The organism is Arthrobacter sp. MDT1-49-2, assembly GCF_059090185.1.
In genome coordinates this window covers 1-57,671 of sequence record NZ_JBNHFK010000013.1, presented here as the reverse complement: position 1 = coordinate 57,671, position 57,671 = coordinate 1, and the positions used below count along the sequence as shown (strand labels likewise).

The following is a 57,671-nucleotide window of genomic DNA, read 5'->3' as shown; positions in this document are numbered from 1 at the left end:
GTTCATAGAACGCCGGTTCCAACCGGTAACCGCCGGTGCCGGGTGCCCGGTAACCGGTCCGGGAGCCGGGCGGCCCGGGCAGGGGGCTCACGCTGGCAAGGCCTGCACCGGGACCGATGTCGGCCGGTTCCGCCGCGCTTCCCGGGTCGGTCGTCTTCAGCCTCATCCGATCAGCTCGGTTCTGGCACCCCACTGAGACATGATCTGCCGGTGGAGCTCATCAACCCCGTGCCCCGTCAGCGAGTTCGTCAGCACTACCGGCCTGTCTTCGCGCACCCGGTGCGCGTCGGACTCCATTACGTTCAGATCAGTGCGGACGTACTGGGCGATATCGATTTTGTTGATGACCAGGATGTCGCTGTCGGTGATGCCCGGGCCCCGCTTACGGGGCATTTTCTCGCCCTCGGCGGTGTCCAGCACAAACACAAACACATCGGCAAGTGCCGGCGAGAAGGTCAGCGTCAGGTTGTCGCCGCCCGACTCATAGATGAGGGTGTCGATCTCCGGGAACCGTTCCAGCATTTCAGCGCCGACGGCCAGGTTCATCGTCGGGTCGTCACGCACTGCCGTATGCGGGCAGGATCCCGTCTCGACGCCCATCACCCGCTCGGGGTCGAGGATGCCCGCCAGCTCCCTGCGGACGTGGTGGGCATCCTCCTGGGTATAGATGTCGTTGGTGATCACGCCGGGGGTACGGCCGGCCTCGATCAGCAGGGGCACCAGTGCTTCGGTCAGTGCCGTCTTGCCGCTGCCGACGGGTCCGCCAATGCCGATCCTTAAAACGTTCTCGCTCATGGGTTCCTCTGTTTCGGTGGAGATGCGGTTCTTCTGTGGTGATACACCTAGCTGGAGAACAGCCGGGCCTCGGCCCTTTCATGCCGGGCGGACATGACATCGGACATGGGTGCGCAGCCGCCCAGATCGGCGAGATCGCGTTCAAGGGCGGCCTCCGTGACCTGTTCAATCACGCCTGCCGTTTCCAGCAGGATGCCCTGCGCCTTCCGGTGGTCGGTCAGCCGCAGCCGCAGGGCGGCCCCGACGAAACTCGCACAAAAGGCGAACAGATCTGCTGCCACGGCGTGCCTGGTGTCGACGCCGTTTGCTGCGTAGATCACTGCTGCCGCGACGGGCTGGCACCCGGGCGTACTGCGAAGGCGCACCTGTTCGCGGTACTGCCCAAGCAGCGCCTGCTCAATCAGCTCAGCGCCCAGATCGATCAGCTGGTGCCCGCTGCGGACAGAGGCGGTACGCATTTCGGCATTTAACTTCGAAGCAAACAGCCGCCGGTCGATGTCCTGGACGCGTTCAACGTCGCCGTCCGCCGCCGCACGGTGCGCGGCGGCGAGGGCGGTGGCATCCGAAGGTCCGACGGCGTGCAGGAGCAGATCGCGCAACAGGTGCCGCACGCCGTCCCCCTCCACGAGGCGGGCCTGGCTGTACCCCTCAAGGCTGTGGGACATGGTGTAGAACCCGCTGGGAAAGGCCGAGTCCGCGAACTGCAGGCTCGTCAGCAACTGGCGCACATCCGTCATGGGTGCCCCTAGGCGAGGAAGAACAGCTGGGTCAGGGGCAGGGACTGGGCGGGCGGGATGGTGGCCAGCGTGCCGTTGTACGTCACGTTGTAGGTCTCCGGATCCACCTCGATATTCGGCGTGGCGCTGTTCCGCACCATGTGCTGCTTGCCGATGCCGCGGCAGCGCTGCACCGGCAGGATCTGGCTCTCCAGTCCGAGCTGCTCCGGCACACCCTTGTCGATGGATGCCTTGGACATGAAGGTCGCCCGCGTGCTCTGCAGCGCCTTGCCCTGTGCTCCGAACATGGGCCGGTAATACACCGGCTGCGGCGTTGGGAGGGAAGCATTCGGATCGCCCATCAGCGCCCAGTTGATCAGGCCGCCTTTGACGATGAGGCGTGGCTTGGCGCCAAAGGACTGGATGGGCCAGAGCACAATGTCCGCCATTTTCCCCTCTTCCAGCGAGCCGATGTAGTCGGACACCCCCTGGGTAATGGCCGGGTTGATGGTGATCTTGGCCAGAAAGCGCAGCACGCGGAAGTTGTCGTTATCCGGACTGTCCTCGGGCAGTTTGCCGCGCTGGTCCTTGCAGTGATGGGCGATCTGGAACGTGCGCATAAAGGACTCGCCAATGCGGCCCATCGCCTGGGAGTCCGAGGAAACCATCGAGATGATGCCTTCGTCGTGGAAAACGGTCTCTGCGGAAATCGTTTCGGCGCGTACCCGGGAATCGGCGAAAGCGACATCTTCCGGGATGTCGTGTGAGAGGTGGTGGCAGACCATCACCATGTCGAGCAGCTCATCCACCGAGTTGACGGTGTAGGGGAGTGTCGGGTTCGTCGAGGAGGGGAGTACGTTGGGGTGCCCGGCCACCTTGATGATGTCCGGGGCGTGTCCTCCGCCGGCACCTTCGGTATGGAAGGTGTGGATGGTGCGCCCGTCGATTGCGTCCAGTGTGTCCTCGACGTAGCCGGCTTCGTTGAGGCTGTCGGTATGGACCGAAACCTGCACATCGTAGAGGTCGGCCATCGCGAGTGCGTTGCTGAGTGCTGCCGGTGTTGTGCCGTAGTCCTCGTGGACCTTCAACCCCGCCGCCCCGCCCTCGATCTGCTCCATGAGTGCCTCCGGCAGTGATCCGTTGCCCTTGGCCAGAAAGCCCATGTTCACCGGCATTCCCTCAGCGGATTGCAGCATCCTGGCCAGGTTCCAGACACCGGGCGTCGTGGTGACGCCGTTGGTGCCGTCTGTGGGTCCGGTGCCGCCGCCGAAGATGGTCGTGATTCCGTTGGAGAGGGTTGCCTGGGCCTGTTCCGGGGAGATGTAGTGCACATGGGAATCGATGCCGCCCGCGGTGGCAATGAAATGTTCGCCGGCAAGCAGTTCTGTGCCCGGGCCGACAACGAGGCGCGGATCCACTCCGTCCTGGATGTGCGGGTTACCGGACTTGCCGACGCCGGCGATCTTGCCGTCGCGCACACCGATGTCGCCTTTAACCACCCCAAGCACAGGGTCCAGGATGATGGCGTTGGTGATGACCAGATCAAGCACGCCCTCTGCCGAGGTCGCCTGGGGGTCGGCCGCCATGCCGTCACGGGCGGTTTTGCCGCCGCCGTAGACAACCTCGTCGCCGTAGTGTCCCTCGTTGTAATCCTTCTCAATCTCGATCACGAGGTTGGTGTCGGCCAGCCGGACCCGGTCCCCGGTGGTCGGACCAAACAGATCGGTGTATTGCTTGCGCGAGATCTTCGCCATCACTTCTTCCCCTCTTCTGCGTTACCCGTTTTCGCCGTTTGGCCCGTGCTGCCGGCACTTGGTTTGGAGCTTGGCTTGCCGTTCCGGAACTTGAGCTCGTTCATCCGGTCAATCGCCCGGATCTTCGTCGCCGCAGAGTCGAGTCCGCCGTCGACCAGGTTGTTGAAGCCGATGAGCCGCCGGTTGCCGGCGTAGGCCGTCAGAGTCACTTCCTTGGTGTCGCCGGCTTCGATGCGGATACCTGTGCCGGCCGGCAGGTCGAGGTGCATGCCGTAGGCCAGTTCACGCTCGAACAGAAGAGCCTTATTGGTTTCAAAAAAGTGGAAATGTGAGCCGATCTGGATCGCGCGGTCACCGGTGTTGCTTACCAGCAGAGTGACGCTCGGCCTGCCGGCGTTAATCTCGATTTCCTCATCTTTGTGGTTATAGGAGGGGGTGCCCAGCATGGTGTTTCCTTCCCTTGGCTGCAGCACCGCTGCAGTCCTGTTTGGGTGGGGACTCTTGGTGTTTAATGCGGGTAACTCGAACCGACCGGAGCGGGATTGCTCTGCATATGACCGCCCTCTGCTTCGTGGCTGTGGACGTGGCTGTCACCGTGACCGTGGCTGTGGGAGTGGCCGTTGGCCGTATCAAAGGCGTGTGAGTGTGCGTAGCCGTGGCCGTGGTCAGCCAGCAGGCCTGCCTCAATCCCGTTGCGGCCGTGCTCGAGGGAGTGCAGTGCATCGCGGACCCGCTCGAGGATGACTCGCAGCATCGCCTGCCTGCTGAGCAAAGGGCCGTAAAACCCGGCGCCGGCAAATGCGCCTTCACCGAACGGCACCGTCTCGCCGTGTATCGCCGCCGTCTGCCGGAAACCCGCGGGAACCACGACCGTCTCGGCAGTGCCGAGAAGCCGCATCCGCCGGATGGCCTCCACTAGGTCACCGGTGTCCTCCGCCGTCACCGTCTCCACCGCGTTGCCCGCCCCGTGCGTACGCACGAGATGGGAAATCCGGTAGAGCTCGGCGTCGTCAAAAGGATTGGCTGCATCGGCCATGATGAGCATGCCCGCCTGCGGGGCCCGTTGCCGGATACTGGTGGCTGCAGCGCGGAGCCATGCCGTGAGATGGTCGCCCGTGCCAAAGGGGCTGGCCAGGGCCAGGGGTGCAGCAGGTGCACGGGTACCGGTTCCCAGCCAGCTGAGCGTTTTCGCGGTATCGGCGATGAGCGTCGGGTTGCGTCCGAAGGTCATCGGCAGCACCACCACCGGCGCCGTATTCGATTCCAGGCGTTGACTCCCGCGCAGGTGCGTCAGCAGATTGTGCAGGGGCCGGCCCGCCGGAGTGATGTAAGCATGGGGAAGGGCATCCGTCAGGAAGGACAGATCCGCTCCGTTTCCGCTCTCATGACCTCCGACCAGTACCGCCGTCGCATCCGGTCCGCCTGACCGGGCCAAGTCAGATCCCGATGGGGTCGTGGCAGGAGACCAGCTTGCTGCCGTCGACGAAGGTGGCTTCGACCTGCAGGAGCGGCAGGCGCTCACGTACGCCGTCCATGCAGTCGGATTCCGAAACGATGGTCTTGCCGAGCTCCATCACCTCGGCGACTGTGCGCCCGTCGCGGGCGCCCTCCAAGATGGCTTCGCAGATAAGGGCTGTCGCCTCACTGACACTGAGTTTGGTTCCCCGGTCCCGCCGCTTCCGGGCCAAATCTGCCACCTGATAGATGTAGAGCTTGTCGATTTCTTTGGGAGTGAGGTTCATCTTTTTACCTTCAGACGCAGTGGCGATCCTATCGAAACCGCTCCCTTGGCGTGGCCAAGATCGCTTGGAATTACGCTACGCGGGCTCTCCTGCCGTCAACACCCTGCCTCCGGGCTCCGCCCTGCAGCGCCCAAAATAAGTCCGCCATGTGGACGGCTGCGCCCCGGGCCGGGCGGTCTGGGATATTGCGAGCGGGTCGGGTTAAAGCGGAAGGCCCGCCCCGCAGAAGCGGAGCGGGCCTGTCGCGGAGGCCGGGGTCTAGGAATCCAGAACAGCGTCCATCGTGATGTCGATGCCGGCCAGTGCCTGGGAGACGGGGCAGCCGGTTTTCGCGGCCTCGGCAATGTCATCGAACTGCTCCGCCGTGAGGCCGGGCACCACCGCGGTGACCTTCAGGTGGCTGCCGGTGATGCCGGTTCCGGGCACGAAGGTAACGTCCGCGGACGTCTCAATGCGCTCCGCTGTCTTGCCGGCTTCGGCAAGGGCATTGCTGAACGCCATGGAGAAGCAGGCCGAGTGTGCGGCGGCAATCAGCTCCTCGGGGCTGGTCTTTCCGTTGGCTTCCTCGGCGCGCGCCTTCCACGTCACGTCGTAGGTGCCCAGGCCGGAGCTGTCGAGGGTGACATCACCCTTGCCGTTGAAGAGGTCGCCGTTCCAAACGGTGTGGGCTGAGCGGACTGTAGCCATGGGGGTCTCCTTAAAGAGTGACGGGATGGGACCGGCCGTAGCCGGTGCACCATCCCATCCTATTTCCGCAGTTGTGCGGACTACCACATAGTGGCGAGGGCGATGTTGACGATCGTGAGGATGCCGACGCTGTTGGCGAGGCCGGCGGAGACCTTTTCATCCTTCTTGTAGCGGCGCTGGCCGATGAAGGCGAGCACGGCGATGACCAGGGCGATCAGCAGCTTGATGCCGATCTTCATGTGGTTGACGTCGCCGTCTCCTGCCTCGGCGACGGCCACCAGAGCAAGACCCGTGACGAGCTGGAGCAGGGCGCCGTGGAACTGGCCCGGCAGCACCGTCGGGTTCTTGATCCGGGCGAACCACAGACCAACGATGATGGCTGCACCCAGGATGTGCAGGAAGACAAGGAAGCTCTGAAGAATATCCATGCTTCCAGCTTACTGACGTCCTGTCGGCTCCCTTGACCACACCGGCGGCGGGGCCGGTAACTTTTCTACAACATGTAGAGAAAATCACCAGGCGGTTAACGACGCAGGGCGCCCTCCCGGTGGGGGAGGACGCCCTGCAGGCCGAGGCGGAGTCCTAGAGACCCAGGTCTGCCTCGAAGTTGCCTTCTTCCAGCCGTGCCTTCAGCGTCTGCAGGAAGCGGCCTGCATCGGCGCCGTCCACCAGGCGGTGGTCGTACGTCAGGGAGAGGTACATCATCGAACGGATGGCAATGTTGTCATTGCCTTCGGCGTCGGTGACCACCATGGGGCGCTTGACAATGGCGCCGGTGCCCAGGATGCCGACCTGCGGCTGGTTGATGATCGGGGTGTCGAACAGGGCACCCACGGAACCGATGTTGGTGATGGTGAAGGTTCCGCCGGACAGTTCATCCGGGCCGATCTTGTTGTTGCGTGTCCGGCTGCCGACGTCGGCAATCTTCTTCGCGAGGCCGGTGATGTTCAGGTCGCCGGCGTCGTTGATGACCGGAACCAGCAGGCCCTTTTCCGTGTCCACGGCAATGGCGAGGTGCTCGGAGTCGTGGTACGTGATCTCCTGCGTCTCGTTGTCGTAGGACGCGTTGAGCTTGGGGTGCTGCTTCAGCGCTTCGACCACGGCCTTGGCGATGAACGGCAGGAAGGTGAGCTTTGCACCGTTCTGCTCCTGGAAGCTGCCCTTGGCCTTCTGCCGCAGTGCCGCGATACGGGTCATATCGACCTCGTGGACCTGCGTCAGCTGTGCCGATTCCTCCAGGGACTCGCGCATACGGCGTGCGATGGTCTGGCGGATCCGCGGAGCCTTCACCGTGGTGCCGCGGAGCTTGGCGCTGGCCTCGCTGATCTGGGCCGGAGCTGCCTTCTCCGAGGCGGGCGACGATGCCGGTGCGGATGCGGCGGGCTTTTCGGCCTTCTTCGCTTCGGCGGCTTCGAGCACGTCCTGCTTGCGGATGCGACCGGCGACGCCGGAGCCCTTCACGGTGGACAGGTCAACGCCGTGCTCGTTGGCCAGCTTGCGCACCAGCGGGGTGACGTAGGTGCCGCCGTCGTTGGAACCGGCGGAAGCCTGGGGGGCTTCCTGCTTCGGAACCTCAGCCTTGGGTGCCTCCGCCTTGGAAGCCTCCTGCTTCGGGGCCTCAGCCTTCGGCTCTTCCTTTTTCTCCGGCTCGGCGGCCGGAGCTTCACGCTCGTCCTTGGACGCTGCCGCTACCGGCTCGGCTTCCTTGGGCTCAGCCTTGGCAGGAGCGGCGGCACCGGAACCGATGACGGCCAGGACGGAACCGACCTCGGCGGTGTCGTCCTCGTTGACCCGGATCTCCAGCAGCTTGCCGGCCACGGGGGAGGGGATCTCGGTGTCGACCTTGTCGGTGGACACTTCCAGCAGCGGCTCGTCCATTTCGACGTCGTCGCCCACGGCCTTCAGCCAGCGGGTGACAGTGCCTTCGGTGACGGACTCGCCCAGCGCCGGGAGGGTGACCTCGGTGCCTTCACCGGCACCGGACTCGGACCCGGAGTCTGAGGAGGCCGGGGCTTCTTCAGCCGCCGGAGCCTCTTCGGCTGCGGGTGCCTCTTCGGCGGGTGCTTCTTCCGCCGGTGCTTCCTGGTTGGCGGCGCTGCCGCCGTCGTCCTGCTGCGAGCCGGAGCCGTCGCCAATGCGAACCAGCGGCGCACCCACTTCAGCGGTTTCGTCTTCGGCTACGAGGATTTCCTCGATAACGCCGGCCACGGGGGAGGGGATCTCGGTGTCGACCTTGTCGGTGGAAACCTCCAGCAGCGGCTCGTCGACCTCTACGGTGTCGCCGACATTCTTCAGCCAGCGGGTGACGGTGCCTTCGGTGACGCTTTCACCAAGGGCGGGTAAGTTCACGGTTTCAGACATATTGTCCCCGTTTCTCCTTGTTAGATCTTTTGTGACCAGCCGTACCGCTGGTGCCGGTGATGAGTTCACGGGTGCGGCGGCCAGGCCGGCCGCACCCGAAAGTGGATCCTTTGGGTTTAACCGTGAAGGGGCTTGCCGGCCAGAGCCATGGCTGCCTCGCCCAACGCTTCGTTCTGCGTCGGATGTGCATGGATCAGGCTGGCAATATCCTCAGGGTACGCCTCCCAGTTGACGATCAGCTGGGCTTCGCCGATCTGCTCGCCGATGCGGGCACCGATCATGTGGACACCCACGATGGGGCCGTCCTTTTCACGGACCATCTTGATCAGGCCGGAGGAGCCCAGGATGGAGGTCTTGCCGTTGCCGGCCAGGTTGTATTCCTGGACCTCGACGTTCTCTGCACCCAGCTTGTCCTTGGCCTTGGCCTCGGTCAGGCCGACGGACGCGATTTCGGGTTCGCAGTAGGTGACCTTGGGGATGTTGACGTCTTCGACGACGACCGGCTTGAGGCCGGCAATCTCTTCAGCCACGAAGATGCCCTGCTGGAAGCCGCGGTGGGCCAGCTGCAGGCCGGGAACAATGTCGCCCACGGCGTAGATGTTGCCGACGCCGGTGTGCAGGCGCTCGTTGGTGATGACGAAGCCGCGGTCCATGGTGATGCCGGCGTCTTCGTAACCCAGGTTCGCGGTGACCGGTCCGCGGCCCACGGCCACGAGCATCAAGTCTGCTTCGAACGTCTTGCCGTCGGCCAGCGTGACGACCACGCCGTCGTCGTTCTGCTTGACGTTGTCGAAGAAGATGCCGGTGCTGAACTTGATGCCGCGCTTCTTGTAGGCGCGTTCCAGGTTCTTGACGATGGCGGCATCTTCGTTCGGGACCAGCGAGGGCAGGCCCTCGACAATGGTGACGTCCACGCCGAAGGAGTTCCAGACGGAAGCGAACTCGACGCCGATCACGCCGCCGCCCAGGATGATGGCGCTCTTGGGAACGGTGTCCATCTTCAGTGCCTGGTCGGAGGTGATGACCTTGCCGCCGATTTCCAGGCCCGGCAGTGAACGGGAGTAGGAGCCGGTGGCCAGGATGATGTTCTTGCCGGTGTAGGTCTCACCGTTGACCTCGATGGTCTTTTCGCTGGTGAGCTTGCCTTCACCCTCAATGACGGTGATGCCCTTGGACTTGATCAGGCCCTGCAGGCCGCGGAACTTGCCCGCAATGATGTTGTCCTTGTAGGAGTTCACTGCCGTCATATCAACGGAGTCAAAGGTGGCGTTGATGCCGTACTTCGAGGCGGTCTTGGCGTTCTCCGCGATTTCCGCGGAGTGCAGCAGGGCCTTGGTGGGGATGCAGCCGTTGTGAAGGCAGGTCCCGCCCAGCTTCCCCTTTTCAATGAGACCTACGGAGAATCCCAGCTCCACGGAACGCAGTGCTGCGGCATAGCCGCCGCTGCCTCCGCCGAGGATCAGGATGTCGAACTCTTGCGCAGCTGCCTTATCGGCCACTTGGACGCTCCCTCGCGTAATCGTTGACGCGCCCATGCGCGCCGGTGAGTATTTGGGCGTTTGTGATTAGGTCTCACCCTATCGCCCCCTACCACCGGCATCCACTTGGAGACAGGCGGTAGGGGGTGAAGTGTAATGAGAAACACCAGTCACAACTGTCAGTTCCGTTTCACGGAACGGTTTTTACTGCTAGGAAGCGCGTGCGACGACGTCTTCTGCGTAGGCCACCAGGGTGCGGACGGCGACGCCGGTGCCTTCCTTGTGCACATAGCCGTACGGAGCGCCCTCGTTGAAGGCGGGGCCGGCAATGTCCAGGTGGGCCCACGGAATCTTGGTGCCGTTGACCTCACCCACGAATTCACGCAGGAACGTAGCGGCCGTCATCATGCCGCCGAAGCGCTCACCGTGGTTGGCGATGTCCGCCACCTGGGAATCCAGGCTGGCACGCAGCTCCTCGGGGATGGGCATCGGCCAGAACAGTTCGCCTGCGCGGTCGGCTGCGGCCTTCACGGCATCGCGGACACCTTCCTCGCCCATGACGGCGGAGACCCGGTTGCCCAGGGCGATCATCTGCGCACCGGTGAGGGTGGCGACGTCGATGATCGCATCCGGCGCTTCCTCGCTGGCGGCCACGAGACCGTCCGCCATGACCAGGCGGCCCTCGGCGTCCGTGTTCAGGACCTCGACGGTGCGTCCGCCGTAGGTGGTCATGACGTCGGAGGGGCGCTGCGCGGTGCCGGAGGGCATGTTTTCCGCGATGCAGAGCCAGGACGTGACCTTGATCGGCAGACCCAGTTCGGCGATGGCCAGCAGGGCGTTCAGGACCACGGCGGCTCCGCCCATGTCCGACTTCATGGCCTGCATGCCGGCGGCCGGCTTCAGGGACAGTCCGCCCGAATCGAAGGTGATGCCTTTGCCGACGAGGGCCAGTGTTGCCTTGGAGCGGGCCGGTGCGTATTCAAGCTTCACCAGGCGCGGCGGGCGGGAGGAACCCTTCCCGACGCCGAGGATGCCGCCGAAGCCTTCACGTTCAAGCTTCTTCTCGTCCATCACGGTGACTTTGACCTTCGCCGAAAGCGGCTTGGCCAGGTCCTTAGCGGCCGCGGCGAACGTCTCCGGGTACAGGTGGCTCGGCGGCTGGTTGACCAGGGTGCGGGTGGCGTTCACCGCGCGGCCCAGGATGCGGGCGCGGTCGAGGGCCGGCTTCATGGCCTTTTCGTCGGCGGCCGCCGTGATGACGGTGATGTCGGCTACCGGCGCGGGAACCTTTTCCGCCGTAGCGGCGCTGCGGTGCTCGGTGAAGCTGTAGGCACCCAGCAGGGCGCCTTCGGCGACGGCCGCGGCGTCGGCTACGCTGCCGGCCGGCAGTGCCAGGGCAACGGAGCCGGTGCCGGCGATCTGCCGGACAGCGGAGCCTGCGGTGCGCCGCAGGGTTTCCTCGCTCAGGGCGACGCCTGGGGAGACCTTGCCCAGTCCGGCGAGGACAAGCATGTCGGCATCGACGTCGGGAAGACCCGGCAGGCGGTGCACCTCGTCGGCGGCACCGGTGATGCCGAGCAGGGGCAGGGAAGCGGCCAGGGCCGCGGAGGCCTTGGGGGTAAGCGGGCTTTCGATGAGCACGGGACCGTCAGGGGTCTGGCCCACGCCGATCACGAGTGCGTTGGCGGATACCTTCCGCCCGTCCTTTGACACTGCCGACAGGCTGGGCTCACTGGCTTTGTTCACGAAGCTGCTTCCTCACGTTTCTGTGTTGAGTTGCGTTATCACATCGATCGTAGTCTGAAGAGCGCCCGCGGGCTGCCACCGGGAGGCAGGAGAGCAGGGATAGTGACGGTTGGGCAGGGCCGGAATGAACGGGCACTTCGGTGCGTTTACCCTTGAGTAAGGGAACAGCAGGGGTGTATCGCGGTCAGAAATACCGGCCCGGAGGCCCTGCCGTACCGAGAAAGCACGCCGACGAGTAGCCGGGAGGGGTAAGACATGCTTGATCCGCTGACCCTGTTTAATCTTAATCCGGAGGTGGCGGATTCCGCCGACCTGCGCGGACGCAAGCTCCTGGTCGGCTTTACCGGCTTTGCGGAGGCCGGCCACGTGGTCAGCCAGATCCGCGACGAACTGTTCGATGCCCTGGACCATGACCTGGTAGCCACCTTCGACGCCGATCAGCTTATTGACTACCGGAACCGCCGGCCGCAGATTTCCTTCATTGAGGACCACCTGAGCGACTATGAGCCGCCTCGGCTCGAGCTGCACCGTATGTACGACGGGCTGGGGGAGCCGTTCCTGTTCCTGACCGGCTTTGAGCCGGACCTGCAGTGGGAACGCTTTACCGCCGCCGTCCTGCATCTTGTCCACTCGCTGGAAGTGGAGCTGGTCTGCTGGGTGCATTCCATCCCGATGCCGGTCCCGCATACGCGGCCCATCGGTGTCACCACCCACGGCAACCGCCCTGACCTGGTTGAGGGCATCAGTTCCTGGACTCCCGTCGCCCAGATCCAGGCCGCCGTCGGGCATCTGCTGGAAGTGCGTCTGGCCGAAGCCGGAGTCGACGTCGTCGGCCACGTGGTGCACGTTCCGCACTACCTGGCCGAGGCCGAGTTCCCGCCCGCCGCCGTCGCCGGACTCGAGTACCTCGGCGCGGCAGCGTCCCTGGTGCTGCCCACGGACCGGCTGCGCGAGGCCGGCCGCGACGTGGAACGCCAGATCGCCCAGCAGGTTGAAGCCTCCGCGGAGGTCAAGGGTGTCGTCTCCACCTTGGAGAAGCGTTACGACGAGTACACCGACAGCACAGTCCGACGCTCTTTGCTCGTGAAGGACAACGACGAACTTGCCGACGCCGACGAGATCGGTGCCGCGGTGGAGGCCTACCTGGCCAGTCCGCAGGCCGAGGAAGAGTCCGAGGCACTGTGGCCGGAGAACCAGCAGGGCCCGCCCGACGCGGAAGCCACTACGCCGCAGACAGACGAACCAAGCGAAAGCGCGAACCAGGAGAATGCATCCCATGCCACGGACGGCACGGTTGAGGATCACGGAACCGGAGAACCGAAGGGGCGGAACGGCCGGGCCTGACCGGCGGCCCGCACGCACTTCGACGGATGGGGCATTAGGTTGAGCTCCGCTGTTCCGCCAAAACCGGTGCCCGCCGGAGAAACCCCGCCCGACGGGTCATCCGCGCCGGGTCCGTCAGCGGCCCCTTTGGCGATGAACGGGCGGCGTGCCTGGATTGTCTGGGGCGTCGGCGTTTTCGCCTACATGGTCGCCGTCACCCAGCGGACCACTTTCGGCGTGGCCGGCATCGAAGCCACAGACCGTTTTTCGGCGACTGCTTCCGTCCTGTCCGTATTCACCGTGGTGCAGCTGCTCGTCTACGCAGGCCTGCAGATCCCCGTAGGCGTCCTGGTGGACCGGTTCGGCCCGAGGCTGCTTATTGCCGCAGGTGCGGCATTGATGCTGGCCGGCCAGTTCCAGCTGGCCACCGCCGATTCAGTCGGTGCCGGCATCCTGGGGCGTTCCCTCGTAGGGGCCGGGGATGCCTTGACCTTTATCTCGGTGCTGCGCCTGCTGCCGGCGTGGTTCTCCGGACGGCGGATCCCGGTGTTGACCCAGTACACCGGTGTGGTGGGGCAGCTGGGACAAATCGCCAGTGCCATCCCGTTTGCGTTCGTGCTGCACCGTTTCGGCTGGAGCACCGCGTTTATCGCCGCCGCGTCACTTTCCCTGCTGGCGCTGGTCCTTACCCTTGCCTGCGTGCGCAACCGGCCGGAGGGCGGCGAAGCGCCGGTGCCCTTGCCGCTGCGCCAGACCGGCACGAGTCTCTCGGAGGCCTTCGCCCAGCCGGGCACCAGGCTGGGCATGTGGACCCACTACACGGTCCAGTTCCCGGGCACCGTGTTTGTGCTGATGTGGGGCTTCCCGTATCTGGTCAGTGCTGAGGGGGTGACGCCCGCGCTTGCTTCGGCGCTGATGACACTGTTTGTGGTGGTCGCCATTCTTTGCGGTCCCTGGATGGGTTCCTGGGTGGGGCGCCACCCGCTGCGCCGTTCCACCATGGTGCTGATGATTGCCGCGTCCATGGCCGCGGGCTGGGCAGCCGTCCTGCTGTATCCCGGACCGGCGCCCCTGTGGCTGCTGGTCCTGCTGGTGGTCCTGCTTGCCGTCGGCGGTCCGGGCTCGATGATCGGGTTCGACTTTGCGCGAACCTATAACCCCAGCCATCGGCTGGGTACCGCCACGGGCATAGTGAACATAGGCGGGTTCGTTGCCTCCCTGGTGAGCATGTACCTGATTGGCCTTGTTCTGGACGTGCTCAACAACAGCGGTTTCTCCGACGGCAACCTCTATGCCCTGGAATCATTCCGCATTGCACTGTCCGTCCAGTTTGTCGTGATGGCCGTGGGGGTGGCGGGCATCCTGCGGACCCGCAAGGCCATCCGGCAAAGGCTGGCCAGCAACGGAGCTCCGCTGCCGCCGCTGCGCGCAGCCCTGGCGCGTGAGCGGCAGCGACGCAAGGACGAACGCGGGGGCCCGGCAGGCAACCGGTAGAACGCCGGCTCGGCCTGCAGGGGCCGGGGCGGCCGGGATGACCCGGCCTCCACAGGGGCGGCAGGGAGACGGCTCCGTCCCGGGAATGCACAAATCAACGGACGGCGGGTCAGTACGCGGGGCGCCGCAGGAAAACTTGGGCCCATGAGCACAGAACCTGCAGACGGCACCGCGCAGAATCCCTACCGCGTCAGCGATCCTGCGGATATCCTCAGCCTGATCCCGCACACCCTCGGGTTCCAGCCCCGGGAATCCCTCGTGCTGATGGCCCTGTGCGGCGGGCGCCTCGGTGCCACCCTCCGGCTGGACCTGCCACCGTTGCGGGCAGCTTCGAAGGGCGGCGCCAACGCGGCCTATGCCGGTGCGGCCGCCCGGTTCCTGGCTTCGGACACCGCTGCCGACGGCGCCCTGCTGGTCCTGTACACCGGCGAGGCATGGCGAGAGCCGGCCCGGCCACCGTTCCGCGCGCTGATCCGCCGGCTTGAGAAGGAGCTCGCGGCGGTCTCCCTCCCGGTGCAGGACGGATGGCTCGTGGGGCCGGAGCACTGGCGGGACTACTTCTGCACCCGGACGGACTGCTGTCCCTGGCCGGGAATGCCGCGTTCGCAGATCAGGGACAGCACCCTCAACACAGAGCTTGTATACCGGGGCAGCGCCTTCGCTCCGTCACTGGAGCAGGCAGTGGGATCCTCCCTTGCCCTGCCGTGGAGGCGGCGGCCGGAGGTGGCAGACGCGCAGGAACGTTTCACGGACATGCTCCAGGACCGCTGGTGCGGGCAGGACCAGTTCCGGGGCACGCTGGGCCTGTGGGCGCGGTGCTTTTCCCCGGGTGCTTCCCGGCCTGCCGCGGAGCACGCGGACAATGCAGACAATGCAGACAATGCGGACAACCCGGACACTGCGGATCAGGCAGGATCACAGTCGCCGGGGAACGGGCTGCGGGAGGCCCCGGAGACAGCGGGTTTTCTGTTGGCGAGTCTTCAGGACCGGGGTATCCGGGACGCGGTACTGGTGCTGGCCGCAGCCGGTCCGGAGATAGCGCTGGCAGGAGCCGAAGCCCACGGCCTGCTTCGTCGCCAGCGTAGTGCGGCGGTGTTTCCCCGGGATGCTCATATGCCCGGTGTGATGCCCGGCGAGGCACCCGGGCATCCAGGCGGCGGATCGGGTCCTCCGACCACCCGTCCGACACCCGGCCGGGCTTCCGCCGGAGAAGCGGCAGGATACTTCCGCGGCATCCTTGTCGGACGTGGCGGCGGCACGCCGGATTGGCCGCTTCTGGACCGCGCACACAACGTTTTTGCCGATCTTGCTGCGACGGCGGACGGGGAGGCCAAGGCCGCGCTGCTGTCTCTGCTCGCCTGGATCGAATGGGCCCGTGGACGCGGGTCCCGGGCACACGTCTATTTGGAGCAGAGCCTCGCCGCCCAGCCTGGGTACCGGCTGGCCTTGCTGCTCGGCGAATTACTCGGAACGGGCCTGCTGCCCGACTGGGCGCGTACCCGCGGAGAGTCCTGGCCGGGCGCTGACCGCGAATCCGGCGTCGGCGGGACGTGGTAGGCGCAGGTCCGGCGGAAGCAGGGCCCGGCTGCATCCAGGACAGCGCATTCAGTACAGCAGGGTAATGCTGTAGCGGATCGGAAAACGTGCGACAATGGGAACCGAGACCCGGTCGGGTTCGTGTATCAAGTGTCCTTTGAACTGCTTGTCCCTGTGGCAGCGGAACAAAACACCGGCAACGTCTGTTGTATAAGAAACAGATCATGCCAGGCACTTGGATTTCAATCACGGACTTGACAGGGTCATAGTGGTGTTGCCCCCAATGGCGGTGCCACAACCCGCCGTATGAAAGGTTTTCTGTGTCGCCGAGAAAGACAACTGCAGTCGAAGAGACTGACACTGCAAATAAGCGCACTGCCGCAACTGAGGCCCCTGCCGCAGCGGCCACCAAAGAGGCCGCGACCGGCGATAAGACTGCTGTCAAAGCGGCCCGCAAGCCCTTCACCCGGAAGGCCCCGGCGAAGACTGCCACCACAAGGAAGACTTCGGCGAAGGCTGCCAAGGAAACCGTGGAAGAGCCGCACGACGACTCCGTCGAGGTTGAGCCGGACGCAGAAGCAGTTGAAGCGGCTGACCCCGCTGCAGAGGCAGCACCAACAGGGTCGGGGTTTGTGTACTCCGATGCCGACGATGATGACGCGCCTGCCCAGCAGGTCGTTTCCGCCGGTGCCACCGCCGACCCGGTCAAGGACTACCTGAAGCAGATCGGCAAGGTTGCCCTGCTGAACGCGGAGCAGGAAGTCGACCTCGCCCTGCGGATCGAAGCCGGACTGTACGCCGACGAAAAGCTGGCTGCCGACGAGCTCCTGCCCGAAGACAAGCGCATGGATCCGAAGCTGAAGCGCGAGCTCCAGTGGGTGTCCCACGACGGAAAGCGCGCCAAGAACCACCTGCTTGAAGCCAACCTTCGCCTGGTGGTCTCCCTGGCCAAGCGTTACACCGGCCGCGGCATGCTGTTCCTGGACCTGATCCAGGAAGGCAACCTGGGCCTGATCCGTGCCGTCGAGAAGTTCGACTACACCAAGGGCTTCAAGTTCTCCACCTATGCAACCTGGTGGATCCGCCAGGCGATTACGCGTGCCATGGCTGACCAGGCCCGCACCATCCGTATTCCGGTGCACATGGTGGAAGTCATCAACAAGCTGGCCCGCGTGCAGCGCCAGATGCTCCAGGACCTGGGCCGCGAGCCCGCTCCGGAAGAGCTCGCCCTTGAACTGGACATGACCCCTGAAAAGGTTGTGGAAGTGCAGAAGTACGGCCGCGAGCCGATCTCCCTGCACACTCCGCTGGGTGAAGATGGCGACTCCGAATTCGGTGACCTCATCGAGGACTCCGAAGCCGTGGTTCCGGCCGACGCCGTCAGCTTCACGCTCCTGCAGGAGCAGCTGCATTCGGTGCTGGACACGCTGTCCGAGCGCGAGGCCGGTGTGGTGGCCATGCGGTTCGGCCTCACGGACGGCCAGCCGAAGACCCTTGATGAGATCGGCAAGGTTTACGGGGTTACCCGTGAGCGCATCCGCCAGATCGAATCCAAGACCATGTCCAAGCTGCGCCACCCGTCGCGGTCCCAGGTTCTCCGGGATTACCTGGACTAAAGACACACCCGGGCAGGGAGCTTCCTGCCCGCGAAGCACCCCGTACCGCTGCGCGGTGCGGGGTGCTTTCGTCTCACGTGGTGTCCCCGACCAGCCCGGCTCCACACCGGGGCCCTCGGAGCTGTGTACAAGAAGAAGGCGCCGACAAAAAGAAGTCCCCTTCCGCGAAGGAAGGGGACTTCTTTAAGTCTGGTGCATAGTCGCCGCGCCAGCGCGGCTGCTGCGCCGATGGAACCGTGGGTTCTGCCGGCGTTAAACTACTCGACCGGTGCCTTTTCGTTCAGGCGGGACGTCTCGTCCTGCCATTCCGAAGTGAGCGGGCGGAGGTTTGCCTCCACTGCCCGGGCATGGTGTCCGCAGAAAAGCAGTTCCCCGCCGGAGGATTCCAGTACGGCACGTACGTATGCCTGTGCGCCGCAACGATCGCAGCGGTCCAGGCTGTTCAGCTCACGGGTTGCTACTGCTGCTGTCATGAGTTGCCTCCTCAAGGGTGTTGATACTTCATATAACCACCTTTGCCGGCCCTGCTATTGCAGGCGGGCCCGGCTTTCGCTCTACGCGTACCGATCGGCCGGGGGCGGTGTGGGCAGTCTCACCCCCGTCGAGTCGCTGGGCGAAACTGTCACCGGGCGGGATTAACCTTGTAACAGTCCGATTTGTTTCCGGACGATCCTGTTCGGTCATCCCACCGGCCCAGCGGCCGACACCAAGGAGTTTCAACACACGTGGCGCCCCCAAGCTCGAACTACACCGCCCGGCACCTGTCCGTCCTGGAAGGACTGGAAGCCGTCCGCAAACGTCCGGGCATGTACATCGGCTCCACCGACTCCCGGGGGCTGATGCACTGCCTCTGGGAGATTATCGACAACTCCGTTGACGAGGCGCTGGCCGGCTACGGCCAGAGCATCAAGATCATCCTGCACCCCGACGGGTCGGTGGAGATCCATGACGACGGCCGCGGCATCCCCGTGGACATCGAACCGAAAACCGGGCTCTCCGGCGTCGAAGTGGTGTTCACCAAACTGCATGCAGGCGGCAAATTCGGCGGTGGCTCCTACGCGGCGTCCGGCGGCCTGCACGGCGTGGGCGCCAGCGTGGTCAATGCGCTGTCCTCCCGGCTTGACGTCCAGGTGGACCGGGCCGGGAAAACCTATCAAATGACCTTCCGGCGCGGGGAACCCGGCCACTTTGCGGACGCCGGAAAGAAACCGGGTCCCGACGCCAAGTTCTCTCCGTTCCTTGACAGCTCACGTCTGGAAGTTGTCGGCAAGGCCAAGCGGGGCGTGACGGGCACGCGGATCCGCTACTGGGCCGACCGGCAGATTTTCACTCCCGATGCCAAGTTCTCCTACACCGAACTGCAGGCACGGGCACGCCAGACGGCGTTCCTGATCCCGGGTCTGCGCATCACCCTGCGCGATGAACGCCGCCTGCCCGGCACGCCGGGGGAGAATGGTCCGGTGGAGGAAGTCTTCCACCACGACGGCGGCATCGCCGAGTTCGTCGAGTACCTCTCTGCTGACGCGTCCGTCACCGACATCTGGCGGCTGCACGGCTCGGGAAAGTTCAAGGAATCCGTGCCGGTGCTGGACGAGACGGGCAACAGCCGGATCACCGAGATTGAACGCGAGTGCGAGGTTGACATCGCGCTGCGCTGGGGGATCGGTTATGAAACGACCATCCGTTCCTTCGTCAACATCATTGCCACGCCGAAGGGCGGCACGCACCAGACCGGTTTCGAGCAGGGGCTGCTCAAGACCTTCCGGAAGGTCATCGAGGCCAACGCCCGGAAGCTGAAGGCGGGCAACGACAAGATCGAAAAGGACGACGTCTTCGCCGGCCTCACCGCCGTCCTCACCGTTCGGCTGGCCGAACCGCAGTTCGAAGGCCAGACGAAGGAAATCCTGGGCACCTCGGCCGTACGCGCCATCGTCAGCAAGGTGGTGGAGAAGGAGATCACCGCCCGGCTCAATTCCACCGCGCGGGCGGATAAGGCGCAGTCCGCCCAGTTGCTGGAGAAGGTGGTGGCGGAGATGAAGTCCCGGATCTCCGCCCGGGTGCACAAGGAAACGCAGCGCCGGAAGAACGCGCTGGAAACCTCCACCATGCCCGCGAAGCTCGCGGACTGCCGGATTGATGACCAGGAACGCTCCGAGCTCTTCATCGTGGAGGGCGACAGCGCCCTCGGCACAGCCAAGCTCGCACGGTCCTCGGATTACCAGGCGCTGCTGCCGATCCGGGGAAAGATCCTGAACGTGCAGAAGGCATCCGTGGCGGACATGCTCTCCAACGCCGAGTGTGCCGCGCTGATCCAGGTGGTGGGTGCAGGCTCCGGCCGCAGCTTCCAGCTGGACGCCGCGCGCTACGGAAAAGTCATTTTCATGACTGACGCCGACGTCGACGGGGCCCACATCCGCACCCTGCTGCTGACGCTCTTCTTCCGCTACATGCGGCCGCTGGTGGACGCGGGAAGGGTGTATGCCGCAGTGCCGCCCCTGCACCGCGTGGAAGTCATCAATCCCGGCAGCAAGACCAATGAGATGGTCTACACCTACAGTGAAAAAGAGCTCCACGACGTGCTCTCCCGTCTGGAAAAGGAAGGGAAGCGCTACAAGGAGCCCATCCAGCGGTACAAGGGCCTGGGGGAGATGGATGCGGGGCAGCTGGCAGAAACCACCATGGATCCGCGGCACCGGACCCTGCGGCGGGTGCGGATCGCCGAGGCGGCTGCCGCCGAGCAGGCGTTCGAGCTGCTGATGGGCAGCGACGTGGCACCGCGCAAGGATTTCATCATCGCCGGTGCTTCGATGCTGGACCGTGACAGGATTGACGCATAGCCGGCACAGGGATTACCGGTTTTGAAGCCGGGTTAGCCGCAGACACTGCCTAAATGGCCGGTCCGCACCTCACACTGGGAGGGCAGGAACGGGGGCCCGCTGGACGGGCCAGGCTCCTTTGGAGTCCTGCAGACTGAGGAAGTGTCAAAGATGTGCACAGGCATCAGGTTTACCGACGGCAGCGGCCACCTCTATTTCGCACGCAACCTTGACTGGACGTCGGATTTCGGGGAGCGGGTGGTGCTGACGCCCACCGGGTATGCCCCGAAGTCGCCGTTTGGTGCGGTACCGGCGATTCAGCACGCCGTCATGGGGATGGGAATCGTCCAGGAGGACACCCCGCTCTACTTCGACTGCGGCAATGACGCAGGCCTCGCCGTCGGCGGTCTCAATTTCCCGGGTTATGCGCAGTACGCGCCGGGACCGGTTGAGGGTGCGACGAATGTCCCTGCGTTTGAGTTCCCGCTCTGGGTGGCCTCCCAGTTCACCACCGTTGACGAGGTGGAAGCCGCGCTGCAGAACGTCGCGATTGTGGACAGGCCGATCAACGAGAAGTATTCGAGCTCACTGCTCCACTGGCTGATTGCCGACAAGGACCGCGCCATCGTTGTCGAATACACGAGTGCGGGCATGCAGGTCTTCCATGACGACGTTGACGTCCTGGCAAACCAGCCCGGGTTCAACTGGCACCACGAGAACCTCCGCAATTATCTCAACGCCTCGCCGGACTTCCCGGAAGAGGTCGTGCTTAACCAGGCGCATCTGGCGCCCTTTGGATCCGGCTCACTAATGCGGGGCATTCCGGGTGACTACTACTCGCCGTCCCGGTTTGTACGTGCGGCCTACGTCAATGCGCATTATCCGCAGAAGGCCACCGAGGAGGAGAACGTCAGCCGCGCGTTCCACACCCTGCAGCAGGTCGCGATGGTGGAAGGAAGTGCGGCCATGGGGTCCGGGGAATTCGAGAAGACCACGTACACCGGACTCTTTTCATCCCGGACCATGACCTATTACTGGAACACCTACGACGATCCGTCGGTCCAGAGCGTCGCTATGGCCGACCACAAGGCCCAGGGAACGGACCTGGTGATCGTTTAGCGGTTCGGGCCCCTCCCGGGAGGCTACGCCAGCAGACCCGGCGCGATCAGCAGGGTGGTCGGAACGGCGAGCAGAAGGATGGCCAGCACGAGGATCCCCAGGCGGAGGTAGTTCGGAAGCGGCGGCTGCGGGGTCAAAAGCCGGCTGAGCCGTCCGGCGGTGCTCAGGGGTTCGAGACTGTCCGGGCCGCCCAGGGGCATAGGCGTAGTGGCCGGCACCCGGGTGTCCGGTTTCCCCGCGGGTTTGGCCGCGTCCGAAGGCCTTGTCCCCGCGCCGACAATAGCCACGGCACGAACAAGGACTGGCCGGTCCACCTGCTGCAGTGCCTGGTCATCCGCGAGCATTTCAATAAGTTCGTTGACCGAGCGCTGGGCGAGCAGGGAAGTGGGCAGCCAGGGCAGCGCTGCACGCCAGGCTGCAAAGGCCCACAGCAGCAGATGGTGGTGCTGGACCAGATGCGCCCGCTCGTGGGTGAGCACCGCGGAGAGCTCCTGCGGGGTCAGCATGTTCAGCAGCCCGTCCGAAAGGACCGTGACGGACCGTGCGCCGCCCGGAAGGCAGTACGCCACCGGTGTCGGATGCTGGATGACCAGGGTGGACGGTGTGTCCGCTGACGGGGAGCTGAGCAGGTTCAGCATGTCCCGGTGGCGCCGGCGGCCGCGCAGGATGCGGTAGTACGTCAACATGAGCGTGAACACCAGGTGCACGCTCAGCAGGCAGGCCGCGCTGAGGGCAAAAACGTGGACGAGCCCAAGGGTGCTGGCCGGCGCGCCGTCCACCAGAATGTGCCAGAGCCCCTGCAGCCCCTCGATCAGGTTCCCGCCGAGCGGCTCCAGCCCCCACGTCAGCATGGCGCCGATCATGGACAGGCCGCCTGCAAGGGCTATGGCCTGCCACAGGACCATGGCAGTGAACGGGGAGCGGGCGGGCCACTTGGCCCGTGAGAGCAAAACCGGAACGGGCCATGCCAGCAGGAAGGCCAGCGCAGCCAGTGCGTACGAGGTCCAGAACACCCGGTGCTCAGGCGCCCAGCAGCCTGCGCAGCATCTCGGCCTCGGTCTCGGAGACGGACCCGACGAACCGTGCCAGCACGGCCTCACGGTCATTCGCGGTTCCGAGGGCCTCGTGCATCAGTTCAGCCGTATGTTCGGCACGCGTTGTCACTGCCCGGTAGCGGTGCGGGCGGATGTCGCGTTCGCGCTCTACGAGCCCCTTTTTCTCCAGGCGGGAAAGCACGGTCAGCACGGTGGTGACCGCCAGTCCCTTGCCGTCCGTCTCTGCGCGGCTGGCAAGCTTCTCGCGCAGTTCATTGGCGGTTGCCGCTTCGGCTGATTCCCAAAGCAGGTCCATCATTGCCCGTTCCAGTTCACCGAGCGTAGCCATGTCTGTCCTTCTTATCGAGACCCCTGTGATCCCCGGCCATCCGGGTCCAGACTTACTAATGTACCGCGTCTGAGCCGTTGGTTCTACATCACGTAGAAATCTTTCCGTACTTGTTCTACGCTTTGTAGAAGTCAGTCTTCTACGTCCTGTAGAAGTCATAGCTCTATTGAAGGACGAAATAGCGTGGAAGCACTGGATATCGCCCGGTGGCAATTCGGCATCACCACCGTTTACCACTTCCTTATGGTGCCGCTCACCATTGGCCTGGGCCTGGTCGTGGCAGCGCTGCAGACCGCCTGGGTGCGTACTGGTAAAGAGCAATACCTCAGGATGACGAAGTTCTGGGGCAAACTCTTCCTGATCAACTTCATCCTCGGTCTGGCTACCGGCCTCGTGCAGGAATTCCAGTTCGGCATGGCCTGGAGCGAGTACAGCCGGTTCGTCGGCGACGTGTTCGGCGCCCCGCTGGCACTGGAGTCCCTGCTCGCCTTCTTTACCGAGTCGGTCTTCCTGGGGCTGTGGATCTTCGGCTGGAAACGGCTGCCCAAAAAAGTGCATCTGGCCACCATCTGGATCACCACCCTGGCCTCAATGCTCTCGGCCTACTTCATCCTGGCCGCGAACTCCTGGATGCAGCACCCCGTGGGTGTGGAAATGGTGGACGGCCGTCCGGTCATGAACGACATCTGGGCCGTCCTGACGAACAACACCCTTCTCGTCGCCTTCCCCCACACCATCTTCGGCGCGTTCGCTGTCGCGGGCGGGTTCCTGCTCGGCATCGCGTGGTACCACCTCTGGAAGCGGCGCCGGGACGGCATCGACACCGTGGACGACCGCGGCTACGTGGTGGTCGGGGAGCGGCCCGAGATCGGACGTGACAAGACCGACCACGCCGTCTGGCTGCGCTCCCTTCGCGTAGGGGCCGCCATCGCGGTGGTCGCCTTCGCCGGCGTCGCCGTCAGCGGTGACCTGCAGGGCAAACTGATGTTCGAACAGCAGCCGATGAAGATGGCTGCCGCCGAAGCGGCCTGCCATGACGGGACCGGATTCTCGGTTCTTTCCATCGGTGACCCCGGAGCGGCAAACTGCGAAGACGTGGATACGCTGATCGAGATCCCGGGCATGCTGTCCTTCCTGGCGAACGGGGACTTCGACACGGAAATCCGCGGCGTCAACACGCTTCTGGAGGAGTACGAAGACGCCTACGGCACCCATCTTCCGGACGATGAAATGTACGGAACCAATGCCGGCGCCGAAATCGACTACACCCCGAACTTCGCGGTGACGTACTGGGGCTTCCGCATCATGATCGGGTTTGGCGGCATTGCTGCCGTTGCCGCGGCCTTTGCCCTCTGGGTGGTCCGCAAGGGCACCGTGCCCGAGTCCAAGTGGCTCATGCGGCTGGCTGTCTTCGGCATTCTGGCGCCTTTCGGCGCCAACTCCGCCGGCTGGATCTTCACCGAAATGGGCCGCCAGCCCTTTGTGGTTGCCCCGAACCCCACCGGCGTGGACGGCGTGTTCATGTTCACGGCCGCTGCGGTCTCACCGGGCGTCAGCATGGCTGAGCTGATCTTCTCCGTCAGCGCCTTCACGCTGGTGTACCTGGCCCTGCTGATCGTGGAAGTGCGCCTGCTCTTCAAATTCGTACGCGGCGGCGTTCCCGCGGCCATGCCGGGCCTGCTGCACTCCGACGACGACGAGGGCAGCAGCGGCGGTCTGGACTCGGCCGGCGCCGATCCGGACGGCAGCGGCAATGGAAAGAAGAAGGACGATGTCCTTGACTTCGCCTACTGACGCCCTGCCCACCCTGACCTTCCGGACGGCGGCCTGCGGGCCGCTGCCGGAGACCATCCGACCCTGCCGGCTGCCGGCATTTCTGGAGCTCTGAAGTAATGTCGCTACCGTTGTTCTGGTTCATCGTGATTGCCTTTCTGTGGATCGGGTACCTCTTCCTGGAGGGATTCGACCTGGGCGTGGGCATGCTGATGAAGCTGATGGCCCGCAACGAGAAGGAGCGCCGGGTCCTGCTCAACACCATTGGACCCGTGTGGGACGGCAACGAGGTGTGGCTGATCACCGTTGGCGCCATGACCTTCGCCGCCTTCCCCATGTGGTACGCCTCCCTCTTCTCCGCGCTGTACATACCGCTGGTCCTGGTGCTCATGGGGCTGATCTTCCGCGCGGTGTCCATCGAGTACCGCGGCAAGCATGACAGCGACTCCTGGCGGAACCGCTGGGACTGGGGACTGGCATTGGGCTCCCTCGTCGCGGCCTTTGGCGTCGGCGCCGCCCTGGGCCTGACCACTACCGGGCTGCCGCTGAATGAAAACGGTGACCGGGTTGGCGGTGCGTTCGCCTGGCTGACCCCGTACGCCATCCTTGGCGGTGTCGCCGTGGTGGCGTTCTGCCTGGTGCATGCCTGCGCCTTCCTGATGCTGAAGACCGACGGCGAGATCCGGGACCGCGCCCGCAAGGTGGTGCTCCGGTGGCTGCCGCTGGGCATCCTTCCGCTTGCCGCCTGGGCCGTCATTGTCCAGTTCATGAATGCCAAGGTGGCGACGTTGCCCCTGCTCGTTATTGCGGTGCTTGGTGCACTCCTGGCATGGATCTTTGCCCGCCGGGGCAAGGACGGGGCAACCTTTGTGAGCCTGGCGGTCTTCCTGGTGGCAGGCGCGGTGACGATCTTCGCGTCCATGTACCCGGTGGTCCTGCCCTCCACTTTGGACGCCGCCTGGAACCTGACGGTGGAGAACGCTTCTGCGTCCCCCTACGCCCTGAAGGTCATGAGCTGGGTGGCACTGTTCGGCCTGCCCGTAGTGGTGCTTTACCAGGGCTGGACCTACTGGGTCTTCCGGAAGCGCGTCAGCGCCGAGTCCATCCCCGCCCCCCACACGTTCAAAGCCCAGTGAAGCCGGTACTGCCGGTCAGCGCCACCAGCAAGCGGGCGCTGTATCTGTTAGGGCTGCTTGCCGCCCTCAAGGCAGCGGGGCTGGTACTGCTGGCGGACGCTGTTGCCGGCGGGATTGCAGGCCTGGCCGCAGACGGGCCCGACTGGAACCGCATGCTGGTCCTGGGCGCCGCAGGCGCCCTCCTGCGCTCCCTTGCGGTCTGGGGCCAGGACACGGTGGCCCAGCGCGCGGCCGCCGGAGTCAAGGATGAACTGCGCGGGCAGTTGGCGGCCCGGGTGGTGGCCGACGGCGGGACCGCACCCGGAATGGGCAGCGGCGCACTGAGCGTGCTGCTCACCCGGGGGCTCGACGGGCTGGACAACTACTATTCCAAGTACCTGCCCGCCCTGGTTACCTGTGCCGTGGTGCCCCTGCTGGTGGGCGCCCGCGTCCTGGCTGCGGATTGGGTCAGCGCCCTCATCATCGTGCTCACCGTCCCCCTCATCCCGGTGTTCATGATTCTCATCGGGCTGCACACGGAGGATAAGACGGCCACGGCCGTGAACGCCCTGAACCGGCTTTCCGACAACATGCTCGAGCTGGCCAAGGGCCTGCCCGTGCTGGTGGGCCTGGGCCGGGCCAAGGCACAGACCCGAGCCCTGCGCGACGTCGCAGACCGTTACCGCACGACCACGCTGGCGACCCTGCGGGTGGCCTTTATGTCATCCCTGGCGTTGGAGCTCATTGCCACCATTTCGGTGGCGCTCGTCGCCGTCTTTATCGGCGTCCGGCTGGTGCACGGCGGGATGCCGCTGGAAGTGGGGCTGCTGGCCCTCATCCTGGCTCCGGAGTGCTACCAGCCGCTGCGTGACCTGGGTACCGCACACCATTCCAGCGAAGACGGACTTGAAGCGCTGAACCGCACCAACGCTGTCCTTAAGGCACCGGCGGCCCGCTCGCTGATCGGCGGCGGGGAAGCAGCCCGCGGTCCGCTGGATGTTCGGAACCTGTCCGTCACCTATGCCGGACGGCCGCATCCGGCGGTGGAGGATCTCAGCTTTACGGTGCCCGCCGGCAGCATTGCCGCGCTGACCGGTCCCAGCGGATCCGGCAAAACCTCGGTACTTGAAGTGCTGGCAGGGTTGCGCCGGGACGGCGGGGATACCCGCATTGACGGCACGGTGCACGGTGTGGACCGTGCCTCCCTGGCCTGGATTCCGCAGCACCCGGTGCTCGTGGAAGACACCGTCGCGGAGGAGATCGCACTGTATGCCGGTGTGCCGGGGACTGCGTCGGATCCGGATTGGGACGGCAGGGCAGAGGCCCTCTCCGCGCTGGAACTGATTGGCGCCGCACATCTGGTGGATGCCGCAACCGCGGATTTGAGCCCGGGAGAACAGCGGCGGGTCGCGGTGGCCCGGGCCCTCGCCCGGATTCACGGGCGTGGAGCACACGTGCTGCTCGCGGACGAACCCACGGCGCATCTGGATGCCGGCAGCGCCTCCGCCGTCCGTACCGCCCTGGCGGGGCTGCGCGGACAGGCGACCGTGCTGCTGGTGGCACACGACGCTGAAACCGCCGCCATTGCCCAGAGGGTCATTCCGGTGTCCCCGGCCGCCGGCGGTCCGGCCGCGCAGTGGCCTGTGCCCGGATACGCGGACGCCGTACTGTCTGCCGCGGCATTGGGCGGCGCTCCACCGCAGGTTCCGGCTGCCGAAGCCCCCCTGCGCCCCGCAGCCAGCACAGCCGATACTCCCGTTCACCAGCCGCTGTGGAAGAACCTGCTGGTGCTCCGCCCTTGGAGCAGGCAGTTTGTCCTGGCACTGGTGCTGGGCACCGGGGCAACCCTGTTCGCCGTGACCCTCACTGCTCTGTCAGGCTGGCTGATTGTGCGGGCGAGTGAGCAGCCGCCCATCCTGTACCTGCTGACGGCCATTGTCGGCGTCCGCTTCTTTGGAATCGGCCGGGCACTGCTCCGCTACCTGGAGCGCCTGAGCCTGCATGACGCCGTCTTCCGGGCCACCAATGAGCTCCGCGTGCGGCTCTGGAACGGATTGCTTCAGCGCCCCGAGGGATGGCGCCGCGTGGCCCGGGGGTCAGGAGCCCTCGAACGGCTGGTGGGCGATGTCGACGAGCTGCGCGATATTGCGCCGCGGGTGGTGTTCGCCCCGCTGACCGGTTTCCTGACCGGACTGGCCGCCTGCCTGGCAACCTGGCTCCTGGTACCCGAAGGGCGGGCCGTCCAGGCAACGCTGTGCCTGGTGGGTCTGGTCGCAGCGCCGCTGCTTGCGCTCCTGGCTGACCGTACGGCGCGCGCTGCAACGGTGAACCTGCAGGCCCGGTCCATGTCATCGATGGCCCGGCTGCTCTCGGCGGCGCGGGATCTGGAGGCCAACTCCAGCACCGCTCCGGTCCTCGCCCGGCAGGAGCAGCTGGAAGCTGCGGCCGCCAGGGCCGTCCGTCGGAGCGCCTGGGCCCAGGGCCTGGCCAATGCCCTGACCGCGCTGGCCTGCTCTTTGAGTGCGCTGTACATGATCGGTGCCGCACAGGGGCACCCGGCGACCGTTGCCGCCGTCGTCGTCCTGATGCAGCTGGCCCTGATCGAGCCCTTTATTGCCGTGAACGGTTCCATCCAGCAGTTCGCCGCCTGGCGCACGCTGGGGGATAAGGTCCTGCCGGATCTGGGGACCGACGAGGTCGACGACGCCGTCCAGGACGCGAAGGCACCGAGGAGCATCGGCAGGGTAAAGACGCTGCAGTTGGAGGACATCCGGTACCGCTATCCGGATGCTGCCGCAGACGTGCTGTCCGGTGTCAGCCTGTCCGTTTCTGCAGGAGAGTGGGTGGCCGTGACCGGTCCGTCGGGCAGCGGCAAATCCACCCTTCTGGGTGTGCTGCTGGGATTCCTGACTCCGCGCAGCGGGTCCTACCTGATCGACGGGACGCCGGCAGAGTCGCTGCCGCCCGCGGCCCGCCGGATGGCCTGGTGCCCGCAGGAAGCACATCTGTTCGACTCGACCCTGCGCGGCAACCTGCTGCTTGCCCGGGACCGGGCCCTGGCTCCGTCCGAAACGGAAATGATCGAGTCTCTGCGCGCGGTGGGGCTGGGACCGCTGTTCGAAACCCTGCCGGACGGCTTGGACACCCCCATCGGTGCCGGCGGGCATTTCCTCTCCGGAGGCCAGCGCCAGCGGCTCGCCGTGGCGCGGGCACTGCTCGCCTGCGCCGACGTCGTCCTCCTGGACGAGCCCACCGCGCACCTTGACGCCGCGGCCTCAGGACAGCTCATGGCTGACCTGAAGTCCGGTCTGCGGGGGAAAGCGGTGGTGGTGGTCACGCACAATCCCGCGGACGCCGCTTGGTGCGACCGGGAAGTCGCGCTGGATGCGGAGCCGGTGCATCTGTCCTAGGGTGGATGGATGCAGACTCCTACCCCGCCCGTGTTCCCCGGCCCGGAGACAGGTCTCCGCTGGCGCTCCATCGACGCCGAAGATGTGGACGCCTGGTATGCGCTGATCCGCAGAATGGCCGAAGCTGACAAGCCCGGCTGGGTGGAGGACCGCAGGGACCTGGAACAGGCGCTGGAGACCACATCCGGCGATCCGGCCCGGGACACGCTCATCGGCCTGGACAGGGACGGGGTGGCGCGGGCCTACGGGCGCATTGCCCTGAACCCCGGTTCCGAGATCGGGTCAGGCTTTGGCGGAGTGGATCCGCAGTGGCGCCGCCGGGGTATCGGAGTGGCCATTGTCCGCTGGCAGGAATCCCGGTTGCGTGAACGCCTGATCACCGAGCACCGGAAGCACGGCGTGCTGCGGACGTATGCGGAGGAAGCCAATGCCTCGCAGGTGGCCCTTCTGGAGTCCGCCGGTGCACAGGTGGTCCGGTACTTCACGGAGATGAGCCGTCCGCTGGCTGCCGGCCTTCCCGACGCCGAGCTGCCCGAAGGCATGGAGTTCGCCACCTTCAGCGAGGAAAACTCCGATGCCATCCGCCGCGCCCACAACGAGGCGTTCAGGGACCATTGGGGCAGCGAGCCGCGGAACAAGGAGCGCTGGGGATTCACGGTGAGCCACCCCGAATTCCGTCCGCAGTGGAGTTTTGCGGTGCTGGATACCGGGTCCGGGGAAGTGGCTGCCTATCAGCTCGCCAGCTTCGACCCCGAAAGCAAGGAGATCCACGGCTACACCGAGGGGTACACCATGCTCCTGGGCGTGCGGCGGGACTGGCGCGGAAAGAAGCTGGCACCGGCGATGCTGCGCGAGGCCATGCGGCGCTTCCGGGACGACGGCATGGAAAACGCGGGTCTGGGCGTGGATACCGAAAACCCCTCCGGCGCCCTCGGGCTTTATGAAAGCCTGGGATATAAGCCAACCCACCGCGAAGTGGTCTTCGACAAAACCGTCCTCTAAAGGGGCGGGGCAGCGGATTCGGCCCCGGCCGCCTCCGCCGGCGCCAGAATCCAAATCGCTTCCGCGGCGGGCAGTCCCAGATCCAGGGTCCGCCCCGCTGCCTCCACGGTGAGGGTTCCCGCATAGGGCTGGCGGCTCAGCACCGTGAGTTCGGTGTCCAGGTGAAGCCCCAGCCCGGCGATGTACCGGAGGAGGTCCGGCTCGTTATCCGAGACGCGTGCCACCGTGCCGCGGGTTCCCTCCCCGCAACGGCTCAGCCGCATGGCGTCCAGGATCGGAAACCTGCCGTCCCGGGCGGGAATGGGATCCCCGTGGGGATCCCTGACGGGATTTCCCAGACGGTCCGCCAGGGCATCGACCATTTTGTCCGAGACGGCGTGCTCCAGGTGCTCGGCTTCATCGTGCACCTCATCCCAGCCGTAGCCGAGATAGTCCACCAGGAATGTTTCGATGAGCCGGTGCCGGCGAACCATGGCCACGGCGGCCTTTTCGCCGGCTTCCGTCAGGGCAATGGAGCCGTAGCGGGCATGCGTCAGCAGCCCCTTCTTGGTCAGCTTCTTGACCGCTTCGGAGACCGAGGACGGCGAAAACCCCATGTGCAGGGACAGCGCGGACACCGTCAGCGGCTCATCCGTCCATTCCTGCGCGGTCCAGATGACCTTCAGGTAGTCCTGTGTTGCTGTTGAAAGTTCACCGTGTGCCACGCCCACTACATTACGGGAACGCCGGAAAACAGCCCACATATACCCCCTAGGGGTACTTGTAGCTATACCCCTCAGGGGTATACGTTAAGCGAAAGGCCTGCGCAAAGGAGATCATTATGGGCGACACCGCAAGCATCCTCCCCGAAACCGCCGTGCCGGAAGCCGCAGCGGCGGGATCCGCCGAAGCCGGGTCCGCCGGCGCACACGGATACACCTCCGACAAGGACGCCTATCTGCGCCGGCTGCGGCGGATCGAGGGCCAGGTCCGCGGCATTGCCCGCATGGTCGAGGAGGACAAATACTGCATCGACATCCTCACCCAGGTGGCTGCCATCAACAAGGCACTGCATGCAGTCAGTCTTGGGCTGGTCCAGGACCACATGTCGCACTGCGTTGTCGGGGCCGCACAGGAGTCCGAGCGCACCGGCAACCCGGAGATTGTCCAGGCGAAGGTCCAGGAAGCCGCCGACGCCATTGGGCGCCTGCTGCGCTAGCCGCAGCTAAGCCGTTCACCAAAGTAAATCCACAGGAAGAAGCAAAGACATGGAAACCACCACACTGAACATTTCCGGCATGACCTGCGGCCACTGCGTTGCCTCTGTCACCGAAGAACTGGAAGCCATCAACGGCGTCGATGACGTGACGGTGGACCTGAACGCCGGCGGTGTCTCCACCGCCACCGTCACTTCGGCGCGGGCCATTACCCCGGCCGAGTTCAGCGAAGCAGTTGCCGAAGCAGGCTACACCGTGGTTGACGGGGGCCTCTGAGCGCCCTTCGCGGGACAGGGAAGCAGGCGGAAGCGGACGGCCCGCTCACCCGGCGCAGCAGGAGCGCATCATTGACAGGAAGGGACGGATCATGGACACGCAGGATGTGCTGAACTCCAATACCAGGGCAGTGGAACTCGATATCCAAGGTATGACGTGCGCGTCCTGCGTGGCGCGGGTGGAACGCAAGCTGGGGAAGATTGAGGGCGTTGAAGCGTCGGTCAACCTGCCGCTGGAAAGCGCGCGGGTGACCGTCCCGGATACGGTCACCGACCAGCAGATTCTCGACGCCGTCAATGCAGCCGGGTATACCGCCCGGCTCAAGGAGCGCCCGGGACGGCCCGGCGGCGCTTCGGCGGCGCACCGGCACGCCCACGGCACGGCCCGTCCCGGCGGCAGCGGGGGAGGCCCGGACGCGCACGATGCCGGTGACAACGGCGGAGAGCACCTGGACCACATGGCCCACGGCGGAACTGCCGCATCGCTGCGGCCCAGGCTCATCCTGGCCGCCGTGCTCAGTGTTCCCGTGCTGCTGATTTCCATGGTTCCCGCCCTCGGATTCCCGCACTGGGGCTGGGTTGCCGCGCTGCTGGCCCTGCCCGTGGTGACCTGGTCGGCCTGGCCTTTCCACCGCGCCGCTGCGATTAACGCCCGGCACCTGGCCTCCACCATGGACACCCTTGTCTCCATCGGCGTGGCCGCCTCCTACCTGTTCTCGGTGGGCGAGCTGGTGGCAAATCCCGGCCTGACCGCTGATCCCGGCATGGGCACCGAAGCACACCTGTACTTTGAAGTTGCCGCCGTCGTCGTCACCTTCCTGCTGCTGGGGCGCTATCTGGAGGCCAACGCCAAGACCAGGGCCTCCGATGCGCTGAAGGCGCTGTTGAACCTGGGCGCCAAGGATGCCGCCGTGCTGCGGAACGGGGAGGAAATCCGCGTCCCGGCGGACGAGCTCGCCGTCGGTGATGTGATTGTGGTCCGCCCGGGGGAGAAGATTCCCACGGACGGCATAGTGGTTCAGGGCCGTTCGGCCGTTGACGCCTCCCTGATCACCGGGGAGTCGGTTCCCGTGGAAGTGGACGTGGACAGCCAGGTCACCGGGGCCACCATCAATACCTCCGGCCGGCTGCTGGTCCGGGCCACCCGGGTGGGCAGCGAGACGACCCTGGCGCAGATGGGCCGGCTTGTCAGCGAGGCACAGTCCGGCAAGGCGCCGATTGCCCGCCTTGCCGACCGGATCAGTGCGGTGTTTGTACCCGTGGTGCTGGGCATCGCCGTCCTGACGTTTGTGCTGTGGCTGGTTTTCTCCGGTGATCTGCAGGCAGCCTTCGTGGCGGCCGTTGCCGTCCTGGTCATTGCCTGCCCGTGCGCCCTGGGCCTGGCCACCCCGGTGGGACTGCTGACCGGGACCGGACGGGGCGCCCAGCTGGGTATTCTGATCAAGGGTCCGCAGGTCCTGGAGGACACCCGCACGGTGGACACCATCGTGCTGGACAAAACCGGCACCGTCACCACCGGGCGGCTCTCCGTGGCGCGGTTGCGGCTGCTGGACAGTGCCCCGGAAGGCCTCACCGACGCCGGTCTCCTGCGCCTGGCCGGGTCCGTGGAGGCCGCCGGTGAGCACCCGATTGCCCGTGCCATCGCGGCCGCGGCATCCTCGGGACCCGGTACGGCGCCGGTCACGGACTTCGATTCAGCACCCGGCGGGGGAGTGCGGGGCAGCGCGGACGGCCACCGGGTTGTGGCGGGCCGCCCCGCCTGGCTGGATGAGAACGGCATTGACCTGGATGATGCCGCCTATGCGGGGCTGCGGGAGGAACAGGAGGCGGGTTCCACCGCCGTCCTGGTGGCCGTGGACGGCAGGGCCGCCGGAATCATCAGCCTGCAGGACACCGTCAAGGCGGGCTCGGCTGCGGCCATTGCTACGTTCCACAAGCTGGGCCTGCGCCCGGTGCTGCTCACCGGTGACAATGCCGTAGTAGCGGCCCGGGTGGCGGAGCAGGTGGGCATCCCCGCTGAGGACGTCCTGGCCGACGTGCGGCCGCAGGGCAAAGTGGACGCGATCCGCCGGTACCAGGAGCAGGGCCGCACTGTGGCCATGGCCGGTGACGGTGTCAATGACGCCGCGGCCCTGGCCCAGGCCGATCTGGGGATCGCCATGGGCTCGGGAACCGACGTTGCCATGGAAGCGGCGGACCTGACCGTGATGGGCAGCGACCTGGGCCAGGTGGCCACGGCCATTGAGCTCTCCCGCCGCACGCTGCGGACCATCAAGACCAACCTGTTCTGGGCCTTCTTCTACAATGCGGTGGGCATCCCGGTGGCAGCCTTCGGACTGTTGAACCCCATGATTGCCGGTGCCGCCATGGCCGCCAGCTCAGTACTGGTTGTGGCGAACTCGCTTCGGCTGCGCAGCTTCGGCAAGTAAGGCAGCCCAGACGCAGCACGGCAAAAACGGCAGGCAGGCTCAGTGAGCCTGCCTGCCGTTTTACTTTGCCCGGTTAGGCTCCGGGATGGCCCTGGCTGGGACCGACGGCGTCAACCGCGTTGGCCAGCGGAACACCGGATCCGTCGCGGCGCCCATGCTCGGTCGGCAGCGCCCGGGCCACGCCGTTGGCCGCGGCGGCCTTGGCCGGACCGTGCCCGGCCCACGCCACCGCCAGGCTGTCTTCGCCCTTGAGGAAGCGATGCGCCCGGACACCTGCGGTGGCCCTGCCCTTGGCCGGGTACTCCGCAAACGGGGTGACCTTCACTGATCCGCCGGGCGTGCCCGGCAGCGTTTCGCCGGCTGTGGAGACGGTGACGACGACGGCGTCGGGATCCTCCGCAGCCACCGTGCCGAAGAAGACCACGGCATCATCGGCGGCAAGCTTGATGCCGGCCACACCTCCGGCTGTCCGGCCCTGGGCGCGGACGGCCGAGGCGGGGAAGTGCAGCAGCTGGGCCGAGCGGGTCACAAAAACCAGCTCGTCACTGTCGTTGGCGGCAACCGCCGCTCCCACCACTTCGTCCTTGGGCTTGAGCGTGATGGCTTCCCAATCGTCACGGTTCAGCGGATAGTCGGGATTGACCCGCTTGACGACGCCGTTGCGGGTTCCCAGTGCCAGTACCTCGTTCAGCGGAACCAGGCCAATCAGTTTTTCGCCCTTGCCCAGGGTCATGAATTCCTTCACCGGCACGCCGCCGGCCAGATTGGGAAGCCCGGCAGTGGAGGGCAGGGCGGGCAGGTCCAGCACCTGGATCCGGACCATCCGGCCGGAAGAGGTCAGCGCGCCGATCTCGCCGCGGGCGGTGGTCTTCACGACGGAGCGGAAGACATCGTGGCGGACCCGCTGGCCGCCCTCGACCAGCGGCTCCTGGTCCGAGGTGCGGGCCACCTGGCCGGACGTGGTCAGGATGGCCCAGCAGGGGTCATCCGGGATCTCCAGCGGCAGCACTGCCTTGGCGCCCTTGCCGGTGGTGCCGGCGGCGGCGGTGACCGCAGCACCCTTCAACGGCGACGCCGCTTCGGATTCCAGCAGCACGGTGCGCCGCGGTGTCGCGTATTTCGCTGCAACTTCACCCAGCTCGGCGGAAACGAGGGCGCGCAGGCGCTCTTCGGAGTTGAGGATGGCCTCCAGTTCCTCGATGGCCCTGCGCAGTTCCTCCTGTTCCTTTTCCAGTTCGATGCGGGAGTATTTGGTCAGCTGGCGCAGGCGGAGTTCCAGGATGTGGTTGGCCTGGATCTCGGTCAGGTCATAGATGGCCATGAGCCGTTCGCGTGCCTGCGCGGTTTCATCCGAGGACCGGATGATCTGGATGACCTCGTCAATGTCCACGATGGCGATGAGCAGGCCCTCGACCAGGTGCAGGCGGTCCTTCTTGCGGCCCAGCCGGTAGGCGGTGCGACGGCGGACCACGCCGATCCGGTGGGCAATGTAGACCTGCAGCAGTTCAACCAGGCCCAGGGTGCGGGGCTGGCCGTCCACCAGGGTCACATTGTTGATGCCGAAGGAATCCTCCATGGGCGTGAACTTGTACAGCTGCGCCAGCACGGCGTTGGGGTTGAACCCGTTCTTCAGCTCGATCACCAGCCGGAGCCCGTGGCTGCGGTCCGTGAGGTCCACAATGTCGGAGATTCCCTGCAGCTTTTTGGAGGTAACCGCGTCCTTGATCTTTTCGATCACCTTCTCCGGACCCACCATGTAGGGCAGCTCGGTGACCACCAGGCCGGTGCGCCGGGCGGTCAGCTGCTCAACCTCCACCTTGGCGCGCGTCTTGAACGAACCGCGGCCGGTGGCGTACGCATCCCGGATGCCGTCCAGGCCCACAATGCGGCCGCCCGAGGGCAGATCAGGCCCGGGGATAAAGCGCATGACCTCATCGAGTCCGGCGTCCGGATTGGCAATGAGGTGCTGGGTGGCGGCAATAACCTCACCCAGGTTGTGCGGGGCCATGTTCGTGGCCATGCCCACGGCAATACCCGTGGCGCCGTTGACCAGCAGGTTCGGGAACGCCGCCGGAAGCACTTCCGGCTGCTGCAGCTGGTTGTCGTAGTTGGGCACGAAGTCCACAACGTCTTCATCCAGGTGATCCGTCAGCGTCAGGGCCGGAGCTGCCAGCCGGGCCTCGGTGTACCGCGCGGCGGCCGGGCCGTCGTCGAGCGAGCCGAAGTTACCGTGCCCGTCGATCAGCGGGAGCCGCAGCGACCAGTCCTGCGCCATGCGCACCATGGCGTCATAAATGGCGGTGTCGCCGTGCGGGTGGAGCTTGCCCATGACCTCGCCCACCACGCGAGCGGACTTCACATGGCCGCGGTCCGGACGCAGGCCCATGTCGGACATCATGTACAGGATGCGCCGCTGGACGGGCTTGAGGCCGTCACGCGCATCGGGCAGCGCACGCGAATAAATCACCGAATAGGCGTACTCGAGGAAGGAACCTTCCATCTCGGTGGTGACATCAATGTCAATGATGTTCTCGGCGATCTTTTCGCCGGGTACGGACTTGGAGACGGGTTGGCGCCGGGCCATGCTTTTGTCGAATCCTTGCAGTGGTAGGGGGTGGATGTTTTCCATGCGGCCGCAAAACCATGCGGTGCGGGATAAATGCGGTGGGGGAGAATGCCCACTACTCTGAGTCTATGGTGGAGCAGGGACATTACCCCGAATATTGGGAAGCGGACGTCGTGTTGCGTGACGGCGGAACCGGCCATTTGCGGCCGGTGTCCCCGGCTGACGCGGATGCCCTGCAGGCGTTCCACATGCGGCAGTCGCAAAGCTCCATCTACCTCCGGTTCTTCACTTACAAGGCTAAGCTCAGCAGCAAGGAGCTGGAGCGCTTCACCAATGTGGACTACCGCAACCGGGTGGCCTTCGTGATCACCATCGGCGAGGAAATCATCGGCATCGGCCGCTATGACCGCCTTGATGACCCCACTGAGGCCGAAGTGGCGTTCAACATAGCCGATGAGCATCAGGGCCGCGGACTCGGCTCGATCCTGCTCGAACACCTCGCCGCCGCGGCCCGGGAGAACGGCATCCGGCGGTTCTCTGCCGAAGTCCTGCCGGAAAACCGGAAGATGATCGGCGTGTTCGCCGACGCCGGGTACGAAGTCAGCAGGCACTTCGACGACGGCGTGATTGCCCTGGACTTCAACATCGACCCCACCGAAAAATCGCTGGCCGTGATGGAAGCACGTGAGCACCGTGCGGAGGCGCGCAGCGTCGCGGACCTGCTCTCTCCGACCTCGATAGCCGTCATCGGCGCCAGCCGGGAGTGGGGCTCGGTGGGCCAGCAGCTGCTGGAACACATCATTGAAGGCGGATTCAAGGGATCCGTCTACGCGGTCAATCCTGAGGCGTTCGAACTGGCCGGGATGATTTCCTACGGCCGGATTGCCGATGTCCCCGAGACCGTGCAGCTGGCCGTCATCGCCGTGCCGTACGAGCAGGTCCTGGAAGTGGCCGATGAATGCGCAGCCGCCGGCGTCAAGGCGCTGCTGGTGGTCACGGCCGGCTTCGGCCCGAAGGGGCCGGAGGGCCTGGCCCGGCAACGCGCCCTGGTGCGCCGGGCCCGCGCCCACGGCATGCGCGTGGTGGGGCCGGCCTCCCTCGGACTCATCAATACCCGGCCCGAGGTGTCGCTCAATGCCTCCATGGCGCCGGCCATGCCCAGACGTGGAGGCCTGGGGCTTTTCAGCCAGTCCGCAGCCATCGGCGTCCTCCTCTACGCCACCGCCCAGCGGCGCTCCCTGGGGCTTTCCTCCACCATCTCCGCCGGCAACCGGGCCGACGTGTCCGGCAACGATGCCATGCAGTACTGGGAGGACGACGCCGACACCCGGGTCGTGGCGATGTACCTGGAGTCGGTGGGCAACCCGCGCAAGTTCTCGCGCCTGGCCCGACGGCTGGCGCGCACCAAACCCGTGATTGTGGCCAAATCGGATGTCACCGGGCAGCAGCTGCCGCCTGGCCATGCGGTACGGACCACGCAGGCGCCCCCGGGAGCGCTTGATGCGATGCTGCGCCAGTCCGGTGTCATCCGGGTGAGTACCAACGAGCAGCTGATAGATGTGGCACAGATTGCGGTCAGCCAGCCGCTGCCGCGCGGACGCCGGATCGCGGTATTCAGCAACTCAGTGGCCCTGGGCCGGGTGCTGGCGGATGCCTGCACCGGCATGGACCTGGACATTGCCCGGCTGGAAACGGAGCTGGCACTGGATACCGGCATGAGCGTGGCGCTGCCGCAGCTGCGCCGGACCGTCACCGAGGTGCTCTCCTCCGACGAGGTCGACGCCGGCGTCGTCGCTGTCCTGCCGGCCCCCGGCGTGGGGACCGAGGCCATCGCCGCAGTGCTGGCCGAGTGCGTGCAGGCAACCGGCAAGCCGCTCGTGGCGGCGTTCACCGGGATTGTGGATCCGCGGGTCCATGTTGAAGGGCTGCTGGCAGCGGACGCCGGCGGGCAGGGGGAGGGGCTTCCCTGTTTCAGCAGCCCCGGGGCGGCGGTCAGCGCCCTGGCCTCGCTGGTCCGCTACACCGAGTGGGCGGACCGGGACCACGGCACTTTCGTGGAACCGGACGGTGTGGACACCGAAGGAGCAGCCGCCTGCATCGAGTCCTTGATGGACCAGGTGGAAGGGGACCGGCTGACCCGCCTGGACCAGGACCAGGCCGCCCGCCTGCTGGCGTTCTACGGCATTTCGGTGCTGCCGGCGATTAGTTTCACCACCGAGGACGAAGCTGTGCAGGCGGCGGAGCAACTGGGCTGGCCGGTAGTGGTCAAGACCCGCGAAGGACACCTTCGGCACCGGCTGGACCTGGGGGGAGTGCGGCTGAACATGTTCACCCCCGAAGCGCTGCGGACCAACATCGTGCAGATGCGTGATGCCCTGCAGCGGTACGGCAGCTTCGAGATGGAAGTGCAGTCCATGGCGCCCAGCGGCCAGGGCTGCCTGATCCGTGCCATTGAGGATCCCCTGCTGGGGCCGGTGCTCTCCTTCGGGCTGGCCGGAGACGCTACCTCCCTGCTGGATGACTGGGCCCACGGGGTGCCGCCCCTGACCGACCGCGATATTGCCGATCTGGTGCGGACGCCGAGGGCCTCCGTGAAGCTCCTTGGCTATCAGGGCCTGCCGGTGGCAGACACGGCAGCGCTCGAGGACCTGATCGCCCGGATAGCGGTGCTGAAGGACGAGCACGCCCAGATCGGGCTGATCGAAATCAACCCGGTGCTGGTGTCGGCCGAAGGCGTGACCGTGCTCAGCGCCGACATCCGCCTCGGCCACCCGCAGCGGCGTGCCGACAGTGCGCGGCGGGCGATGCGGGACTGATCTTCCCGCCGCCCGCGCGCCATTTAGGCACTGGGGCCCGATCTGGGGGAAACTGGAAGCATGTCGCCGTTACTATCCGCTGAACGCCGCAGCCTTGATGCCTCCATGGAACGCGCGGGCTTCTACCCGACGCTCCTGGCCGACGTCGTCCATGACGCCCTGGACGGCCGGGAACCGCTGTCCCACCTGATCCACCTCGAAACGCACTTTGAGCGCACCGAGGTGCACCGGCACATCACCGTGCTGGTTCTGACCGAGGACATGCTGGTCATCACCCACGTGGATGACCAGCAGCTGGATGAGGCCGGCGAGCAGATGATGGCCCAGGTGTCCACCGAATCAGTTCCGGTCACCCAGATCCGCTCCGTGGTGCTGGGCTACATGTATGCCCAGCCGCAGAACTACAAGCCCTCCGATCCGGTGCGCGAAATGACCCTGGCCATTGCCTGGTCCGGCGGCCAGCGGCTGGACATGGGCCCGGCCGGCTGCGCGGACCCCCAGTGCGAAGCCGACCACGGCTACACAGGCACGGTGGCGCAGGAGGACATTGTGCTGCGGGTCAGCTCGGAAGCCGACGGCGCACAGGCCGTGCAGAATGCCAAGGCCTTCGCGCGTGCCCTGCGCAAGGTCAACACCGATACCACCACCGCGCCCCGTCCGCTGGACGGCGACACGCGGCGTGTTCCCGGCATCAGCGGGCGCTTCAACCGCGCCCACCCGCAGCGGTAGTTCCGTGGGATCCGACTCCATCGCTCCTGCAGCCCTGCCCGCCGCACCTGCCTACGGCCGCCGCTCCGTCAGCGATGTCCTGGCCAGTGCAGCCGCCATCCTCCGCGTGCCCGGATATACCAACCGCCTGAACCTGCCGGCCGCCCAACGCGTCTGTGTGGTGATGGTGGACGGCCTGGGCCTGTCCCTGTTGAAGAAACGCGGCGGACATGCCCCGTTCCTCCGCAGCTTCCTCCCCGGGTCCCGGAGCTTGGATGCGTCCTTCCCCACCACGACGGCGGCCTCGCTGGCGTCGCTGGGCACGGGCCTGCCGCCCGGGCAGCACGGGCTCGTAGGCTACGACGTGCTGGATCCCGGCCAGGACAAGGTGGTGAACATGCTCGGCTCCTGGGACGCCGGTGTGGATCCGCTGCGCTGGCAGCCGCATCCCACCGTCCTGGAAAAGGCGGCCGAGCATGTTTCGGTTGCCACGGTCAGCCTGCCCCGCTTCGCAGACTCCGCGCTCACCCGGGCCGCACTCCGCGGCGGAACGTTCATCCCGGCTTCCGGCGTCCATGCACGGGTGTCCGCAGCGGTGGACGCCCTTGCCGGGGCGGACCGGATGCTGATGTACCTGTACTGGAACGAGCTGGACAAGGCAGGGCACCGCTACGGAGCCGGGTCCACCGAGTGGGGCAACGAGCTGGAAGAGCTGGACAGCGCCCTCAAACGCCTGGTGGCGCGCGTACCGGCCGGCACCCTGGTGCTGCTGACGGCAGACCACGGGATGGTGGACGTTCCCGCCAGCCAGCGCTTTGACTTCAGCACGCAGCCTGAACTCGTCGACGGGGTCCGGCATACTGCGGGCGAGCCGCGCATGGTGCACCTGTACCTGGAACCCGATGCCGGCAGCGCGGGCCTGGAACGGCTGCGGTCCGCGTGGCAGGAGGCCTATGGCAGCCGCGCCTGGGTCTTCACCCGCGACGAAGCGGTCCGGGCCGGGTATTTCGGACCGGACGTGGATCCGGCCGTGCTGCCGCGGATCGGTGACCTGCTGGTGGCTGCACGCGAACCCATTGCCCTCTACGACATGCGGCGCGTGGCGCCCTCGGCTTTCGAGGTTGTCGGCCAGCACGGCTCCCTGACCCGGGCTGAGTGCGAAGTCCCACTGCTCGTACTGGCCCGCCCCGAAACCTCCACCCGCTCACACGCCCGGCCCCGTGCGGCCAGCGGCGGAAAGTAGTCATGGCAGAACTGGTCTTTTTTTCGGGCACCATGGATTGCGGCAAGTCAACGCTGGCACTCCAGATGGATTACAACCACAGTGCCCGCGGACGCGGGGGAATCCTGTTCAGCCGCAATGACCGTGCAGGGGAGTCCATGATCTCCAGCCGGCTCGGGCTGCAGACGCCCGCGGTTGAAGTCCGTGATGATACGGATTTCTGGGCCGAGGTACTCAGCTGCCGTGAGGCGGGGCACAACGTGGACTACCTGATCTGTGATGAGGCGCAGTTCTACAGCACCGAGCAGGTGGAGCAGCTGGCCTGCGTGGTGGATGAAATGGGCATTGACGTGTTCGCCTTCGGCATCACCTCGGATTTCCGCACCCGGTTGTTCCCCGGGTCCCAGCGTCTGGTGGAACTTGCCGACCGCATGGAGGTCCTGCAGGTGCGTGCCCTGTGCTGGTGCGGACGGCGCGCCACCCACAACGCCCGTACCGTCGACGGCGTCATGGTGACGGAGGGGGACCAGGTGGTGGTGGGAGATGTCGAGGCCCGCGCCTCCGCCTCTGCTGCGCCGGATGCGCGCCGCGACGGGAGGGCCGATGCCCCGCCACTGTTTGATGACCAGCCTTTGTTTGACGCGGAGGAACTGCTGGACGCGCAGCCTTCCGGTACCGCCCCGGCGGTTGGCTACGAAACCCTCTGCCGCCGGCATTACATGCGCCGGGTGACCGCGCACCAGGCGGCGCGTCTGACCGATGACGGCGAGCCTGCCTCGGCAGACATCTGTTCAGTGGAACCGGCCGCGGGACAGCGCCGGCGCTCCTAAGCAAAAAGGGCTGCCCGCCGAGGCGGGCAGCCCTTTTTGCTGCCGGTGGAACCGGAAGTACCGGGGGGTGCTAGTCGCCCTTGGTCCCGAAGACTATTTCGTCCCAGGACGGTACCGAGGAGCGCTTGGGCTTGATTACCCTGCGTTCCGAACCGTCTTCCGGCTTGGTGTCCTTCGCATTCTCGGCCTCGTCCAGGCGCTGGCCCCGGCCGCCGTTGGGCAGCCGGTCCCAGGGAAAGTCCCGTCCGGCGTTTTTCCGTGCTGCTGCTGCCGTTTCTGCCGCGTCCTGAGTGTCAGCCGGCTCGGTTGCCGCGGAGGCCTCCTCTGCGGGGTTTGCCGTGGCATTGGCGGCCGGTGCGTCCTGCGTGGCGGCAGGGCCGGTTTCGGTGGCGTCTCCGGTGCGGGCCGAACGACGGCGGAAGGGCCGTGCCAGGACACTGATCTCCCGTGTCTGGGTCACTCCGCCCGGCAGCGTGACGGGATCGATGGTGTCATCGCTGTCGGACGAATCAGTGGGGGACAGATCCTCCCCGAGGGGTGCGCCAATGGACGGAGCCAGGGTGAGCCTGCCTGTGCGTGGGCGTTTCCCGGCGTCGTCCTCCTCTTCGGCATCGGCACGGCCGTCCCGCGGATGCGCAGCAGGGATGCTGCCCTTGGCGAGCAGGCTGGCAAGGGCGTCGTCCCCTTCTTCGTCGCTGCCCAACCGCTGTCCGCGGCGTGAGCGGAGAACTTCAAGAATGCTGTCGGTGTCGGTGGAGGGCTCCTCCGGTCCGCTCTCGGCTTCGAAGTCAAAGACGCGGTCCGCCACGGCGGACAGCCTGCGGGTGGGTACGGGCGAGTCCAGCGGCTCGAGTTCGCTGAGGACCTGGGCCCACCTGTTGGTGTTGGTGACGCTCTTGCGCAGCGGGCTGAAGATCCAGCGTGCCGGGGGTTCCTCACCGACGGCTACGCGGGACTTCTCACTGAGGTCGAACCGGGCAACAACTTCCCAGGTGCCGTCCGGCCGGCGCCACGCATCCCATTGCACGGAGTCTGGGTCCACGCCGAAGGAGCGCAGGCGGTGCAGCACCATGTCGCCAAGATTGACGGGGTTCTCGCCAAAGGCGCTGCGGTAACCGTCGTGCGTGGCGGCCATGGGGGCGGCAACTTCGACGGCCTGCGCCTGCCGGGCCACGTACTCACGTTCGGCGAGCACCGGACCTTCGTAACGGCGGATATGCGCGAGGTCATGACCGGACAACTCCGCCACTTCCTCGGCGCTGGCGCCGGAGCGGATGCGCGCCTGGATGTCCCGGGGGGTCATGCTGGGGCCGGAACCGGTGGAGGCGTCTGCCTGCGGTGCGGACCGGTGCGTGGGGCGGGAAGCTGCCACACGCAGGGCTTCGTCGATCCGCAGACGGAACGTTTCGCCACCCTTGCCGCTTAACAGCAGATGTTCGCCACCTTCATGGACACCCACCAGCCGTAGATCCTGCATCAAAAAATCCTCCACCCGATAGCAATTCCTTCTTGAAACAATGCCATCACCCGGGGCGAAAACCTAAGGTTTGGCCGGGTGTGGCGCGATTGGGCCGGCGCCGGATGGCGGCCTTCGGCCCGTGTCCGGGCCACCGGTTGGCTTTTTGTTCGCCGGTAGGTAAAAATCTCTGCTTTACGGGCACAAAACAGGTATCCGTGGCGTTGATATCTCCGAGTCGCTGACACGGGTCCGGACAGCCGGTCCTGCACGGGCTCAGGAAACGGCGAACACCACTCAACCGGACGGTGAGAAGAAAACATTATGGCGACAGATTATGACGCCCCCCGCAAGACCGAAGAGGATGCCGGCGAGGAGTCGATAGAAGAACTCAAAACCCGGCGCGTGGACCCGCAGTCGGCAGTGGTGGACGAGGACGAGGCAGAGGCCGCCGAGGGTTTTGAACTACCCGGGGCCGACCTTTCCAGCGAAGAGCTGCTCGTGCGGGTGATGCCGGCTCAGGCGGACGAATTCACCTGTGCCTCGTGTTTCCTGGTCCGCCACCGCTCCCAGATTGCGCTGGAAAAGGACGGGATGTACTACTGCGTGGACTGCGAGGGCTGAGGTCCTAGCGGCCTTCGGTCAGGGCCTGCACCAGCTTCTCCGGGTTCCGGGTGGACGTGAGCCAGTACGGCGTGCGGTCCGCCGGGTCGGTGATCTCAATCCGGACCACCGGTGAGATCCATCCCCGGATGCACATGTAGGCGGTGGCGTTCAGCGCCGGGCCCCGCTGGAGCGTGGCGTCGTCGCCGCGGAAGCCTTCGACCCGGCCGATGAAGCGGCGTTCAATCTGGGCCCGTCCCACCTGCAGGGAGTCCGGAGTGACCCGGATGACCGGTGTGGAGAGGACCAGCAGGACGGCAAGGATGATGAAGGCGACAACCGCACCGGTGATGCCGGCAAAAACGCTGATGGGCATAAAAACGAGGATGCAGGCCGAGGCAAGGCCGGCGGCTATAAGCCAGATCCAGATGGAGGGTGTGAGCCGTTCGGAGTACAGCACTGTGTTCGCGGGGCTCTTGGCAGAAGGGGATGACATACCCACAGCTTTTCACCTTTGCCGTGTCATTTCATCTCGCGCCGTGCCGCCGGTGCGGGGCCGGGCAACCGCACAGGAAAACGCGCTAAAGTGTGGTGGGTCGGCCGGGCGGACGCCCGCGCTGCAAGGGGCGCCGCCACAGCGGGGCGCCGGACATATTTATCCATCTGCTTCCGCGGCCGTTCCGGCAACAGGTAAGCGGATGCAGGTCTATTGAAACCGGAGAAACTGGTGCTAGAGGCAGGGACCACCCTGAAGGTGCAGCTCAAGATGCTTGACGAAGGCCTGGAAGCGCCCTCGTACGCACATCCCGGCGACGCCGGAGCCGACCTTCGCTCACGGATCGATTTCACGCTGGCGCCGGGGGAGCGGAAGCTTATCCCCACCGGGGTCGCTCTGGCGCTGCCGCACGGCTACGCGGCCTTTGTGCATCCCCGTTCAGGGCTGGCCACCAAACATGGCATCAGCATTGTCAACGCACCCGGAACCGTTGACGCGGGATACCGGGGGGAAATCTCCGTCACACTGATCAATACAGACGCCACGGAGGCCGTCAGCCTGCGCCGCGGTGACCGGATTGCGCAGCTGGTCATCCAGCGGGTGGAAACCGCAGAGTTTGTTCCCGTTGACGAGCTGCCGGACTCCGTTCGCGGTGCCGGCGGTTTTGGCTCCACCGGGGGCTTCAGCGCCGTACCGGCCTGAGCCTTGGCCCGGCTGCCGTGCCGGGAATTCGAAGACTTCGCAGATGAGAGAGAAGGAACCTGGTTATGGCATTTGGGCGCCGTAAGAAAACCAAGGCAGAGGAACCGGCCGCCGTCGACACGGCAGACACCGTGGAGGACGCCGACGCGCAGACCCCCGGGGAACGCGGAGCCGGTACCTCTGTGCCTGAGGCCGGCGGGCCCTACGACCTGAGCGACCGGCCCTCCGAGGAGGGGTACATCGACCTCGGGGCACTGCGGATCGCGGCCTCCCAGGGGCTGCAGCTGCGCCTGGAGGTCGAGGAAAAGACCCAGCGCGTGGTTGCCGTGACACTGGACCTTGAGGGCTCCAGCCTTCAGCTCCAGGCGTTCGCTGCCCCCCGCTCGGAAACCCTCTGGGACGATATCCGCGAGCAGATTGGCAAGTCCGTGAGTTCCCAGGGCGGAACCGTGGATGAACTTACCGGCACCTTCGGCACCGAGCTCCTGGCCAAGGTCCCGGCCCAGGCCCAGGACGGCTCCAAAGGCTACCGGGTGGCACGCTTCGTCGGCGTCGACGGCCCCCGCTGGTTCCTGCGCGGCGTCTTCGGCGGTCCTGCAGCGATGAATCCTGAGGCGGCACGTCCGCTGGAGGAAGTCTTCCGCAACGTGGTGGTTGTCCGCGGCGAGCAGCCCCTGCCGCCGCGTGATCTGCTGCAGCTGCGGCTGCCGCGCGATGCGTCTCCGCTGCCGCGCCCTGCTCCGGGAGCGGCCCGGCCGTCCGCACCCAAGCGGGGTCCGGAAATCACGACGATCGGCTAACCGGTGCCCACTGCCTACGGTTCCTCCCGCTTCGTCAGCGTTCAGTCCCTACCGCCACGCGGCCGGGCCTACTGCCGCGGCTACGTCTCGGCGATTACCGTGGCGCCGGCCACCGAGCCGCCCCGGTTCATGGCGATGGTGGAGGATTCCCTGGCCGCCTACCGCAGTTCTCCGCTGAAACCCCGCGCCAAGGTGCGCCTCATCTGGCTGGGCCAGCGCCGTGTTCCCGGCATTGAGGCCGGAACATCGCTGGCCTTTGAAGGCATGGTGTCGACGGTGGACGGCTATCCCACAATCTTCAACCCGCGATACGAGATCATTGGACGCCCGGAGGCCGACGCATGAGCACCCAGAAGGACCCCGGTGACGGCCAGCCGGATCTGAACCAGCTCGCCGGGCAGTATGCCGCCCGGGCAGGAGTGGAACGCCGTGAAGACGGCCAGATTGACGTGCTGAAATCCGTGGGCGGTATCCGCGGACTGGCCGAAGCCATAGTCCCGGGCCTGCTCTTTACACTGCTTTACACCGTGGGTGCCGAGCTGAACATCGCTTTGGGCGCCGCAGTGGCGGCCGCGGCCGTCTTTTCCATTGCCAACCTGGTCCAGCGCCGGCCGCTGATGCAGTCCCTGACCGGGGTGGCCGGCGTCGCCATCTGCGCCTTCGTGGCCCTGCGCAGCGGCGAGGGTGCCACCTACTTCGTACCCGGCTTCTACCTCAACGGTGCGTACATCCTGGCCTTCCTGGTCTCCATCGCCGTGAAGTGGCCTGTGGCCGGCCTGCTCTTCGGGTTCATCCGCGGAGAAAACCTGGACTGGCGGGCCGTGCCGGTACGGCTGAAGGCCTACACCTGGGCCAGCTGGATCATCGTGGCCGTCTTTGCCCTGCGCCTGGCAGTCCAGCTGCCGCTCTACCTGGCGGACAATGTCGCCGCCCTGGGCACCATGCGCCTGGCCATGGGGGTTCCGCTCTACGCGCTCGGATTGTGGCTGGCCTGGGTGGTTTCCCGTCCCGCCGCCGTTGTTTCGGACTCAGGCTCCGACACCCCGCCGGAGACTGGTTCCGCGTCCACTCCCTGACCGGCACGCTGATGGGCGCCAGGGGCCAGTACGGCACGCAGGTCATCCTCGGCCGCGATGGTGGTGATGAAGAACAGTTCATCGCCGGGTTCAACGACGTCGTCGCTGCTGGGGGTGATGGGTGCGTCATCACGCAGGATGGCCACCACGGTGGCATCCAGCGGCCAGTCGATGGAGCCAAGGGTCCGTCCCGTAAGGTGCGAATCCGCAGGAACGGTGAACTCCACCATGGAGGAGACACCGGTCTGCAGCGTCAGCAGCCGGACCAGGTCACCGATCTCCACCGCCTCCTCCACCAGGGCCGTCATCAGCCGGGGAGTGTTCACGGCTACGTCCACACCCCAGGAGTCGTCAAACATCCAGTCGTTCTTGGGGTTGTTGACCCGGCCGACGGTGCGCGCCACGCCGAATTCGCTCTTGGCCAGCAGCGAGACCACCAGGTTCACCTTGTCGTCGCCCGTGGCCGAGACCATCACATCAGCATCTTCGAGCTGGGCGTCCTTCAGGGTGGTGAGTTCGCACGCGTCGCCGATCAGCCAGCGCGCACCGCGCAGCCCGCTGCGGCCGACGCACTCGGGCTTCTCATCAATCAGCAGCACATCATGGCCGTGCGAGAGCAGTTCCTTGGCAATGGAGCTGCCCACGCTGCCGGCACCGGCAATCACTACTTTCACGGGGTCTCCCTGATCGGTTCCTTGGAGAGGATCTTGCTGATTTCCGCCGTCCGGTCCACGGACATCATGGCGTGCAGGACGTCGCCCTGCTGGTAACTGCTGTCCGGGCGGGGGAGCATTCCCTCCCCGAACCGGGTGACGTAGGCGATGCGGACCCCTGCAGCGGCTTCAATGCCGGACAGTGAGCGGCCCAGCCAGGCCTCATGCAGCGCCAGTTCGCCCAGGATCAGCCGGCCGGAAGACTCCCGAAAGTCACCGTTGATGCTCTGCTCGGGAAGGATCCGGCGCAGCACCTGGTCAGCGCTCCACCGCACTGCCGCCACCGTGGGGATACCCAGCCGCTGGTAGATCTCCGCGCGTCCGGGATCATAGATACGGGCAACCACGTGCCCCACGTGAAAGGTCTCACGGGCCACCCGGGTGGCCAGGATGTTGGAATTATCACCACTGGAGACGGCGGCGAAGGCATAGGCCTCTTCGATGCCCGCAGCCTTCAGCGTGTCGCGGTCAAACCCGACGCCGGTGACCTTGCGGCCGGTAAAGGTATGCCGCAGGCGCCGGAACGCCCGCTCGTCCTGGTCGATAATGGCGACCGAATGGCCGGCATTGTCCAGGGTGTGCGCCAGGGTGACGCCTACGCGTCCGCACCCCATGATCACGTAATGGGCCAACTGCCCTACCTCGGTTTCGGTTCGGTCCTTTAGCGACTGTTCCGTAGATGAAAAACAATCAACGCCAGCTTAGTCCTGCCCGGGGCCCAAATAGCACAGTGCCCGGCCCCCGTGGTGAGATGGACTTTTAGGCCCCTTGAAGGAAGTACAGCCACACCATGTCGATTGAACTCACCGTTGGAGCACCTGCCCACGGCGGCCATTTCGTAGCCCGCCATGAAGGCCGCGTTGTTTTTGTCCGGCACGCCCTGCCCGGGGAACGGGTCCGGGTCCGGCTGACGGAGTCCGGCGAGGACGCCAAGTTCTGGCGTGCCGACGTCGTTGAGGTCCTCGAAGCGGCGGAGGGACGCCGCGAGCATTTCTGGAAGGAAGCGGACGCGCTGCGGGCTGCGGCGCGCGGAAAGCTGCCGGTGGGCGGGGCCGAGTTCGGCCACATTGACCTGGCAGTGCAGCGCCGGCTGAAGGCGGACATCTTCGCCGAGCAGCTGCGCCGCCTCGGCGGAACCGACCTGGCGCCGGAAGTGGAGCCGGCCCTGGATGAAAGCAGTGACGGGCTGGGCTGGCGGACCCGGGTCAGCTTTTCCGTGGCACCCGGCGGGCGCCTGGCCATGCATGCCCACCGTTCCGATGAACTGATTCCGGTCCAGGAGATGCCCCTCGCGGCGGACGCCATCAACAGCCTGCACCTCTGGGAGACCGACTTCTCCGGGGTGGAGCGGGTGGAGGTTGCCGCACCGGCCGCCGGCGGCCAGCCGCTGGTCCTGCTTATCCCTGCCGAGGGAACCCACCCGCGGACCCTGGGCCGGATCGCAGGCAGCATGCCCGACGGCGTGTCCGTGGCCGCATGGAACCCGGAAAGCCATGAACTGACCCGGCTCAAGGGACGGACCTGGGTTCAGGAGACGGTGCTGGGCCAGGACTACCGGGTTACCGGCGCCGGGTTCTGGCAGATCCACCGGTCGGCACCGGAAACCCTGACCGAAGCGGTCCTGGGCGGCCTTGACGTGCAGCCGGGGGAGGCGGTCGCTGACCTGTATGCCGGAGCCGGACTGTTCACTGCGCCCCTGGCGGGGGCTGCCGGGGAAGCGGGGCGCGTCCTGTCCGTGGAAGGCTCCCCGGGAACCAGCCGGGATGCCCGCAAGAACCTCTTCGCCGCACCCCAGGTCCAGATCCACCAGGGCCGGGTGGACAAGGTGCTCCGTGAAGCCGGCAAGCTCGACGTCGTACTCCTGGACCCGCCGCGCGCCGGAGCCGGAAAAACCGTGGTCCGGCAGATCGACGCGGCCGCACCCCGCGTGGTCGGCTACGTTTCCTGCGACCCGGCGTCGTTTGCCCGCGACCTGGGCTACTTCCGCAGCGCCGGGTGGGAACCGGAAACCCTGCGGGTGTTCGACCTGTACCCGCACACCCACCACATGGAGTCCTTCGCGGTCCTCCGCAAGGCCTGAAACAGGCCGCCCGCAGGGGTATGCAAAGTCCGTCACGCCGCGTCGTGGCGTATATCTCCTGCGGGCGCCTCTGTAAAGGCTAGGATGGGAGGCAGTTGTCCAGCCCTGCGCCATTAAGGAAGTTTCCCGTTGTTGGGGGAAATCGATACCCGGGCAGGGGGCCGTTCGGCAGGGAAATGAACCACCGGTTTCCCTCGCGGGTCCCTTTGAGTCGCTGTTAGGAATACCTAACTGGCGGGCAGTAGTGCGCTGGACAAAGATAACAAGGTGGCGAGAGGAGTCCTGTTATGACTAATGTGGACAGCTTCGGATCCAAAGGCGTCCTGGACGTTAATGGTTCCGAGTATGAAATTTTCCGGCTGAATTCCGTCGAAGGCGCCCAGAGCCTTCCGTTCAGCCTCAAGGTCCTGCTGGAGAACCTGCTCCGCACCGAAGACGGTGCAAACATCACTGCGGACCACGTACGTGCCCTGGCGCAGTGGGATGCAGAAGCAGAGCCCAGCACCGAAATCCAGTTCACCCCCGCCCGGGTGATCATGCAGGACTTCACCGGCGTTCCCTGCATCGTGGACCTGGCGACCATGCGCGAGGCCGTTGCCGATCTTGGCGGCGACCCCAAGCGCGTGAACCCGCTGGCACCGGCCGAGATGGTCATTGACCACTCGGTGCAGATTGATGCCTTCGGCAACGCCGGCGCCCTTGAGCGCAACATGGAAATCGAGTACCAGCGCAACGGCGAGCGGTACCAGTTCCTGCGCTGGGGCCAGACGGCATTCGATGACTTCAAGGTTGTTCCCCCGGGAATGGGCATTGTGCACCAGGTCAACATCGAATACCTGGCACGCACCGTGATGACCCGTGAAGTTGACGGCGTCCTGCGCGCCTACCCCGACACCTGTGTCGGCACCGACTCCCACACCACCATGGTTAACGGCCTGGGCGTGCTGGGCTGGGGCGTTGGCGGCATCGAGGCCGAGGCAGCCATGCTCGGCCAGCCCGTCTCCATGCTCATCCCGCGCGTTGTCGGCTTCAAGCTCACCGGTGAGATCCCCGCCGGCGCCACCGCCACCGACGTCGTCCTGACCATCACCGAAATGCTGCGCAAGCACGGTGTTGTGGGCAAGTTCGTCGAGTTCTACGGCGAGGGTGTCGGCGCTGTGCCGCTGGCCAACCGCGCCACCATCGGCAACATGAGCCCGGAGTTCGGTTCCACTGCGGCGATCTTCCCGATCGACGACGTGACCCTGGACTACCTGCGCCTGACCGGCCGCTCCGAGGAGAACGTAGCCCTCGTAGAGGCCTACGCCAAGGAACAGGGCCTCTGGCACGACCCGTCCAACGAGGTCAAGTACTCCGAGTACCTCGAGCTGGACCTGTCCACCGTGGTGTCCTCCATCGCCGGACCGAAGCGTCCGCAGGACCGCGTGGAGCTGACCAACGCCAAGACGCAGTTCCGCAATGACCTGAAGAACTACGTCCACGAGACCGTCGAAGCCGAGAACGGCACTGTCGACGAGACCCTGGAAGAGACCTTCCCGGCATCGGATGCACCGTCCTTCAACGCCAACGCCACGCACGTCGAGGATCACGAGCACGACCTGGTTGCCGAAGCCGATGCTCCGGCCAAGCGCGCCAGCAACTCCGTGCCCGTCACCATGGCGGACGGCCGCAGCTTCGAGCTGGACCACGGCGCCGTGACGATCGCCTCGATCACCTCCTGCACCAACACGTCCAACCCCTCCGTGATGATGGCCGCCGCCGTGCTGGCCCGCAACGCGGTGGACAAGGGCCTGGCGTCCAAGCCGTGGGTCAAGACCTCCGTGGCTCCGGGCTCGAAGGTGGTTACCGATTACTACGAGAAGTCCGGCCTGATCCCGTACCTCGAGAAGCTCGGCTTCTTCGTGGTCGGCTACGGCTGCGCCACCTGCATCGGCAACTCCGGTCCGCTCGAAGAGGAAATCTCCGATGCGATCAACGAAGCCGACCTGGCCGTCACCGCGGTGCTTTCCGGTAACCGCAACTTCGAAGGCCGCATCAACCCGGACGTGAAGATGAACTACCTGGCCTCCCCGCCGCTGGTAGTCGCCTACGCCCTGGCCGGCACCATGGACTTCGACTTCGAGAATGACCCGCTGGGCCAGGACGAAGCCGGAAACGACATCTTCCTGAAGGACATCTGGCCGAACCCGGTCGAGGTCCAGCAGATCATCGATGCCTCCATCGATAAGGAAATGTTCTCCAACAGCTACGACACCATCTTCGAAGGTGACGAGCGCTGGCAGTCCCTGCCCACCCCCGAAGGCGCAACCTTCGAGTGGGACACGGAGTCCACGTACGTCCGGAAGCCCCCGTACTTCGAGGGCATGAAGGCACAGCCGGGGCCCGTCTCCGACATCGAGGGCGCACGCGTCCTGCTGAAGCTGGGCGATTCGGTCACCACCGACCACATCTCCCCGGCCGGTTCCTTCAAGTCCGACACCCCGGCAGGCAAGTACCTGCTGGAGCACGGTGTGGCCCGCAAGGACTTCAACTCCTACGGCTCCCGCCGAGGCAACCACGAAGTCATGATCCGCGGCACCTTCGCCAACATCCGCATCAAGAACCAGCTGCTCGACGGCGTTGAAGGCGGTTTCACCCGTGACTTCAGCCAGGCCGACGCTCCCCAGGCTGCCGTTTACGATGCCGCGATGAACTACCAGGCTGCCGGCACCCCGCTGGTGGTCCTGGCCGGCAAGGAATACGGCTCCGGCTCCTCGCGTGACTGGGCCGCCAAGGGCACCGCACTGCTGGGCGTCAAGGCTGTCATTGCCGAGAGCTACGAGCGCATCCACCGCTCCAACCTCATCGGCATGGGCGTCCTTCCGCTGCAGTACCCGGCCGGCGTGAACGCCGAGTCCCTGGGCCTGACCGGTACGGAAACCTTCTCGGTTGAGGGTGTCACCGAACTGAACAACGGGAACACTCCCAAGACGGTTCGGGTCACGGCCACCCCCGAAAACGGCGAAGCCATCACCTTCGATGCGGTCCTGCGCATCGATACCCCGGGTGAAGCCGACTACTACCGCAACGGCGGCATCCTGCAGTACGTACTGCGTCAGATCTCCGCTAAGTAGCAGTAAACAGCACCACCTTCAGGGCCCCGCGTCCCCGATCCGTCCAACGGGCGGTAAGGGCACGCGGGGCCCTGAAGCGTTGGTGGGGGACCGCGCAGTGCAGACTGGGCGTTAGAGTTAACCATTGCGACGGTGTGCAGTGCCGCCGACTACGACTCAAGGGAGGCACCCTGTTGGGACTTCTGGAAACCATCCGGGACCCTCGGGACCTCAGCAGGCTTTCGCTGACACAGCTGAAGCGGCTTGCTGAAGAGATCCGTTCGTTCCTGATCACCAACGTGGCACAGACCGGCGGCCACCTCGGCCCGAACCTGGGCGTGGTGGAACTGACCATGGGCATCCACCGGGTCTTCGATTCCCCGCGGGACAGCATCGTCTTTGACACCGGCCATCAGTCCTACGTGCACAAGATCCTTACCGGCCGCCAGGAATTCGGCACCCTGCGGCAGCAGCACGGGTTGTCCGGCTACCCGTCCAGGGCTGAATCCGTTCACGACATTGTGGAGAGCTCACACGCCTCCTCGTCCCTGTCCTGGGCGGACGGGATCTCCCGGGCCCGCCAGCTCAACGGCGAGAGCGACCGCTATACCGTGGTGATGGTGGGCGACGGCGCCCTGACCGGCGGCATGGCCTGGGAAGCGCTGAACAACATTGCCGCGGACCAGCGGCGCCGCGTGGTGATTGTGGTCAATGACAACGGCCGTTCCTACGCGCCAACCATCGGCGGCCTCGCGGACTACCTGGCCTCGCTGCGTCCCACCATTGACGCCGTCCGCACGCACCACGCCTACGAGAACACCCTGGGCTGGTGGCGCGACCGGCTCCAGCAGGGCGGTCCCGTGGGCCGTTTCGCCTACCGCAGCCTGCATGCCGCCAAGAAGGGCGTCAAGGACTGGTGGTCCCCGCAGGGCCTCTTCGAGGACCTGGGCATGAAGTATGTGGGACCGATTGACGGCCACGACCTCGACGCCGTCGAGCGCGCACTGCTCAAGGCCAAGAACTATGCCGGGCCCGTCATTGTCCATGCCATGACGGAAAAGGGCCGCGGCTACGCTCCGGCCCGGGCCCACGAAGCTGACCAGTTCCACGCCGTCGGCATTATTGATCCCGAAACCGGGGCACCGGTGGAACCGGGCGGCAAGGAATCCTGGACCTCGGTCTTCGCCACGGAGATTGCACAGATAGCTGACGAGCGTCCCGATATTGTCGGTATTACCGGCGCCATGCTGATTCCCGTGGGGCTGCACCGGTTCGCGGAGAAGCACCCGGACCGGGTGTTCGACGTCGGCATCGCCGAGCAGCATGCCCTCACCTCCGCGGCCGGCATGGCCTTCGGCGGGCTGCACCCCGTGGTGGCCCTGTACGCCACGTTCCTCAACCGTGCCTTCGACCAGCTGCTGATGGACGTTGCCCTGCACAAGGCCGGCGTCACCATTGTGCTGGACCGCGCCGGGGTGACCGGGCCGGACGGCGCCAGCCACCACGGCATGTGGGACATGTCCATGCTGCAGATTGTCCCCGGGCTGCACCTGTCCGCCCCGCGGGACGCCACCCGCCTCAAGGAGGAACTGCGGGAAGCAGTAGCCATCTCTGATGCTCCCAGCGTGGTGCGTTTCTCCAAGGGCACGGTGGGCCGCGACATTGACGCCGTGGAACGGACAGCCGACGGCGTGGACATCCTCGCCCGGCGCCACAGCGGCGACAGCTCCAACGACGTCCTGATCGTCAGCGTGGGGGCCATGGCCGGCATGGCCCTTGACGTTGCCGAGCGGCTCGACGCGCAGGGCATCAGCTCAACGGTGGTGGATCCGCGCTGGGTACTGCCGGTACCGCGGTCCATCATCAGTCTGGCCGGCGAGCACCGCATTGTCACGGTGATCGAGGACGGCGTGCGGGCAGGCGGCGTTGGTTCGCGGATCCGGCAGGAAATGCGTGCCGCCGGCGTGGACACCGCCCTGAATGAAGTCGGCCTTCCGGTCGAGTTCCTGGACCACGGCAGCCGCGGTGAAGTGCTCGAACGGGTGGGACTGACCGCCCGGCAGGTTGCCAATGACATTGTCGCCCAGGTCCTGGGCACCAAGGTCCCGTTTGCCCGGCCCCTCCCGGGGCAGGAAATGCCTACCGGGCAGGTGCCCAAAATCCAGTAGCCGTGCAGGGACCCGGCAAGCGGGTCAACGGAAAAAGGGATGTGAAAGCCATGGCGGATAACGTTCCAGCCCTCGCCGTCACGGGTGCCACCGGTGCCCTGGGCGGCGCCGTTGCCCGGCTGCTGGCCGAGTCCGGGGTACGCCAGCGGCTGCTGGCCAGGCACACCGCCCGGCTGCCGGAGTTGCCGGATACACCCGTTTTTGCCGTCTCCTACCTGGACCGGGCCCAGGCGGTGAGCGCGCTGCGCGGCGTCCATACGTTGTTTATGGTCTCCGCTGCCGAGAGCCCGCACCGGGTCGAGGACCAGCAAACGTTCGTGGACGCTGCCGCGGAGGCCGGTGTGGACCACATTGTCTACACGTCCTTTATGGGTGCCGCCCCGGACGCCGTGTTTTCGCTGGCCAGGGACCATGCCGCCACTGAGGAACACATCAAGGGACGCGGTCTCTCCTATACCTTCCTGCGGAACTGCCTCTACCAGGATGTATTGCCGACCTTCGTCCAGCCCGACGGCGTCATCCGGGGACCCGCCGGCAACGGCCGGTTCGCCCCCGTGGCACGGGCCGACATCGCACGGACTGCTGCCAGGATCCTGCTTGCCCCGGGGGAACACCGGGACCGCACGTACACGCTCACCGGTCCGGCCGAACTCACCATGGCTGAGGTGGCACAGATCCTCTCCAGCGTCACCGGACGCCACGTGGGTTACGAGGACGAAAGCTATGAGCAGGCCATGGCCAGCCGGATGCAGGGCCATGCCGCGCGCTGGCAGGCCGAGGCCTGGACCAGCAGCTATCAGGCCATCGCTGCCGGGGCGCTTGGCCCGGTCAGTCCGGATATTGAGCGTCTCACCGGCGCGGCCCCGCTGGCTTTTCAGGATTACCTGCAAACCGGCCGTCACTGAGTGTCAGGGGACTGGGTGGCAGGGCTTACAGAGGATAGTGTTGAAGGCATGAATGATAGATTTGCGCCGGATATCCGCCGCTTTCTTGCCGAATGCACGGTAAGTGACCTGGACGATAATGAAGCAACCCCCGTAGCGGACCTGTACGGCATGTACATTATCTGGAGCGAACAGCAGGGCACCGACCCGTTGGCGGTGCAGGCGTTCTCCGCGGCAGTCCGCGAGGAAGGCATTGACGCCGAGCGCCGGCGCAGCGAGCAGGTCTACACCGGCCTGCTGCCCACCGGGGCCATCCCCATCCAGTACATTCTGGAGACGGACAAGGCTCCGGGGCCCAACAACACCCTGGACATCTTCCCCGGCTAGCCGCTCTCCAGCGGGTCCACGGAACCTGGTGTTCCTCCGGAGTCCCGTTTGCGGGGGTAGCGTAGCTTCCATGACTTCTTACAACAGACTTGGAAATTCCGGCCTGACCGTGTCCACGGTGGGGCTGGGCTGCAACAACCTGGGCCGGTCGGGAACCCCCACCGAATCGCAGGAGGGCACCGACGCCGTCGTCAATGCGGCCATAGATGCGGGTATCACCCTTTTCGACGTCGCGGATACCTACGGGCGCACCCCGGGACTCAGCGAGGAGATGCTGGGCAAGGCCCTGGGCAACCGCCGCGAGGACGTAGTGGTTGCCACCAAGTTCGGCATGGACATGCAGGGCGTCAACGGCGCCGACTTCGGGGCACGGGGCTCGCGGCGCTACATCGTCAAGGCCGCTGAAGCCTCGCTGCGCCGGCTGAACACGGACTGGATTGACCTGTACCAGTTCCACACCCCGGACCCGCTGACGCCGATCGAGGAAACCCTTGCGGCCCTGGATGATCTGGTCACGAGCGGCAAGGTCCGGTACATCGGCCACTCCAACCGGGCCGGCTGGCAGATTGCCGAGGCGGAATTCGTAGCGCAGATGGGCGGCTACACGCCGTTCATCTCCTCGCAGAACCACTACAACCTGCTGGACCGCCGGGCCGAACTGGAGGTCACTCCCGCAGCGGAGGCTTACGGTCTGGGCGTCCTGCCCTACTTCCCGCTCGCCAACGGCCTGCTGACCGGCAAGTACAGCAGCGGCAAGGCGCCCGAGGGCAGCCGGCTGACCCACTCCCGGAAGAACCTGCTGGAGAACGCCGACTTTGACCAGCTGGCTGAGTTCGGCCGGTTCGCTTCCGAGCGCGGCCTGACCGAGGTGCAGGTGGCCTTCTCCTGGCTTGCCGCCCAGCCGTCCGTGGCATCAGTCATTGCCGGTGCCACCAAGGTGGAACAGGTGCAGCAGAACGCCGACGCCGTGTCCTGGGTGCCCTCGGATAAGGACCTGGAGGAGCTGGACCGGATCTTCCCGAAGACGCCGAAGGTTGCTTTGTTCTAGGGTCCGCTTGCTGCGTCACCTTGGGTGTCCGGTGGGTCCGGAACGGCGGCAACGAAAATCCCTTGCTCGCTTCAGCTCGCCGGGATTATTAAAGCCGCCTAACCCGGACCCTCCGGACCACGCGGACGCGGAGCTGGCCTCTACGGCTTCCGATCCCTAGATGTAACTCTTACGGTGGTTGTGAACGGCGTGGCAAAAGTTAAATAGGCGAGGGTCTCCGGTTCGATATGGGTTACCACACTCATCCGACCAACGGAG

The 57,671-nt window shown here is 65.9% G+C and carries 48 protein-coding genes and 1 pseudogene (1 of these 49 running past the window's edge); 28 read left to right on the top strand and 21 right to left on the bottom strand.

Annotated elements, in window-relative coordinates; genetic code table 11:
• The 12 genes from AC5RTS_RS15825 to AC5RTS_RS15770 form a co-directional block, all read right to left on the bottom strand.
• Positions 1 to 166: the 5' portion of an urease accessory protein UreD gene (locus AC5RTS_RS15825; RefSeq protein ID WP_493992970.1), read on the bottom strand. Its footprint begins 917 nt before the window's first position; only the first 166 of its 1,083 coding nucleotides appear in the window; the start codon lies at positions 164 to 166; its stop codon lies off the left edge, out of view.
• Positions 163 to 795, bottom strand: coding sequence for an urease accessory protein UreG (gene ureG, locus AC5RTS_RS15820; protein ID WP_493992969.1), 633 nt, complete (start codon positions 793 to 795; stop codon positions 163 to 165). The genes AC5RTS_RS15825 and ureG overlap by 4 nt, the downstream gene beginning before the upstream one ends.
• Before the next feature lie 47 nt (positions 796 to 842).
• The gene (locus tag AC5RTS_RS15815) at positions 843 to 1,532 is read right to left on the bottom strand and encodes an urease accessory protein UreF (RefSeq protein WP_493992968.1); all 690 of its coding nucleotides are present in this window, start codon (positions 1,530 to 1,532) and stop codon (positions 843 to 845) included.
• Between the two features lie 8 nt (positions 1,533 to 1,540).
• Positions 1,541 to 3,265, bottom strand: a complete 1,725-nt coding sequence (ureC, locus tag AC5RTS_RS15810; protein ID WP_493992967.1) for an urease subunit alpha — start codon at positions 3,263 to 3,265, stop codon at positions 1,541 to 1,543.
• Entirely contained in the window at positions 3,265 to 3,711 is a 447-nt protein-coding gene (locus AC5RTS_RS15805; RefSeq protein WP_493992966.1) for an urease subunit beta, read from the bottom strand. Before AC5RTS_RS15805 ends, ureC begins: the two co-directional genes overlap by 1 nt.
• A gap of 62 nt (positions 3,712 to 3,773) precedes the next feature.
• Positions 3,774 to 4,700: a hypothetical protein gene (locus AC5RTS_RS15800; RefSeq protein WP_493992965.1), complete on the bottom strand. Its 927-nt coding sequence runs from the start codon at positions 4,698 to 4,700 to the stop codon at positions 3,774 to 3,776.
• 1 nt (position 4,701) lies between these two features.
• Positions 4,702 to 5,007, bottom strand: coding sequence for an urease subunit gamma (locus tag AC5RTS_RS15795; protein ID WP_493992964.1), 306 nt, complete (start codon positions 5,005 to 5,007; stop codon positions 4,702 to 4,704).
• A gap of 258 nt (positions 5,008 to 5,265) precedes the next feature.
• Entirely contained in the window at positions 5,266 to 5,694 is a 429-nt protein-coding gene (locus AC5RTS_RS15790) for an OsmC family protein (protein WP_493992963.1), read from the bottom strand.
• Between the two features lie 80 nt (positions 5,695 to 5,774).
• On the bottom strand, positions 5,775 to 6,122 hold the full coding sequence (locus tag AC5RTS_RS15785; protein ID WP_493992962.1) for a hypothetical protein: 348 nt from the start codon (positions 6,120 to 6,122) through the stop codon (positions 5,775 to 5,777).
• 154 nt (positions 6,123 to 6,276) lie between these two features.
• Positions 6,277 to 8,055: a 2-oxoglutarate dehydrogenase, E2 component, dihydrolipoamide succinyltransferase gene (sucB, locus tag AC5RTS_RS15780; protein ID WP_493992961.1), complete on the bottom strand. Its 1,779-nt coding sequence runs from the start codon at positions 8,053 to 8,055 to the stop codon at positions 6,277 to 6,279.
• Between the two features lie 116 nt (positions 8,056 to 8,171).
• Positions 8,172 to 9,554: a dihydrolipoyl dehydrogenase gene (lpdA, locus tag AC5RTS_RS15775; protein WP_493992960.1), complete on the bottom strand. Its 1,383-nt coding sequence runs from the start codon at positions 9,552 to 9,554 to the stop codon at positions 8,172 to 8,174.
• Positions 9,555 to 9,743: 189 nt separating this feature from the next.
• Positions 9,744 to 11,279, bottom strand: coding sequence for a leucyl aminopeptidase (locus tag AC5RTS_RS15770; RefSeq protein WP_493992959.1), 1,536 nt, complete (start codon positions 11,277 to 11,279; stop codon positions 9,744 to 9,746).
• A gap of 255 nt (positions 11,280 to 11,534) precedes the next feature.
• On the opposite strand from AC5RTS_RS15770, the pseudogene AC5RTS_RS15765 reads away from it, so the two are divergent.
• The 4 genes and pseudogenes from AC5RTS_RS15765 to AC5RTS_RS15750 form a co-directional block, all read left to right on the top strand.
• Positions 11,535 to 12,428: pseudogene (locus tag AC5RTS_RS15765) on the top strand (proteasome assembly chaperone family protein); the annotation flags it as partial.
• Positions 12,429 to 12,755: 327 nt separating this feature from the next.
• Positions 12,756 to 14,096, top strand: coding sequence for an MFS transporter (locus tag AC5RTS_RS15760; protein WP_493992958.1), 1,341 nt, complete (start codon positions 12,756 to 12,758; stop codon positions 14,094 to 14,096).
• A 144-nt stretch (positions 14,097 to 14,240) separates the two neighbouring features.
• A complete protein-coding gene (locus tag AC5RTS_RS15755) occupies positions 14,241 to 15,653 on the top strand; it encodes a DUF4192 family protein (RefSeq protein ID WP_493992957.1) in 1,413 nt (470 codons plus the stop codon).
• Positions 15,654 to 15,952: 299 nt separating this feature from the next.
• A complete protein-coding gene (locus AC5RTS_RS15750) occupies positions 15,953 to 17,248 on the top strand; it encodes an RNA polymerase sigma factor (protein ID WP_493992956.1) in 1,296 nt (431 codons plus the stop codon).
• 257 nt (positions 17,249 to 17,505) lie between these two features.
• Here the strand turns inward: AC5RTS_RS15750 and AC5RTS_RS15745 are convergent, their stop codons facing one another.
• Positions 17,506 to 17,721 (bottom strand): DUF7455 domain-containing protein, encoded by a 216-nt coding sequence (locus AC5RTS_RS15745; protein ID WP_493992955.1) that lies wholly within the window; start codon positions 17,719 to 17,721, stop codon positions 17,506 to 17,508.
• A gap of 252 nt (positions 17,722 to 17,973) precedes the next feature.
• Here AC5RTS_RS15745 and AC5RTS_RS15740 point away from each other — a divergent pair, with 252 nt between their 5' ends.
• Both AC5RTS_RS15740 and bsh read left to right on the top strand, forming a co-directional pair.
• Positions 17,974 to 20,085: a DNA gyrase/topoisomerase IV subunit B gene (locus AC5RTS_RS15740; protein ID WP_493992954.1), complete on the top strand. Its 2,112-nt coding sequence runs from the start codon at positions 17,974 to 17,976 to the stop codon at positions 20,083 to 20,085.
• A gap of 150 nt (positions 20,086 to 20,235) precedes the next feature.
• Complete coding sequence (gene bsh, locus AC5RTS_RS15735) at positions 20,236 to 21,183, top strand: choloylglycine hydrolase (RefSeq protein WP_493992953.1); 948 nt, start codon at positions 20,236 to 20,238, stop codon at positions 21,181 to 21,183.
• 23 nt (positions 21,184 to 21,206) lie between these two features.
• On the opposite strand, the gene AC5RTS_RS15730 is transcribed toward bsh, so the two are convergent.
• Positions 21,207 to 22,196, bottom strand: coding sequence for a M56 family metallopeptidase (locus AC5RTS_RS15730; protein ID WP_493992952.1), 990 nt, complete (start codon positions 22,194 to 22,196; stop codon positions 21,207 to 21,209).
• Positions 22,197 to 22,203: 7 nt separating this feature from the next.
• Positions 22,204 to 22,566 carry a BlaI/MecI/CopY family transcriptional regulator gene (locus AC5RTS_RS15725; RefSeq protein ID WP_493992951.1) on the bottom strand — a complete coding sequence of 121 codons (363 nt, stop codon included), beginning with the start codon at positions 22,564 to 22,566 and terminating at the stop codon, positions 22,204 to 22,206.
• A gap of 183 nt (positions 22,567 to 22,749) precedes the next feature.
• On the opposite strand from AC5RTS_RS15725, the gene AC5RTS_RS15720 reads away from it, so the two are divergent.
• From AC5RTS_RS15720 to AC5RTS_RS15705, 4 genes are all read left to right on the top strand, one after another.
• Entirely contained in the window at positions 22,750 to 24,360 is a 1,611-nt protein-coding gene (locus AC5RTS_RS15720) for a cytochrome ubiquinol oxidase subunit I (RefSeq protein ID WP_493992950.1), read from the top strand.
• A gap of 98 nt (positions 24,361 to 24,458) precedes the next feature.
• The gene (gene cydB, locus AC5RTS_RS15715; RefSeq protein ID WP_493992949.1) at positions 24,459 to 25,475 is read left to right on the top strand and encodes a cytochrome d ubiquinol oxidase subunit II; all 1,017 of its coding nucleotides are present in this window, start codon (positions 24,459 to 24,461) and stop codon (positions 25,473 to 25,475) included.
• The gene (gene cydD / locus AC5RTS_RS15710; protein WP_493992948.1) at positions 25,472 to 28,864 is read left to right on the top strand and encodes a thiol reductant ABC exporter subunit CydD; all 3,393 of its coding nucleotides are present in this window, start codon (positions 25,472 to 25,474) and stop codon (positions 28,862 to 28,864) included. The genes cydB and cydD overlap by 4 nt, the downstream gene beginning before the upstream one ends.
• Before the next feature lie 9 nt (positions 28,865 to 28,873).
• Positions 28,874 to 29,866 (top strand): GNAT family N-acetyltransferase, encoded by a 993-nt coding sequence (locus AC5RTS_RS15705; protein ID WP_493992947.1) that lies wholly within the window; start codon positions 28,874 to 28,876, stop codon positions 29,864 to 29,866.
• Here the strand turns inward: AC5RTS_RS15705 and AC5RTS_RS15700 are convergent.
• On the bottom strand, positions 29,863 to 30,570 hold the full coding sequence (locus AC5RTS_RS15700; RefSeq protein WP_493992946.1) for a metal-dependent transcriptional regulator: 708 nt from the start codon (positions 30,568 to 30,570) through the stop codon (positions 29,863 to 29,865). The two genes, AC5RTS_RS15705 and AC5RTS_RS15700, sit on opposite strands and share 4 nt — an antisense overlap.
• A 116-nt stretch (positions 30,571 to 30,686) precedes the next feature.
• Here AC5RTS_RS15700 and AC5RTS_RS15695 point away from each other — a divergent pair, with 116 nt between their 5' ends.
• The 3 genes from AC5RTS_RS15695 (at position 30,687) to AC5RTS_RS15685 (ending at position 33,766) form a co-directional block, all read left to right on the top strand.
• Positions 30,687 to 31,064, top strand: coding sequence for a metal-sensitive transcriptional regulator (locus AC5RTS_RS15695; RefSeq protein ID WP_493992945.1), 378 nt, complete (start codon positions 30,687 to 30,689; stop codon positions 31,062 to 31,064).
• A gap of 49 nt (positions 31,065 to 31,113) precedes the next feature.
• The gene (locus AC5RTS_RS15690; RefSeq protein WP_493992944.1) at positions 31,114 to 31,338 is read left to right on the top strand and encodes a heavy-metal-associated domain-containing protein; all 225 of its coding nucleotides are present in this window, start codon (positions 31,114 to 31,116) and stop codon (positions 31,336 to 31,338) included.
• A 91-nt stretch (positions 31,339 to 31,429) separates the two neighbouring features.
• Positions 31,430 to 33,766 carry a heavy metal translocating P-type ATPase gene (locus AC5RTS_RS15685; protein WP_493992943.1) on the top strand — a complete coding sequence of 779 codons (2,337 nt, stop codon included), beginning with the start codon at positions 31,430 to 31,432 and terminating at the stop codon, positions 33,764 to 33,766.
• A 73-nt stretch (positions 33,767 to 33,839) separates the two neighbouring features.
• Here the strand turns inward: AC5RTS_RS15685 and AC5RTS_RS15680 are convergent, their stop codons facing one another.
• Entirely contained in the window at positions 33,840 to 36,350 is a 2,511-nt protein-coding gene (locus tag AC5RTS_RS15680; protein ID WP_493992942.1) for a DNA gyrase/topoisomerase IV subunit A, read from the bottom strand.
• A gap of 110 nt (positions 36,351 to 36,460) precedes the next feature.
• On the opposite strand from AC5RTS_RS15680, the gene AC5RTS_RS15675 reads away from it, so the two are divergent.
• Genes AC5RTS_RS15675 through AC5RTS_RS15660 form a run of 4 tightly spaced genes read left to right on the top strand, consistent with a single transcriptional unit; the run spans position 36,461 to position 41,908 of the window.
• Positions 36,461 to 39,148, top strand: coding sequence for a bifunctional acetate--CoA ligase family protein/GNAT family N-acetyltransferase (locus AC5RTS_RS15675; protein ID WP_493992941.1), 2,688 nt, complete (start codon positions 36,461 to 36,463; stop codon positions 39,146 to 39,148).
• 60 nt (positions 39,149 to 39,208) lie between these two features.
• Complete coding sequence (locus AC5RTS_RS15670; RefSeq protein ID WP_493992940.1) at positions 39,209 to 39,877, top strand: DUF5998 family protein; 669 nt, start codon at positions 39,209 to 39,211, stop codon at positions 39,875 to 39,877.
• A gap of 4 nt (positions 39,878 to 39,881) precedes the next feature.
• Entirely contained in the window at positions 39,882 to 41,099 is a 1,218-nt protein-coding gene (locus AC5RTS_RS15665) for an alkaline phosphatase family protein (RefSeq protein ID WP_493992939.1), read from the top strand.
• A 2-nt stretch (positions 41,100 to 41,101) separates the two neighbouring features.
• Positions 41,102 to 41,908, top strand: a complete 807-nt coding sequence (locus AC5RTS_RS15660) for a thymidine kinase (RefSeq protein ID WP_493992938.1) — start codon at positions 41,102 to 41,104, stop codon at positions 41,906 to 41,908.
• Between the two features lie 70 nt (positions 41,909 to 41,978).
• Here the strand turns inward: AC5RTS_RS15660 and sepH are convergent, their stop codons facing one another.
• Complete coding sequence (sepH, locus tag AC5RTS_RS15655; protein ID WP_493992937.1) at positions 41,979 to 43,385, bottom strand: septation protein SepH; 1,407 nt, start codon at positions 43,383 to 43,385, stop codon at positions 41,979 to 41,981.
• Positions 43,386 to 43,688: 303 nt separating this feature from the next.
• On the opposite strand from sepH, the gene AC5RTS_RS15650 reads away from it, so the two are divergent.
• Positions 43,689 to 43,988 (top strand): DUF4193 domain-containing protein, encoded by a 300-nt coding sequence (locus tag AC5RTS_RS15650; RefSeq protein WP_227902199.1) that lies wholly within the window; start codon positions 43,689 to 43,691, stop codon positions 43,986 to 43,988.
• Positions 43,989 to 43,992: 4 nt separating this feature from the next.
• On the opposite strand, the gene AC5RTS_RS15645 is transcribed toward AC5RTS_RS15650, so the two are convergent.
• On the bottom strand, positions 43,993 to 44,463 hold the full coding sequence (locus tag AC5RTS_RS15645) for a DUF3093 domain-containing protein (RefSeq protein ID WP_493992936.1): 471 nt from the start codon (positions 44,461 to 44,463) through the stop codon (positions 43,993 to 43,995).
• Between the two features lie 213 nt (positions 44,464 to 44,676).
• On the opposite strand from AC5RTS_RS15645, the gene dut reads away from it, so the two are divergent.
• The 4 genes from dut to AC5RTS_RS15625 all read left to right on the top strand — a co-directional run bounded on the left by dut (position 44,677) and on the right by AC5RTS_RS15625 (position 47,041).
• Positions 44,677 to 45,165: a dUTP diphosphatase gene (dut, locus tag AC5RTS_RS15640; protein WP_493992935.1), complete on the top strand. Its 489-nt coding sequence runs from the start codon at positions 44,677 to 44,679 to the stop codon at positions 45,163 to 45,165.
• Between the two features lie 65 nt (positions 45,166 to 45,230).
• On the top strand, positions 45,231 to 45,965 hold the full coding sequence (locus AC5RTS_RS15635) for a DUF3710 domain-containing protein (RefSeq protein ID WP_493992934.1): 735 nt from the start codon (positions 45,231 to 45,233) through the stop codon (positions 45,963 to 45,965).
• Between the two features lie 3 nt (positions 45,966 to 45,968).
• Positions 45,969 to 46,310 (top strand): hypothetical protein, encoded by a 342-nt coding sequence (locus AC5RTS_RS15630; protein WP_493992933.1) that lies wholly within the window; start codon positions 45,969 to 45,971, stop codon positions 46,308 to 46,310.
• Positions 46,307 to 47,041 (top strand): DUF3159 domain-containing protein, encoded by a 735-nt coding sequence (locus AC5RTS_RS15625; protein ID WP_493992932.1) that lies wholly within the window; start codon positions 46,307 to 46,309, stop codon positions 47,039 to 47,041. The genes AC5RTS_RS15630 and AC5RTS_RS15625 overlap by 4 nt, the downstream gene beginning before the upstream one ends.
• Here the strand turns inward: AC5RTS_RS15625 and AC5RTS_RS15620 are convergent.
• Together AC5RTS_RS15620 and AC5RTS_RS15615 are read right to left on the bottom strand one after the other, a co-directional pair.
• Positions 46,933 to 47,715, bottom strand: coding sequence for a potassium channel family protein (locus tag AC5RTS_RS15620; protein ID WP_493992931.1), 783 nt, complete (start codon positions 47,713 to 47,715; stop codon positions 46,933 to 46,935). The genes AC5RTS_RS15625 and AC5RTS_RS15620 overlap by 109 nt on opposite strands.
• A complete protein-coding gene (locus AC5RTS_RS15615; protein ID WP_493992930.1) occupies positions 47,712 to 48,386 on the bottom strand; it encodes a potassium channel family protein in 675 nt (224 codons plus the stop codon). The genes AC5RTS_RS15620 and AC5RTS_RS15615 overlap by 4 nt, the downstream gene beginning before the upstream one ends.
• A gap of 158 nt (positions 48,387 to 48,544) precedes the next feature.
• Between AC5RTS_RS15615 and AC5RTS_RS15610 the strand changes: the two genes are divergently transcribed.
• The 6 genes from AC5RTS_RS15610 to AC5RTS_RS15585 all read left to right on the top strand — a co-directional run bounded on the left by AC5RTS_RS15610 (position 48,545) and on the right by AC5RTS_RS15585 (position 57,413).
• Complete coding sequence (locus AC5RTS_RS15610) at positions 48,545 to 49,834, top strand: class I SAM-dependent RNA methyltransferase (protein ID WP_493992929.1); 1,290 nt, start codon at positions 48,545 to 48,547, stop codon at positions 49,832 to 49,834.
• 287 nt (positions 49,835 to 50,121) lie between these two features.
• A complete protein-coding gene (locus tag AC5RTS_RS15605; protein WP_493992928.1) occupies positions 50,122 to 52,947 on the top strand; it encodes an aconitate hydratase in 2,826 nt (941 codons plus the stop codon).
• Positions 52,948 to 53,120: 173 nt separating this feature from the next.
• On the top strand, positions 53,121 to 55,094 hold the full coding sequence (dxs, locus tag AC5RTS_RS15600; RefSeq protein WP_493992927.1) for a 1-deoxy-D-xylulose-5-phosphate synthase: 1,974 nt from the start codon (positions 53,121 to 53,123) through the stop codon (positions 55,092 to 55,094).
• Between the two features lie 50 nt (positions 55,095 to 55,144).
• Entirely contained in the window at positions 55,145 to 55,999 is an 855-nt protein-coding gene (locus tag AC5RTS_RS15595) for an SDR family oxidoreductase (RefSeq protein ID WP_493992926.1), read from the top strand.
• 48 nt (positions 56,000 to 56,047) lie between these two features.
• Positions 56,048 to 56,365 carry a hypothetical protein gene (locus tag AC5RTS_RS15590; protein ID WP_493992925.1) on the top strand — a complete coding sequence of 106 codons (318 nt, stop codon included), beginning with the start codon at positions 56,048 to 56,050 and terminating at the stop codon, positions 56,363 to 56,365.
• Between the two features lie 70 nt (positions 56,366 to 56,435).
• The gene (locus AC5RTS_RS15585; RefSeq protein WP_493992924.1) at positions 56,436 to 57,413 is read left to right on the top strand and encodes an aldo/keto reductase; all 978 of its coding nucleotides are present in this window, start codon (positions 56,436 to 56,438) and stop codon (positions 57,411 to 57,413) included.
• Positions 57,414 to 57,671 lie beyond the last annotated feature (258 nt).

Coding starts and splice junctions, on each gene's coding strand:
- ureG (WP_493992969.1), bottom strand. CDS start 795: ATGAGCGAGAACGTTTTAAGGATCGGCATTGGCGGACCCGTCGGCAGC.
- AC5RTS_RS15815 (WP_493992968.1), bottom strand. CDS start 1,532: ATGACGGATGTGCGCCAGTTGCTGACGAGCCTGCAGTTCGCGGACTCG.
- ureC (WP_493992967.1), bottom strand. CDS start 3,265: ATGGCGAAGATCTCGCGCAAGCAATACACCGATCTGTTTGGTCCGACC.
- AC5RTS_RS15805 (WP_493992966.1), bottom strand. CDS start 3,711: ATGCTGGGCACCCCCTCCTATAACCACAAAGATGAGGAAATCGAGATT.
- AC5RTS_RS15795 (WP_493992964.1), bottom strand. CDS start 5,007: ATGAACCTCACTCCCAAAGAAATCGACAAGCTCTACATCTATCAGGTG.
- AC5RTS_RS15790 (WP_493992963.1), bottom strand. CDS start 5,694: ATGGCTACAGTCCGCTCAGCCCACACCGTTTGGAACGGCGACCTCTTC.
- AC5RTS_RS15785 (WP_493992962.1), bottom strand. CDS start 6,122: ATGGATATTCTTCAGAGCTTCCTTGTCTTCCTGCACATCCTGGGTGCA.
- sucB (WP_493992961.1), bottom strand. CDS start 8,055: ATGTCTGAAACCGTGAACTTACCCGCCCTTGGTGAAAGCGTCACCGAA.
- AC5RTS_RS15760 (WP_493992958.1), top strand. CDS start 12,756: ATGAACGGGCGGCGTGCCTGGATTGTCTGGGGCGTCGGCGTTTTCGCC.
- AC5RTS_RS15755 (WP_493992957.1), top strand. CDS start 14,241: ATGAGCACAGAACCTGCAGACGGCACCGCGCAGAATCCCTACCGCGTC.
- AC5RTS_RS15745 (WP_493992955.1), bottom strand. CDS start 17,721: ATGACAGCAGCAGTAGCAACCCGTGAGCTGAACAGCCTGGACCGCTGC.
- bsh (WP_493992953.1), top strand. CDS start 20,236: ATGTGCACAGGCATCAGGTTTACCGACGGCAGCGGCCACCTCTATTTC.
- AC5RTS_RS15725 (WP_493992951.1), bottom strand. CDS start 22,566: ATGGCTACGCTCGGTGAACTGGAACGGGCAATGATGGACCTGCTTTGG.
- cydB (WP_493992949.1), top strand. CDS start 24,459: ATGTCGCTACCGTTGTTCTGGTTCATCGTGATTGCCTTTCTGTGGATC.
- AC5RTS_RS15705 (WP_493992947.1), top strand. CDS start 28,874: ATGCAGACTCCTACCCCGCCCGTGTTCCCCGGCCCGGAGACAGGTCTC.
- AC5RTS_RS15695 (WP_493992945.1), top strand. CDS start 30,687: ATGGGCGACACCGCAAGCATCCTCCCCGAAACCGCCGTGCCGGAAGCC.
- AC5RTS_RS15690 (WP_493992944.1), top strand. CDS start 31,114: ATGGAAACCACCACACTGAACATTTCCGGCATGACCTGCGGCCACTGC.
- AC5RTS_RS15685 (WP_493992943.1), top strand. CDS start 31,430: ATGGACACGCAGGATGTGCTGAACTCCAATACCAGGGCAGTGGAACTC.
- AC5RTS_RS15680 (WP_493992942.1), bottom strand. CDS start 36,350: ATGGCCCGGCGCCAACCCGTCTCCAAGTCCGTACCCGGCGAAAAGATC.
- AC5RTS_RS15675 (WP_493992941.1), top strand. CDS start 36,461: ATGGTGGAGCAGGGACATTACCCCGAATATTGGGAAGCGGACGTCGTG.
- AC5RTS_RS15670 (WP_493992940.1), top strand. CDS start 39,209: ATGTCGCCGTTACTATCCGCTGAACGCCGCAGCCTTGATGCCTCCATG.
- AC5RTS_RS15660 (WP_493992938.1), top strand. CDS start 41,102: ATGGCAGAACTGGTCTTTTTTTCGGGCACCATGGATTGCGGCAAGTCA.
- sepH (WP_493992937.1), bottom strand. CDS start 43,385: ATGCAGGATCTACGGCTGGTGGGTGTCCATGAAGGTGGCGAACATCTG.
- AC5RTS_RS15650 (WP_227902199.1), top strand. CDS start 43,689: ATGGCGACAGATTATGACGCCCCCCGCAAGACCGAAGAGGATGCCGGC.
- AC5RTS_RS15645 (WP_493992936.1), bottom strand. CDS start 44,463: ATGTCATCCCCTTCTGCCAAGAGCCCCGCGAACACAGTGCTGTACTCC.
- AC5RTS_RS15635 (WP_493992934.1), top strand. CDS start 45,231: ATGGCATTTGGGCGCCGTAAGAAAACCAAGGCAGAGGAACCGGCCGCC.
- AC5RTS_RS15625 (WP_493992932.1), top strand. CDS start 46,307: ATGAGCACCCAGAAGGACCCCGGTGACGGCCAGCCGGATCTGAACCAG.
- AC5RTS_RS15610 (WP_493992929.1), top strand. CDS start 48,545: ATGTCGATTGAACTCACCGTTGGAGCACCTGCCCACGGCGGCCATTTC.
- AC5RTS_RS15605 (WP_493992928.1), top strand. CDS start 50,122: ATGACTAATGTGGACAGCTTCGGATCCAAAGGCGTCCTGGACGTTAAT.
- AC5RTS_RS15595 (WP_493992926.1), top strand. CDS start 55,145: ATGGCGGATAACGTTCCAGCCCTCGCCGTCACGGGTGCCACCGGTGCC.
- AC5RTS_RS15590 (WP_493992925.1), top strand. CDS start 56,048: ATGAATGATAGATTTGCGCCGGATATCCGCCGCTTTCTTGCCGAATGC.
- AC5RTS_RS15585 (WP_493992924.1), top strand. CDS start 56,436: ATGACTTCTTACAACAGACTTGGAAATTCCGGCCTGACCGTGTCCACG.